Annotated in this window: 44 protein-coding genes and 1 tRNA gene (1 of these 45 running past the window's edge); 21 read left to right on the forward strand and 24 right to left on the reverse strand. The window is 71.9% G+C overall.

Translation table 11 applies throughout. The annotated features are described in order from the left end of the window. Positions 1-1116 carry the 5' portion of a DHA2 family efflux MFS transporter permease subunit gene (locus tag HN013_RS21715; protein ID WP_171168732.1) on the reverse strand. The gene continues 351 nt to the left of window position 1, outside the view, so the window shows 1116 of its 1467 coding nt (coding positions 1-1116); it begins with the start codon at positions 1114-1116; its stop codon lies off the left edge, out of view. Between the two features lie 254 nt (positions 1117-1370). Here HN013_RS21715 and HN013_RS21720 point away from each other — a divergent pair. Further along, positions 1371-1443, forward strand: a tRNA-Arg gene (locus tag HN013_RS21720). 105 nt (positions 1444-1548) lie between these two features. On the opposite strand, the gene HN013_RS21725 is transcribed toward HN013_RS21720, so the two are convergent. Then, positions 1549-2364: a polysaccharide deacetylase family protein gene (locus tag HN013_RS21725; protein WP_171168734.1), complete on the reverse strand. Its 816-nt coding sequence runs from the start codon at positions 2362-2364 to the stop codon at positions 1549-1551. A 148-nt stretch (positions 2365-2512) separates the two neighbouring features. Continuing rightward, positions 2513-3673, reverse strand: a complete 1161-nt coding sequence (locus HN013_RS21730) for a ferritin-like domain-containing protein (protein ID WP_171168735.1) — start codon at positions 3671-3673, stop codon at positions 2513-2515. A 205-nt stretch (positions 3674-3878) separates the two neighbouring features. Here HN013_RS21730 and HN013_RS21735 point away from each other — a divergent pair, with 205 nt between their 5' ends. From HN013_RS21735 to HN013_RS21750, 4 genes are all read left to right on the forward strand, one after another. Beyond that, complete coding sequence (locus HN013_RS21735) at positions 3879-4826, forward strand: diiron oxygenase (protein WP_249375212.1); 948 nt, start codon at positions 3879-3881, stop codon at positions 4824-4826. A 53-nt stretch (positions 4827-4879) separates the two neighbouring features. Next, a complete protein-coding gene (locus HN013_RS21740; RefSeq protein ID WP_171168738.1) occupies positions 4880-5602 on the forward strand; it encodes a TetR/AcrR family transcriptional regulator in 723 nt (240 codons plus the stop codon). 50 nt (positions 5603-5652) lie between these two features. Next, positions 5653-5928: a hypothetical protein gene (locus HN013_RS21745; RefSeq protein WP_171168739.1), complete on the forward strand. Its 276-nt coding sequence runs from the start codon at positions 5653-5655 to the stop codon at positions 5926-5928. A 99-nt stretch (positions 5929-6027) separates the two neighbouring features. Then, positions 6028-6789 carry a hypothetical protein gene (locus tag HN013_RS21750; protein ID WP_171168741.1) on the forward strand — a complete coding sequence of 254 codons (762 nt, stop codon included), beginning with the start codon at positions 6028-6030 and terminating at the stop codon, positions 6787-6789. Positions 6790-6938: 149 nt separating this feature from the next. On the opposite strand, the gene HN013_RS21755 is transcribed toward HN013_RS21750, so the two are convergent. After that, positions 6939-8156, reverse strand: a complete 1218-nt coding sequence (locus tag HN013_RS21755) for a helix-turn-helix domain-containing protein (protein ID WP_171168743.1) — start codon at positions 8154-8156, stop codon at positions 6939-6941. A 24-nt stretch (positions 8157-8180) separates the two neighbouring features. Between HN013_RS21755 and HN013_RS21760 the strand changes: the two genes are divergently transcribed. Beyond that, positions 8181-8987, forward strand: coding sequence for a phosphotransferase (locus tag HN013_RS21760; protein WP_171168745.1), 807 nt, complete (start codon positions 8181-8183; stop codon positions 8985-8987). A 219-nt stretch (positions 8988-9206) separates the two neighbouring features. Here the strand turns inward: HN013_RS21760 and HN013_RS21765 are convergent, their stop codons facing one another. From HN013_RS21765 to HN013_RS21785, 5 genes are read right to left on the reverse strand one after another with little or no spacing between them, the layout of a single operon-like run. Beyond that, positions 9207-10478, reverse strand: coding sequence for a styrene monooxygenase/indole monooxygenase family protein (locus HN013_RS21765; protein ID WP_171168747.1), 1272 nt, complete (start codon positions 10476-10478; stop codon positions 9207-9209). A 51-nt stretch (positions 10479-10529) separates the two neighbouring features. Continuing rightward, on the reverse strand, positions 10530-11141 hold the full coding sequence (locus HN013_RS21770) for an ATP/GTP-binding protein (protein WP_312018678.1): 612 nt from the start codon (positions 11139-11141) through the stop codon (positions 10530-10532). A gap of 4 nt (positions 11142-11145) precedes the next feature. Further along, the gene (locus HN013_RS21775; protein WP_171168749.1) at positions 11146-11511 is read right to left on the reverse strand and encodes a DUF742 domain-containing protein; all 366 of its coding nucleotides are present in this window, start codon (positions 11509-11511) and stop codon (positions 11146-11148) included. After that, entirely contained in the window at positions 11508-12029 is a 522-nt protein-coding gene (locus HN013_RS21780; RefSeq protein WP_171168751.1) for a roadblock/LC7 domain-containing protein, read from the reverse strand. The genes HN013_RS21775 and HN013_RS21780 overlap by 4 nt, the downstream gene beginning before the upstream one ends. Continuing rightward, positions 12026-14563: a nitrate- and nitrite sensing domain-containing protein gene (locus HN013_RS21785; protein ID WP_312018677.1), complete on the reverse strand. Its 2538-nt coding sequence runs from the start codon at positions 14561-14563 to the stop codon at positions 12026-12028. Before HN013_RS21785 ends, HN013_RS21780 begins: the two co-directional genes overlap by 4 nt. 324 nt (positions 14564-14887) lie before the next feature. Between HN013_RS21785 and HN013_RS21790 the strand changes: the two genes are divergently transcribed. Then, the gene (locus tag HN013_RS21790; protein ID WP_171168755.1) at positions 14888-15661 is read left to right on the forward strand and encodes a hypothetical protein; all 774 of its coding nucleotides are present in this window, start codon (positions 14888-14890) and stop codon (positions 15659-15661) included. A gap of 68 nt (positions 15662-15729) precedes the next feature. Here the strand turns inward: HN013_RS21790 and HN013_RS21795 are convergent, their stop codons facing one another. Both HN013_RS21795 and HN013_RS21800 read right to left on the reverse strand, forming a co-directional pair. Further along, positions 15730-16980, reverse strand: a complete 1251-nt coding sequence (locus tag HN013_RS21795; protein WP_171168757.1) for a PD40 domain-containing protein — start codon at positions 16978-16980, stop codon at positions 15730-15732. Positions 16981-17140: 160 nt separating this feature from the next. Further along, a complete protein-coding gene (locus HN013_RS21800) occupies positions 17141-17659 on the reverse strand; it encodes a MarR family transcriptional regulator (protein WP_212764644.1) in 519 nt (172 codons plus the stop codon). Positions 17660-17876: 217 nt separating this feature from the next. Between HN013_RS21800 and HN013_RS21805 the strand changes: the two genes are divergently transcribed. Beyond that, complete coding sequence (locus HN013_RS21805) at positions 17877-18743, forward strand: lysozyme (protein WP_171168761.1); 867 nt, start codon at positions 17877-17879, stop codon at positions 18741-18743. An 80-nt stretch (positions 18744-18823) separates the two neighbouring features. On the opposite strand, the gene HN013_RS21810 is transcribed toward HN013_RS21805, so the two are convergent. Together HN013_RS21810 and HN013_RS21815 are read right to left on the reverse strand one after the other, a co-directional pair. Further along, positions 18824-21628, reverse strand: a complete 2805-nt coding sequence (locus tag HN013_RS21810; protein ID WP_171168763.1) for a M4 family metallopeptidase — start codon at positions 21626-21628, stop codon at positions 18824-18826. A 272-nt stretch (positions 21629-21900) separates the two neighbouring features. Next, positions 21901-22806 carry an NAD(P)-dependent oxidoreductase gene (locus HN013_RS21815; protein WP_171168765.1) on the reverse strand — a complete coding sequence of 302 codons (906 nt, stop codon included), beginning with the start codon at positions 22804-22806 and terminating at the stop codon, positions 21901-21903. A gap of 61 nt (positions 22807-22867) precedes the next feature. Here HN013_RS21815 and HN013_RS21820 point away from each other — a divergent pair, with 61 nt between their 5' ends. Continuing rightward, a complete protein-coding gene (locus HN013_RS21820) occupies positions 22868-23353 on the forward strand; it encodes a MerR family transcriptional regulator (RefSeq protein WP_171168767.1) in 486 nt (161 codons plus the stop codon). Further along, on the forward strand, positions 23311-23937 hold the full coding sequence (locus HN013_RS21825; RefSeq protein WP_171168770.1) for a LysE family translocator: 627 nt from the start codon (positions 23311-23313) through the stop codon (positions 23935-23937). The genes HN013_RS21820 and HN013_RS21825 overlap by 43 nt, the downstream gene beginning before the upstream one ends. An 88-nt stretch (positions 23938-24025) precedes the next feature. On the opposite strand, the gene HN013_RS21830 is transcribed toward HN013_RS21825, so the two are convergent. Both HN013_RS21830 and HN013_RS21835 read right to left on the reverse strand, forming a co-directional pair. Then, positions 24026-24478, reverse strand: a complete 453-nt coding sequence (locus HN013_RS21830) for a lamin tail domain-containing protein (RefSeq protein ID WP_171168772.1) — start codon at positions 24476-24478, stop codon at positions 24026-24028. Positions 24479-24676: 198 nt separating this feature from the next. Beyond that, positions 24677-24937 (reverse strand): winged helix-turn-helix domain-containing protein, encoded by a 261-nt coding sequence (locus HN013_RS21835; protein ID WP_171168774.1) that lies wholly within the window; start codon positions 24935-24937, stop codon positions 24677-24679. Positions 24938-25419: 482 nt separating this feature from the next. Here HN013_RS21835 and HN013_RS21840 point away from each other — a divergent pair, with 482 nt between their 5' ends. Then, on the forward strand, positions 25420-25653 hold the full coding sequence (locus HN013_RS21840; RefSeq protein ID WP_171168776.1) for a hypothetical protein: 234 nt from the start codon (positions 25420-25422) through the stop codon (positions 25651-25653). A 182-nt stretch (positions 25654-25835) separates the two neighbouring features. Here the strand turns inward: HN013_RS21840 and HN013_RS21845 are convergent, their stop codons facing one another. The 3 genes from HN013_RS21845 to HN013_RS21850 all read right to left on the reverse strand — a co-directional run bounded on the left by HN013_RS21845 (position 25836) and on the right by HN013_RS21850 (position 27333). After that, a complete protein-coding gene (locus tag HN013_RS21845; RefSeq protein ID WP_171168778.1) occupies positions 25836-26624 on the reverse strand; it encodes a radical SAM protein in 789 nt (262 codons plus the stop codon). A gap of 60 nt (positions 26625-26684) precedes the next feature. After that, a complete protein-coding gene (locus tag HN013_RS34195; RefSeq protein WP_398980465.1) occupies positions 26685-26930 on the reverse strand; it encodes a DUF6255 family natural product biosynthesis protein in 246 nt (81 codons plus the stop codon). Between the two features lie 88 nt (positions 26931-27018). Further along, entirely contained in the window at positions 27019-27333 is a 315-nt protein-coding gene (locus tag HN013_RS21850) for a hypothetical protein (protein WP_212764659.1), read from the reverse strand. A gap of 380 nt (positions 27334-27713) precedes the next feature. Between HN013_RS21850 and HN013_RS21855 the strand changes: the two genes are divergently transcribed. The 3 genes from HN013_RS21855 to HN013_RS21865 all read left to right on the forward strand — a co-directional run bounded on the left by HN013_RS21855 (position 27714) and on the right by HN013_RS21865 (position 31593). Continuing rightward, a complete protein-coding gene (locus tag HN013_RS21855) occupies positions 27714-28667 on the forward strand; it encodes an XRE family transcriptional regulator (RefSeq protein ID WP_171168780.1) in 954 nt (317 codons plus the stop codon). Positions 28668-28686: 19 nt separating this feature from the next. Then, positions 28687-29262: an HD family hydrolase gene (locus HN013_RS21860; RefSeq protein ID WP_171168782.1), complete on the forward strand. Its 576-nt coding sequence runs from the start codon at positions 28687-28689 to the stop codon at positions 29260-29262. 660 nt (positions 29263-29922) lie between these two features. Further along, positions 29923-31593, forward strand: a complete 1671-nt coding sequence (locus HN013_RS21865; RefSeq protein WP_171168784.1) for an AAA family ATPase — start codon at positions 29923-29925, stop codon at positions 31591-31593. A 369-nt stretch (positions 31594-31962) separates the two neighbouring features. On the opposite strand, the gene HN013_RS21870 is transcribed toward HN013_RS21865, so the two are convergent. Further along, on the reverse strand, positions 31963-32967 hold the full coding sequence (locus HN013_RS21870) for an aldo/keto reductase (RefSeq protein ID WP_171168786.1): 1005 nt from the start codon (positions 32965-32967) through the stop codon (positions 31963-31965). A gap of 129 nt (positions 32968-33096) precedes the next feature. On the opposite strand from HN013_RS21870, the gene HN013_RS21875 reads away from it, so the two are divergent. Then, positions 33097-33936 (forward strand): trans-aconitate 2-methyltransferase, encoded by an 840-nt coding sequence (locus tag HN013_RS21875; RefSeq protein ID WP_171168788.1) that lies wholly within the window; start codon positions 33097-33099, stop codon positions 33934-33936. A gap of 28 nt (positions 33937-33964) precedes the next feature. Here HN013_RS21875 and HN013_RS21880 read toward each other — a convergent pair whose 3' ends face one another. Next, on the reverse strand, positions 33965-34345 hold the full coding sequence (locus HN013_RS21880; protein WP_398980468.1) for a Uma2 family endonuclease: 381 nt from the start codon (positions 34343-34345) through the stop codon (positions 33965-33967). Between the two features lie 20 nt (positions 34346-34365). On the opposite strand from HN013_RS21880, the gene HN013_RS21885 reads away from it, so the two are divergent. Next, positions 34366-34749, forward strand: coding sequence for a hypothetical protein (locus HN013_RS21885; RefSeq protein WP_171168792.1), 384 nt, complete (start codon positions 34366-34368; stop codon positions 34747-34749). Positions 34750-34796: 47 nt separating this feature from the next. On the opposite strand, the gene HN013_RS21890 is transcribed toward HN013_RS21885, so the two are convergent. The 3 genes from HN013_RS21890 to HN013_RS21900 all read right to left on the reverse strand — a co-directional run bounded on the left by HN013_RS21890 (position 34797) and on the right by HN013_RS21900 (position 39421). Then, positions 34797-35660 (reverse strand): MBL fold metallo-hydrolase, encoded by an 864-nt coding sequence (locus tag HN013_RS21890; RefSeq protein WP_171168794.1) that lies wholly within the window; start codon positions 35658-35660, stop codon positions 34797-34799. Between the two features lie 58 nt (positions 35661-35718). Then, the gene (lon, locus tag HN013_RS21895; protein ID WP_171168796.1) at positions 35719-38169 is read right to left on the reverse strand and encodes an endopeptidase La; all 2451 of its coding nucleotides are present in this window, start codon (positions 38167-38169) and stop codon (positions 35719-35721) included. 199 nt (positions 38170-38368) lie between these two features. After that, positions 38369-39421, reverse strand: coding sequence for a helix-turn-helix domain-containing protein (locus tag HN013_RS21900; RefSeq protein WP_249375213.1), 1053 nt, complete (start codon positions 39419-39421; stop codon positions 38369-38371). Positions 39422-39585: 164 nt separating this feature from the next. Here HN013_RS21900 and HN013_RS21905 point away from each other — a divergent pair, with 164 nt between their 5' ends. Continuing rightward, entirely contained in the window at positions 39586-40479 is an 894-nt protein-coding gene (locus HN013_RS21905) for an NAD(P)-dependent oxidoreductase (protein ID WP_171168798.1), read from the forward strand. A 245-nt stretch (positions 40480-40724) separates the two neighbouring features. Here the strand turns inward: HN013_RS21905 and HN013_RS34200 are convergent, their stop codons facing one another. Beyond that, complete coding sequence (locus HN013_RS34200) at positions 40725-41888, reverse strand: rhomboid-like protein (protein ID WP_398980471.1); 1164 nt, start codon at positions 41886-41888, stop codon at positions 40725-40727. A gap of 192 nt (positions 41889-42080) precedes the next feature. Here HN013_RS34200 and HN013_RS21920 point away from each other — a divergent pair, with 192 nt between their 5' ends. The 4 genes from HN013_RS21920 to HN013_RS21935 form a co-directional block, all read left to right on the forward strand. Next, on the forward strand, positions 42081-42830 hold the full coding sequence (locus tag HN013_RS21920; RefSeq protein WP_171168802.1) for a spermidine synthase: 750 nt from the start codon (positions 42081-42083) through the stop codon (positions 42828-42830). A 90-nt stretch (positions 42831-42920) separates the two neighbouring features. Further along, positions 42921-43658: a response regulator transcription factor gene (locus tag HN013_RS21925; RefSeq protein WP_171168803.1), complete on the forward strand. Its 738-nt coding sequence runs from the start codon at positions 42921-42923 to the stop codon at positions 43656-43658. A gap of 25 nt (positions 43659-43683) precedes the next feature. After that, positions 43684-44769, forward strand: a complete 1086-nt coding sequence (locus HN013_RS21930; protein WP_171168805.1) for a cell wall metabolism sensor histidine kinase WalK — start codon at positions 43684-43686, stop codon at positions 44767-44769. Positions 44770-45040: 271 nt separating this feature from the next. Next, positions 45041-45342, forward strand: a 302-nt coding sequence (locus HN013_RS21935; protein WP_171168807.1) for a 2-oxoglutarate dehydrogenase E1 subunit family protein, incomplete at its 3' end; no start/stop codon positions are given.

Here is a 45342-nt window from a genome sequence, read left to right on the forward strand (position 1 = left end):
GCCCACGCCGGACACGATGCAGGGGCCGAGGACGTCCCCGACGTAGCTGCCGCCCGCACCCCGGAGCTGGGCGAACCACAGGAAGCCCAGGGCCAGCACGATCAGGCCGGTGGACAGGGTGGCCTTCAATCCGATCTTCGTGGTCAGCCGCCCGGCGACGTTCGCCGCGATGAGGATGCCGGCCGTCAGCGGGAGGTAGGCGACACCCGACGCCAGCGCGCTGTAGTGCAGCACCTGCTGAAGGTACAGGGCGAGGAAGAAGAACATCGCCAGGAGACCCATGTTGGCCAGCACCGCGACCGCGTTGGCCCCGCGCAGCGTCCGCAGCCGGAAGATGGTCAGCGGCATCAGCGGGGACCGGGTGCGGGCCTGGATCGCCACAAAGACGATCAGCAGCAGGACACCGCCGGCCAGGCAGCCGATCGTCTGCCCGGAGCTCCAGCCCGCGTTCTGCGCGTCCACGAGCCCGTACACCAGCAGCGCCAGACCGGCGGTGACGGCGACGGCCCCGGAGAAGTCGAACCCGGGCGCCTGGTCCTCCTTGCTCTCCATCAGCATGGAGAAGGCCATCAGGACGGCCACCACGCCGATGGGGACGTTGATGAAGAGCACCCAACGCCAGCCCAGGCCCTCGGTGAGCACACCGCCCAGCAGCACACCGGCGGCGCCTCCGGCTCCGTTGGCGGCGCCCCAGATGGCGAACGCGCGGTTGCGCTCCGCGCCCTCCCGGAAGGTGGTCGCCAGCAGCGACATCGCCGCCGGGGAGACGATCGCGGCGCCGATGCCCTGCACGGCCCGGGTCGCGATCAGCCAGATGTCGGTCTGGGCCATGCCGCCGAAGAGCGAGGCGAGGGTGAACAGGCCGAGGCCCAGGCAGAACATCCGCCGCCGCCCGAGCCGGTCGGCAAGCCGGCCGCCCAGCAGCAGGAAGCCGCCGAGCGTCAGGGTGTAGGCGTTGACCACCCAGGTCAGGCCATGTGGGGAGAAGTCGAGATCCTCCTCCATGGACGGCAGCGCGACATTGACGACCGCACTGTCGATCACGATCAGGAACTGCGCGGCGACCAGCAGACCGAGGGCCCACGTCTTCTTCCGCGGCGTGAGGTCGGTGGTCACCGGACGCTCACCGCCCGGCCGCCGTCCGTGCCCGCTAACCGAGCGTCGAACATCTCTCCTCCTAGAGGGGTGGTGATCATCAGGCGCCCATCATGGAATGTGAAGCGCACTTGAGGTCAAGTGCCCCTTCCGGATGCTGGACCGGCGCACGAGCGGCCCTCGTGTGACGCGCGTCATGCCGCCGCCGACCACTGCCGCCCGGGAGGCGGTCATCGCAGGTCAGCGAAGCGTGTAGAGTGGATTCCGCAAGTCCGGCACTCGTAGCTCAACGGATAGAGCACTTGACTACGGATCAAGAGGTTGCAGGTTCGAATCCTGCCGAGTGCACAACGGAAGGCCCGCCCCGGTTCACCGGAGCGGGCCTTTCTCATTCCCGTTCACGCGCGCCCGCCGGGCGGCCGGGGCGGCTGTTCCCGCCCCGGCCGCCCGGGCTCAGATCTTCGGGAAGCCGAATCCGTAGCCCTGCGCCTTCAGCCACGGAAGCGTTTCTTCCATCGCGGCCATGGTCTGGCTGCGGTCGCCGCCGGCGTCATGGAAGAGGATGGTGGGGCCGTTGGGGACTTCCCGCTTGACGTTGGCCACGATGCGGGCGGTGCCCGGGCGCTGCCAGTCGCGGCTGTCGACCTGCCAGCCGAGCGGGCGCATGCCGTGGGCGGCGGCCACCTTGCGGCTGTACGGGGTGAACGCCCCGCCGGGGGCGCGGTAGTACTGCACCTTCACCCCGCCGCCGGCGGCCTCCTCTATCAGCTTCTGGGCGTCGAGGATCTGGCTCGCCTGGTAGGCCTCGGGGCGTTTGTCCATGGACGTGTTGTGGTCCATGGAGTGGTCGCAGAGCCGGTGCCCCTCGGCGACGACCTTCTTGACGAGGGACGGGTACTCCTTGGCGCGCGGACCTATCATGCAGAACGTCGCCTTGACGTTGTTCCGCCGCAGCAGGTCCAGCACCTTGGGGGTCCAGACGGGGTCGGGGCCGTCGTCGATGGTGATGTTGACGACCTTGCCCGGGCTCTCGCTGTCGTGCGAGATTTCCTCCGACACCGGTCCCCCCGCGTCGGGTTCGGCCGCCTTGCCCCGCTCCCGGGGAACTTTCGCCGCCGGGCCCTTGCCGTCGGCGGCGACGGTCTCGCGCCCGCCGTCGTCCGACATCTGGTTGGCCATCGCCACCGATCCCAGTATCACCGCCACGAGTGCAAGGCCCGACGCGGCCGCCACCGCGATGTGCCGCCTCCGCCCGGTAGATTGCGTCATGAACGATCCACTCCCTCGCACGCCTGTCTGTTCCCTGCCCGCGAAGACGTGCTTGTACCGCATGCCGTTCCGTTATGCGGTATCGCTCACAAAACGGTGACAAAGCAGGCACGATGCGCCTGAGAAGTCCTCAATCACCGTACGGCAGTCACTCTTCCGGCTTTCGTCCCTCAGTTTCCCCCGGAATCTGTTCTTCCGTTACTTCGCCCCCTCCGCCCTCACGGATCGCCTGCGCCACCTCCGCCGTGCGGGCCTCCTCCTCCGCCGCGAACCGCCGGGCGTCGAGCTGTTCGGCGAGCTCCTCGTCCTGGGCCATCAACAGGTCGAGGCTGGCGTCGCCCATGTCGAAGACGCCCATGTCGACGTAGGCCCGTTGCAGCCGCTCGCCCCACAGCCCGATGTCCTTGACACAGGGGACGATCCGGCTGAACAGCAGTCTGCGGAACAGCTGGAGGAACTCCGACTTCTCACTCATCTCCGCCGCGTCCGCGACCGGGATCCCGAAGTCCGTCAGGACCTCGTCGCCGCGCAGCCGGTCGCGCAGCAGGTAGCAGCCCTCGATGACGAACTCCTCGCGCTCGCGCCGCTCGGCGTCGGTCAGTTCCCGGTAGTAGTCCCGCAGCGCGAGCCGGCCGAAGGCGACGTGCCGGGCCTCGTCCTGCATGACGTAGGTGAGGATCTGGTGGGGCAGCGGCTTCTTGGTCGTGTCGCGGAGCATGCCGAAGGCGGCGAGGGCCACTCCCTCGATGAGGACCTGCATCCCGAGGTACGGCATGTCCCAGCGGGAGTCGCGCAGGGTGTCGTCGAGCAGCGACTGGAGGCTCGTGTTGATCGGGTACAGCATCCCGACCTTCTCGTGCAGGAAGCGGCTGTAGATCTCCACGTGCCGGGCCTCGTCCATGGCCTGGGTGGCGGAGTAGAACTTCGCGTCCAGGTCCGGCACCGACTCGGTGATCCGGCTGGCGCACACCAGCGCGCCCTGCTCGCCGTGGAGGAACTGGCTGAACTGCCAGGCGGCGAAGTGCCGTCGCAGATCGCGCCGGTTCCGCTCGCTCATCCGGTCCCAGTAGGGGGTGCCGTGGATCAGCATGTTCTCGTCGGGGACGCCGAGCGGGTCGTACGGGTCGACCTCCAGGTGCCAGTCGATGCGCTTGTCCGCGTCCCACTGCTTGTCCTTGCCCTTGCGGTAGAGCGCGAGCAGCCGTTCCCGGCCCTCCTCGTACTCCCAGCCGAACCGGGCCGCGCCGCCCGCGGGGACCTCCCACAGGGGCTCGCCGGGCTCGTGCGCGTAGAGCTGTCGCGTCGCCATCGGACGCCTCCTTCACTCCGGGTGTCCCCCGCGGCTCTGCCACTGTGGGCAGGCTCACACGCGCTTTGACTTCCGGTCAACAACGCCGACGCCCTCCTCGTGTCGCCCGATTCCCCAGGGGCGCAAGGGGACTTGACGGGCTTGCTGACAAGCAGTCTTATAAGCAGGTAACCACGGGTAACCCGCAATTGAGGTGGGATCAGGCATGGCAGCAGACCCGATGGCCCCGGCCGACGCGGGCGGATCCGCGCTCCGCGACGCGCTCGGGCCGCTGAAGGACCGCGAGCAGGTCGCCGAACGGCTGCTGGAGTCCTCGGCCAGACACTCCTTCGACCCGGACACCGAACTCGACTGGTCGGCCCCGCCCGAGGAGGGCAAGTGGTACTGGCCGCCGGAGCTCGTCTCCCTCTACGGCACCCCGCTGTGGCGGCGGATGCCGGAGGAACAGCGGATGGAGCTCTCCCGGCACGAGGCCGCCTCGCTCGCCTCGCTGGGCATCTGGTTCGAGATCATCCTGATGCAGCTCCTCGTCCGGCACATCTATGACAAACCGGTGACCAGCGCCCACGTCCGGTACGCGCTGACCGAGATAGCCGACGAGTGCCGGCACTCCAAGATGTTCGCCCGCATGATCCAGCACGGCGGCGCCCCCGCCTACCCCGTCTCACGCCTCCACCACAACCTCGCGCGCATCCTCAAGACGATCTCCACGACGCCCGGTTCGTTCGCCTGCACCCTGCTCGGCGAGGAGATCCTCGACTACATGCAGCGGCTCACGTTCCCGGACGAGCGGGTGCAGACCCTGGTGCGCGGCGTGACGCGGATCCACGTCATCGAGGAGGCACGGCACGTCCGGTACGCCCGCGAGGAGCTGCGCCGTCAGATGACCGACTGCCCGCGCTGGGAGGCGGAGCTGACCCGGCTCAGCTGCGGCGAGGCCGCGCGCGTCTTCTCGGTCGCCTTCGTCAACCCCGCCGTCTACACCAGCGTCGGCCTCGACCGGCGCGAGGCGGTCGCCCAGGTGCGGGCGAGCGGGCACCGGCGCGACGTCATGCAGGCGGGCGCCAAGCGGCTCACCGACTTCCTCGGGGAGATCGGGGTCCTGCGGGGCGCCGGGCGACGGATGTGGCGCAGCTCGGGACTGCTGGCCTGAGCGGGCCGCGGCCGGGCCGCGTCCGCCCGGGGAGCTGCCGTACCCTGCCCTGCATGACCGGCAGCGGAACCACCTCCTACCGCCGGCTGGGCGTCGCCCAGCGCCGCGCCCAGCTGATCACCGCCGCGCTCGGCCTCTTCGCCCAACGGCCGCCCGAGGACGTCTCCCTGGACGACGTGGCGGCCGCCGCCGAGGTGTCGCGCCCGCTGGTCTACCGCTACTTCCCCGGCGGCAAGACGCAGTTGTACGAGGCCGCGCTGCGCAGCGCCGCCGACGAGCTGGAGCTGTGCTTCGCCGAACCGCAGACCGGTCCGCTGACCGGCCGGCTCGCCGCGGCCCTCGACCGCTACCTGGCCTTCGTCGACGGCCACGCCACCGGCTTCGGCGCGCTCCTCCAGGGCGGCAGCGTCGTCGAGACCTCCCGGACCGGGGCGATCGTCGACGGGGTCCGCCGCAGCGCCGCCGGGCACATCCTCGCCCACCTCCAGGTGCGGGAGCCGGGCCCGCGGCTGCGGATGACGGTCCGGACCTGGATCACGGCGGTCGAGGGCGCGTCCCTGATCTGGCTGGACGAGGGGAAGCAGCCGCCGGTCGAGGAGCTGCGCGACTGGCTCGTCGACCACTTCGTGGCCCTGCTGATGGCGACCGCCGCGAGCGACGAGCAGACGGCCCGGGTCGCCCGGGCGGCCCTCGCCCTGGAACCGGCCGACGGGGTCGTGACCCGGCTCGCCCGCCGCCTCGCCCCCGTCCTCGCGGAGGCCGAGCACCTGCTCTGAGCGGGCGGTCCGGGCGGGCGGTCCGCCGGGGGCGCCCGTACGCTCGTACGGTGCGAAGCGAAGAAGTGCCCTTCGAGGGCGGTCCCCTCGACGGGCGGGTACTGCCGGTACTGCTGGGCCCGACCGGCCATCCGCCGAAGGTCTACGAAGTGCCCGTGCCCGACCCGGGCGGCGGCCCGTCCACCGTCCTCGTCTACCGGCGGGTCCAGGCGGGCGTCACCCGCCGGCTGGGGCTGCCCCGGGGCTGGAAGTACGCCTACGACCCCGAGGGCCGGCGGAGCGAGGGCATCCGCTGGCCGTGGTCCCGGCCGCGGCCTTCCGGGTGACGGCCCGTCGCCCGGAAGGCGTGCGGATTGGACGGTTCCGCCCTGGAATGCCGTAAAAGTACTACTGGTCCGTGACACGATCGCCCCGGAGGTGAGTCCGTGTCAGGACAGCTGGTGCGCTGGGTCTGCGCCGTAGCGCTGGTCGCCGTCGCGGCGTCGGTGACCCCGGTGCCGCCCGTCCGGGCCCAGCTCTCGGCCCTCGCGGCCCCGGCGCCCGGCGGGCCGGCCGGTCAGCCGGGCGACCAGCCGGTCGGCGCCCTGCTGACCCGGCTCCGGACGCTGTACCGGCAGATCGAGGCGGCCACGAAGGAGTACGAGGCGGCGGCACCGGCACTGCGCCGGCAGCGGGCGGTCGCCGCCCGGACGGCCGAGGAGCTGGCAGCGGCCCGTTCCGCCCTCGCCGACAGCCGCGACGAAGCCGGCCGGCTCGCCCGGGAGCAGTATCGGAGCGCCCTCGGCGGCTTCTCCCCCGCCGTCACCTTCCTTCTCACCGCGGACCCCCGCCCCGCCCTCCGCCACCGGCACGAGCTCGACCGCGCGGCAGCCCGCCGCGCGGAGACCCTGACCCGGCTGGCGGCGGCCACCACACACACCGACCTGCTCGCCCGCCGGGCCCGTGCCGCCCTGGACGCCCAGCTGACGCTGGCGGTCCGGCGCGATCGGCGTCGCGAAGCGGTGCGTCGCGGCCTCTCCGAGGTCGAGCGCCTTCTGGCTGGTCTCACCGACGCTCAGCTCGCGGCGCTGGCGGCTCCGGCGGGTGGGCGTGCCCCGGTCCCACCCCTTCACCGATCCCCGGGGGCAAGCCCCCAGACCCCCGTGAAAGCGGCTCCGCCGCTTGTCCTCAAACGCCGGACGGGCTGATCAGCCCGTCCGGCGTTTGAGGACGCGCGCCGCAGGCGCGCTCGGGGGGGGTGCGGGGGCTTGCCCCGGCAAGAAACGGTGAAAGGGCGGGCCCGGGGCACACTCCCGGTCATTGACCTGAACGGTGCTGCGCCGAACTCGCCTGCCGATCAGTCCAATCCCGCAAGGGCATCCACCAGCGTGCGCCCTTCGCGGGCTCCACGTCGCAGCAGCAACGCAGCCACAGTGTGCAACTCCCCCCACGCATGGGGGCGCCCGATCTCTGACGCATCGCCAATGATGTGCATTGCTGTGTTCAGCGCCGCTTCGGCTTCCCCCGCACCCGCATAAGCATGGGCGAGGCACGCGCCATACCAAGCTCGATCCCGCCGGAAAGTGGCAGCAAAACCAGCGAGACCGTTTCTCAGATTCTCAATGGCGCTCGCCCAGCGACCCAAGTGCACGTCTGCCATACCCCTTTGCGCCGCGAACCACGGCTCACCATAGAAATACAACCACGGCGGGGTATCGAGCGCGTCCTCAATGACCTTCTGCGCTTCATCCAGCTTGCGGTATGCGTTCGTGGCGTCACCTTCGAGCGCGTGGCCCCGCCCAACCATCTGAATCGCCATGGCACGCGTTGCCTCGCTCGCCCCAACGGTCGAGGCTGCGGCTTCCCCGAGCCGGATGCACCGGCGTCCCTTGCCCTTCGACCAGGCCAGATGCGCCTTCATGCTCATGGTGGTCGCGGCCATGTCTCCGTAGCCGGCCTCCAAAGCCCAGTCATAGGAGCGATCGAACCAGCCCAGTGCCGCCGGGGCGTTGTCCTGGTCCTGTGCCATCCATGCGAGGAACTGCGCGTACTCGGCCATCAGCATCACCAGTCGGTCCGCCAGCGGGCCACGGGCCTGGTCGTACAGGCCGGCTACCTTCTCGAACTGCTGGGTGACAATCCCGTTCATCACCCTTGATCCGAGCGTGTCTTCAGCCCGGCGATGTGCGGCAAGCAGGCCCTCCATCGCTTCCAGGTGGTACGTGTCCAGCCGCATGTTCCCGTCTCTCACAGGCCGCAGCCGGTCCACCGAATCCTTGACCACGTCCGGTAGCACGAGTGACGGCAGCGGCATATCTGCCTGCGGGCCGCCGAGAAGCTCCGTGGGGATGCCCAACCCGTCGATGATCCGCTGCCGTACTTCGACCGAGGTCACCGTACGGCGCCGATTCTCGATAGCGGAGATATCCGGCTGCGAAAGCCCAATGATCGCGCCGAGCTTGCTCTGATTGGTACGGGTCAGGGTCCGCCAGGCTTTCAACAGTGTCGGCCAGTCCTCGGCGACTGCGGCGGCGCGCAGGCCGGGGTGTGCCCACATGTTCGGTTCCGGCTCCATCTCAGAAATATACGGCGGCCGTATATGACTTGGCAGTGGATCAGCCCGGCCATCAGCCGGAATGCGGTGGAAGGACGCGCGGGGCGGGTGATCGCATCCGAGAGCATTGCCGAAGGTCTCAGCTGCACCACGGCCTTGGCGTTGACCACGGAGCGCAGCGGGCGTCTGTTCTTCAAAGGCGCACGTGAAGCCGACGCCGAAGCGGTGGCGGCGCTCGACTGGGAGGCGCGCGTCAATGAGACGGTATTGGGGGTCAGTCCCGCCATCCGTCACCGCTTCCGGGGCGGGGGATGGTCTTGTCTTGCTTTCGCGTACATCGAGGGCAGGCACGCCGACCTGAGTCCGGGAACCAAGGATCTGGCGGCCGTGACCTCCGCGCTGCGGCGCATGCAGGGGCTCAGCAACCCCGCGCTCCCCACCCCGCGCCTTGCCGACCGATTCGCTCGCTACCTGCTGCCCGGTGAAGCCGAGCACCTGAGCGGCCCTGCCCTGCTTCACACCGATACGAACCCGCACAACATCATGGTCAGCCGCAAGGGCACTGCCTACGTCGTCGACTGGGCCAGAGCCGCGACCGGCCCCGCATGGCTGGACCCGGCGTGGACGGCCGTCCGGCTCATGGAGTGCGGGCGGGCGCCCGCTGACGCGCTGGCCTGGCTCGACGGGTTCGCCAGTTGGCGGCATGCCGACTCGAGGTCGGTGGAGACGTTCGTGAACGTCACCTGTCGGTGGTGGACGACCGTGGTGGGCGAGCAGGCGGCGCGGCGGAGTAACGCGCGGTTCCGGTACCTGCTCGGCGAACGGGCCGAAATCAGCCCGTCCGGCGTTTGAGGACAAGCGGCGAAGCCGCTTTCACGGGGGCCGGGGCAGAGCCCGGCACTCAGCCCGTCCGGCGTTTGAGGACAAGCGGCGAAGCCGCTTTCACGGGGGCCGGGGCAGAGCCCGGCACTCAGCCCGTCCGGCGTTTGAGGACAACCGCGCGGAGCGCGGTTTGGGGGGTGCGGGGGCTTGCCCCCGCAGAAACGGTGAAAGGGAGGGACCGGGGCACCCCTACCCCACAGCACTCACCGCCTCCCGCACCTCCCCCAGATATGCCTCCGCCTTCTCCTCCTCGTAGAACCACTCGGCGAAATCGGCGGGATCGTCGTAACCATTGGCGAACCGGTCGGCGACGGGCTGCAGCCCGCCCGCCGCACCGATCAGACGCTGGGCGTGCCCCGGGAGCGGCGCCAGCATGGCGTTCGTCCACCGAGTGGCATGCCGCGCAGCATCCCAGTACCGGTCGAAGACCGACCGCATCCAGGGCTCGTCGAAGGGCGCGTCACCCCGTTCGACAATGGCCGCGAGGTACAAGGCGGAGCACTTGGCGGCCGAGTTGGCGCCCTGCCCCGTGAGCGGATCGTCGACGACGACCGCGTCGCCGACCCCGAGGACGAGGCCCCCCGAGGGCAGCCGGCCGACGGGGTCGCGGACGGTGGGGGTGTAGCGGCCGGTCAGGGTGGCGCGGGCGTCGGTGAGTTCGACCTGGGTGGCGCGGCCGTACTCCCAGGGGGTGTACCGCTCCATCAGCTCCAGGATCCGCGTCAGGTGCTCCCCGGGGCCCTCGCCGGTGCCGAAGGTGTCGAGGGGGCCGCCGGGGAGGCCCTCCCAGAAGAGGATGTCGGCGCGGCCGGAGAGGGTGAGGGTGGGGATGACGAGGAGTTCGCCGACGCCGGGGACGATGGTGCAGCGGACGGCGTCGTATTCGGGGTGCTCGGGGCGGGGGCCGAGGCCGTGGACGTAGGCGAGGGCGAGGGAGCGCTGGGGGGCGGTGTACGGGGAGCGGGCCGGGTCGCGGTCGAAGAGGGAGGTCAGTTCGCCCTTGCCGGCGGCGACCAGGACGAGGTCGTAGCGGCCGGCGAAGAAGTCGAGGTCGCAGACGGTGGCGCCGTGGACGACCAGCCGCCCGCCGCGGCCGGTGAAGGTGTCCAGCCAGCCGGACATCTTCAGCCGCTGGTCGACGGAGCGGGCGGGCGCGTCGAGCCGGCCGACCCAGTCGACGATGCGCCGGACCCGGCCGGGGGCGGTCCGGTCGGGGGGACCGGCCACGGACAGGCCGAACCCCTCGACGCGCGGGGCGCGGTCCTCCCAGAAGGCAAGGCCGAGGTCGCGCTCGTGCCGCAGGGCGGTGCCGAACATGACCTGGGTGGAGGTGACCCGGCCGGAGCGCATCTCGTCCGAGGTGCGGTTGGACAGCAGCGTCACGTCGTAGCCCCGGGCCTGGAGGCCCAGGGCCAGTTGGAGGCCGGCCTGACCGGCCCCCACTATGAGGATCCGTCGCATGGTTCCCTGTGCCGTCCCTCTGCTGCCCTGTGTGCCGTGTGCCGTGCGCCGTCAGCGCGGTTCCGGGGTGATGTCGAGCGCACGGCCGACGAGGGTCAGCAGCGACTCGACGACCGTGATCCGCTTCCGGGCGTCCATGATCAGCACCGGAACGTGCGACGGCAGGGACAGGGCCTCGCGGACGGCCTCCGTCCCGTACCGGGGCGTCCCCTCGAAGTGGTTGACGGCGACGATGTACGGCAGGCCGCTGCTCTCGAAGTAGTCGAGGGCTGGGAAGCAGTCCTCCAGCCGCCGGGTGTCGCACATGACCACGGCACCGATGGCGCCGCGCACCAGGTCGTCCCACATGAACCAGAACCGCTGCTGGCCCGGGGTGCCGAACAGGTAGAGGACCAGGTCGGGTTCGAGGGTGATCCGGCCGAAGTCCATGGCGACCGTGGTGGTGGCCTTCTCCGGGACGGCGACGGCGTCGTCCACGTCCTCGCCGGCGACCGTCATCACGGCCTCCGTGCGCAGCGGGGTGATCTCGGAGACCGAGCCGACGAACGTCGTCTTGCCCACGCCGAAGCCGCCCGCGACGACGATCTTCGTGGCGGCGGGGGCCCGGGTCCGGCCGGTCGGCGCGTGCTGCGGCCGCTCCCGGACGGGATCGGGTCCCGCTATCGTGTCAGATCCTGCGAAGTCCACACTGCACCCTTTCGAGCAGCGCGCGGTCGGGCCGTCCGGTGCCGTGACCGGGGCCGTAGACGCGGATTCTTCCCTGGTCGACCAGATCGCCGAGGAGCACGCGGACCGCGCCCAGCGGCATCCTCAGCAGCGCGGAGACCTCGGCGACGGAGCGCAGTCCGCGGCACAGGCCCATGATGGCGCCCGTCTCGGGGAGCGGCCGGGCGCCGGGCGCTTCCCCGTGCGCCTGGACGAGCGTCTCGACCTGGAGGACGTGTCCGCACGGGGTGCGCCCGCCCGCGGCCGAGTACGGGCGTACCCGGGCCGCCCGCCCTCCGCGCGCGGGCGCGGTGCGCGCGCCGGTCACCTGACGGCCTCCACCGACTGCCGCAGCTCCCGGCGGAGTTCGGGCGTCAGGACGTGTCCGGCCCGGCCGACGAAGAGCGCCATGTGGTAGGCGACGACGCTCATGTCGCAGTCGGGGGCGGTGTGGACGCCCAGCAGCGAGCCGTCGCTGATGGTCATGACGAACAGGCTGCCCTCCTCCATGGCCACCATGGTCTGTTTGACGGTGCCTCCGTCCATCAGGGCCGCGGCCCCGGTGGTCAGGCTGCCCAGGCCCGCGACGATGGTGGCCAGGTCGGCACAGGAGTGCCGCGGGCCGCCCACCGGGCCGCCGCCCTGCGGCTGTTGGGCCGGGTCGGACGAGAGCAGCAGCAGACCGTCGGAGGAGACGACGGCGACGGAGCGTACGCCGGGCACCTCCTCGACCACGTCGGTCAGCAGCCAGTGCAGGTTGCGGGCCTCGTGGCTCAGTCCGAATCCCGCACCGGCGGGGGTGCCGACGGGGGTGACGGGGGTCGCCCCCCGGGAAAATGCAGTCAACCGCGTGCCTCCTCGACATTGCCGCCCTCGTTCAGCGCACCTGCTCGGCGCTGATCGCCATCACGCCCCGCCAGCTCCTGCTCGACGTCGCGCCGCCCCTCCCGCGCGCCCTGCTGGAACCCGGCGAGCCTGGCGCGCAGCGCTTCCGCGTCCACGCCCTTGCGCACCCGCTGGACGGGCGGGGGCTGGGGCACCGAGCGCGGGGTGCGCTTGGGCAGTCCGGTACCGGTGACCTCGCCGTCCGAGCCCCGGTACGCGCCCGGGCCGGGGTCCTGCGCCGGCGGCCGCGCGTGCCGGCCGCCGAGCGGGGTGGGCACCACGGAGGCCGCGAGGTGCGACCCCGGGGACAGGGGACGTACCTCGGGCGGGGCGGGGTGCGGCTCGGGGACGATCAGCTGGATGGTCGCGTCGTCCGGCGGGCCGGACGCCGCGGGCTGCGGCGCGAAGCCCGCCATGCGCCGCGAACGCCCGGGAAGCATATGCGAGTTGGCCTCGGCGGCGGCGCCCGGCAGCTGGACCGGCGGCGCGGTCGAGGTGCCCGGCACCGGGGGCGCGGCCTGCGGGTCCGCGGCGGCCGGGGGCCCGGCGGGCAGCAGCCGGGCGGGCAGCACCACGACGGCCGTGATGCCGCCCGGCCGCTGCTCGCGCAGCTGGACGCGGACGCCGTGCCGGGCGGCGAGCCGGGCGACGACGTACAGGCCGAGGCCCATCACGGCGTCGTCCGGGTGGCCCGCCGGGTCCGCGCCGGGGTGCCGGGCCCCGGGGGGCTCCGGATCGGCCTGCGCCAGCAGGGAGTTGATCTCCTCCAGGCGGTCGGGGGCCATGCCGATGCCCTCGTCCTGGATGGAGAGCATCACGTCGCCGTTCTCCAGGAGCCAGCCGGAGACCTGTACCGGGACGTCCGGCGGCGAGAACGCCGTGGCGTTCTCCAGCAGTTCGGCGACCAGGTGGCTGATGTCGTCCGAGGCGAAGCCGGCGAGCTGGGAGCGGGCGGGCAGGGAGTGGATGCGCACCCGCTCATACCGTTCGATCTCGCTGGCCGCGGCCCGCAGGACGTCCAGCAGCGAGACCGCGCCCGCGTGTCCGGCCGCGTGCTCGGAGCCCGCGAGGACCAGCAGGTTCTCGCTGTGGCGGCGCATCCGGGTGGCGAGGTGGTCGAGTTTGAAGAGGACTTCGAGGCGGTCGGGGTCGGCCTCGTGGGCCTCCATGGCCTCGATGACCGACAGCTGTCGCTCGACCAGGCCGAGGGTGCGCAGGGACAGGCTCGCGCAGGTGCTGTGCGCCCGGCCGGCGAGCCCGGCGAGCCGCGCCTCGCGTTCCCGGTCGCGGGAGCGCAGCGCGTCGCGCTCGTCGGCTAGGTCCTGGCGGGCGGCGTCGAGGCGGCTGCGCTCGCCCTCCAGCAGGGCGATGCGCTCGCGCTGCCGGACGACCGTGCCGTGCAGGACGTTGACCGACCGGGCGATCTCGGCGAACTCGTCGTCCCGGCCCTTGAAGGCGACCGGCTCGGTGCCGCCCGGATCGGCGCAGACGCGGCGGGCGCCCTGCCGCAGGGCGGCCAGCGGGCGGGTGAGCGAACGGGCGGCCTGGACGCCGGCCGCGAGGGCGACCAGGAAGCACGCGGCGACCAGCGCGGCCCGTGCCTGGAGCGCGGTGACATCGCGGTCGTGGACCCGTTGCAGGTGGGCGGCCTCGGTGGCGGCGAGGGCGGACTCGACGCCGCGCATGTGCTCCAGGCGCGTGGTGAGCAGGGCGCGCACCGGCTCCGGGTCCTGCACCCGCTCCCCGGCGACGAGGGCGGGGAGCCGGGACTCGGCGGCGGCGACGTCCGGGCCGCTCACCCCGCGGGTGTAGGCGTCGCGGGCCTTGGCCGGGGCGAGCTGGGCGAAGTCGGCGCGGGCGGCGCGCTCCCGGGTGTCCGTCTGCTGGGCGGCGGCGGCGAGTTCGGGCCGTTCGCCGCGGGCGGCGTACGCGGCGAGGAGCAGGCCGCGGGTGGCGGACGCCTCCTCGACCGCGCGGCCGAGCAGCGCCACGGCCTCCCCGTCCCCCGTCCCGGCCCGCTCGGGCAGCCGGGCCGCGAGGGTGCCGGCCACGCCGTGCAGGGCCTGCACGGTGGAGGTGTACGTACGGAAGACGGTCAGCGGGTCGGCGGGGCCGGTGAGGGCGGTGCGCCGCTCGCGGGCCAGGCCGTCGAGCCGGGTGCGCAGGGCCTCGGGGAGTGCGGTGCGGGCCGCGCGGGACGAGAGGAAGGCGCCGAGCTGCCGGTCCACGCGGACGTGCCGTGCCGCGAGGGGGGCGGGGACGGCCCCGCGGCCCGCCGCCGCGTACTCCGTGACGGCGTCGCGCTCGTCGGCCAGCGCGTGGGCGAGGCGCACGGCGTCACTCGCGGTCCTGGCCAGAGGGACCAGGCGCGCGGTGTCGCCGGCGTCGTGCGACGCGTCGGCGACGCCGAGCGCGCCCGCGCCGAGGACCGCCAGGGAGACGGTCGCGACGGAGAGGACCAGCCGGTTGCGGGCGCGGGCGGTGCCCTCCGGCACCCCCGTGGCCTGTTGCTCCCGCCGACCGCCCCGAAGCCGCTTCTTCCGCACCGGTGCTCACAATCCGATCTCGTCCGGTCTGGGTCCCTGCCCACCTCCTGGCGCTGAGTGGACCTTGTCAGCACGGCAGCGGGGCGGGCGCCGGTCACCCGTCCGCCCACTCGAAGGTGTGGGGTTCTGTCCCGGAGGTTGCCGTGATCGTCCACCGGTCGCATGCTGCGTCCGCGCCCGACCCCGGCAACCGCCACCCACATAAACCGCCGGGCCCGCCGGAAGGATGCGCGCCAACCGCCGTGGAAATCACGGCTCGTGCACACTGGCCCCATGCGCATCGAGCTGGCCACCCGGCCGGGCGACCCGGCCCGGCCCAACGAGGACTTCGTGTCGGCGGTGCTGCCCGCCTCGGGACAGGGCGGCGCGCTGGCGCTGCTGGACGGCGTGACGCCGCCGCCGGACGGGGACGACGGATGTGTGCACGGCGTTCCCTGGTTCACGGCGCGCATGGGCGGCGCACTTCTGGAACTGTGCGCCACCCGGCGCGAACTGACGCTCCGGCAGTGCCTCGCCGAGGCCGTCGGACGCACGGCGGACGCCCACCGCGACACCTGCGACCTCGGCCACCGCCGCACCCCGCAGGCCACCGTCGTCGTGGCCCGCTGGGACGACGCGCGGGTGGAGTACCTGGTGCTGTCCGACTCGGTGCTCCTCGTCGACAGCACCGCGGGCGCCGTGACGGCCGTCCTTGACGACCGCATCGCCCGGCTCGCCGCCCGCGGTCCCGTGACGGACGCGCAGCGCAACGCGGAGGGCGGCTTCTTCACGGCCGCCGCCGACCCGGCCGTGGTGGACCGGGCGGTGACGGGCGTCCTGCCGCGCGACGGGGTCCGGGCGCTGGCGGCGCTCAGCGACGGCGCCGCGCGGTGGGTGGAGGTGTTCCGCGAGGGCGGCTGGGCGGACTGCGCGGCCCTGCTCGCGAAGAGCGGGCCGCGCGCGCTGATCGACCGGGTCCGGGCGGCGGAGCTCGGCGACCCGGAGCGCCGCGCGTTCCGGCGCGGGAAGGTCCACGACGACGCGGCGGCGGTGTACGCCGAGTTGTAGGGCCGCGGTTGCGGGGCCGCCACTGCGGGACCGCCGTTGCAGGGCCGGCGTTGCAGGGCCGCCGCGGGTCAGTTCATGTGCCTCAGATACACCTGGCCGTACTGGCCGTCCACGCCCGGCACGAGATCCGTCGCCCGGGAGGAGAAGGCGACCGCGTCGCCCCGGTCGCTGGGCGCCGGCTTCCCGCTGGACTCGTTGCCGGGGGCGCCGCCGGGGGTGACGCTGACCAGGCGGGTGCGGCCGGTGCGCAGGTCGCGCAGGTACACCTGGCTCCCGCCGGCGAAGGCCAGCAGTCGGCCGTCGGCGGCGAACTCGCCGTGGGAGGACCAGTCGTCGCCGGGCGCGGTGATCCGCCGGAGGCCGCCGCCGCGCAGGTCGCGCAGGTAGACGTAGTCCGAGCCGCGGGTGCCGCCCGGGAGCAGGTTGTCGGCCCGCGAGGTGAACTGCGCGTACCGGCCGTCGGGCGAGACCGAGGGGTCCGACGAGTGCTGCTGGTCGTCGCTGCCGTCATAGGGCACGTCGAGCCGTTCGTCCTTGCCGGTGCGTAGGTCGCGGGTGTGGATCTCGCTCGTCCACCGCCCGGAGACGCCGCCCGCCAGGTCCTCGTAGACGAGCCGACGGCCGTCCCGGCTGAACGTTCCGCGTTCGATCGCGGCCCGGGGCGAGGCGGCGAGGAGGGTGCTGGTGCGATGGACGAGGTCCCGCTTCCAGAGCCGGGCGCGGCCGATGTAGTCGCCCAGGGGGGAGAGCAGATAGCGGCCGGAGGTGAAGGTCACCGAGCGGCCGTCGGCGGCGATCGCCGGGTTGCGGGACGAGCCGCCGTCGGGGGCGGTCAGGCCGACATCGGCCTGTTCCATGCGCCCGGTGCGCAGGTCGACGACGTGGATGTGGCTGGAGTAGTCGGGCGGACTGTTGTGGTTGCTCTTGACGACGAACGAGCGGAACACGAGCCGGCGGCCGTCGGCGCTGAGGGAGGGCTCGACGGCTCTCGCCCCGATGCCGGGCCCCCGTTCGGGTGCGGCGATCCGGGTGATCCTTCCGGTGCGGACGTCCTTGACGAAGACGTCCTCCAGGCCGTTGGTGTCCCCCGGCACCAGGTTGCCCGCCTTCGTCGAGTAGGCCACGTACCGCCCGTCGGCGCTGATCGCCGGGGCCGAGACCTCGTCGTTCGCGGGCGTGCCGTCGGCCGCGGCGCTCATGAGCCGGACGGCGAGCCGGTGCGGGCGGGCGGCGGCGTCCGGAGCGGTGGTCGCGGTGACGGCGAGCGCCAGGGCCGCGGCGGATAACGCTCCGGCTGCGGTCCGTCTTTTCGTTGCCATGGTTCCCCCCTGATGGTGCGCGAAGACAGCTGAAGACAGCTGAGCGGTCCGCTCGATGGAACCCGCCCCGGAGCGGCGGGGTCAATCCGCTCTTTTCCGTACAACCGTCCGGACCCGGCCCGGGCCCCGGCCCGCCCGCAGGCCGGGCCGGTGGGGGCAGTCAGCCGCCCAGGGTGGTGTTGAGCCGGTGCAGCAGCCGGGCGAGCTCCCCGATCTCCTCGCCGTCCCAGTCGGCGAGCTTGCGCATGTACTGGGCCCGGCGCGCCTCGCGGACGCGGGTGAAGCGGGCGTGGCCCTCCTCGGTGAGCGCGACGAGGGAGGCGCGGCCGTCCGCCGGGTCGGGGGTGCGGGTGACCAGGCCGAGGTCGCCCAGGGCGCGCAGCTGGCGGCTCATGGTGGCCTTGCCGACACCGAAGTAGGCGGCGAGGTCGGTGGCCCGCTGGCGTCCGGCGTCGGCCAGCCGGACCAGCAGGCCGTACGCGGCGGGTTCCAGCTCGGGGTGGACCTCGCGCGCCATCTCCCCGGAGGAGGCGCGGGCGCGGCGCAGGAACACGGACAGCTCGCGTTCCAGGGCGAGGAACGGGTGGTCCTCACCACTGGCGGTCCGCTGTTCCGTGCCGCCCTCCTCGGGAGGCGGCGTGGTGGTCTGGTGCACGTGAGGCCCTCTCCGGCTTTCCATGGCTTTCCATGGCTTTCCATGGCGTGAAACTTTCCCCGGGTCGCGGCAGGTCGCCGCAGCTCCGTCAGTATTTCGCAGGAGTAGACCAACGACAGCAACACGTGCCCCTATCGTCCGACACCGCTACCCGCGTAGTTTGTTGAGTACCGCGCCCATGTCATGGCCGCGCCAAATCAACACCGATCGGTTCCTCCCCCACCGAGGTCCCGGAGGCAGCATGTCCGCACATCTCCCCTCCTCCCGCGACCGGCGCAGACCCCCCACCGCGACCGGTCCCCGCACCCTCCTGCTCGCCCTCCTCTCCGTACTCGCCCTGCTCGTCGCCCTGCCCGGCACCGCCCGCGCGTCCGACGACTTCGGCCCGCCCCGGCCCGGCCACCCCGAACGCGACTGGATGGGCGCCACCGTCCGCGCCCACGAGGGCGGCCGGATCGTCAACGCACCACCGCGGCTGACCGCCTCCGTCGAGGGCGTGGACGTCAGCAGCCACAACGGCAACGTCCCCTGGAGCACCCTCTGGAACTCCGGTGTGCGCTTCGCCTACACCAAGGCCACCGAGGGCACCAGCTACACCAACCCGTACTTCACCCAGCAGTACAACGGCTCCTACTCCGTCGGCATGCTCCGCGGCGCGTACCACTTCGCGCTGCCCGACCACTCCGGCGGTGCCGCCCAGGCGAACTACTTCGTCGACCACGGCGGCGGCTGGTCCGGCGACGGCCGGACGCTGCCCGGCGTACTCGACATGGAGTACAACCCCTACGGCAACGTCTGCTACGGGATGAGCGCCGGCTCCCTGGTCGACTGGATCGGTGACTTCTTCCGGACGTACCGGCAGCGCACCGGCCGCGACGCCGTCATCTACACCTCCACCACCTGGTGGAAGCAGTGCACCGGCAACTACGCCGGCTTCGGCTCCGTCAACCCGCTGTGGATCCCGCGGTACTCCTCCACGCCCGGGACGCTCCCGGCCGGCTGGGACTTCCACACCTTCTGGCAGTACACCGACACCGGGCCGACCGTGGGCGACCACGACCGCTTCAACGGCTCGCTGTCCCGCCTCCAGGCACTGGCCAACGGCTGACGGGCCCGTCGGCGGCGCGACAGGGCCGTGCCCCCGGCACATCGGCGCCGGGGGCACGGTCCCTCCTTTTCGACAGCTGGTCAGCCGCAGCGGCCCGCCGGGCGGTGCCGGGTGACCAGGTCGGTGTAGCCGGTGGTGGCGTCGGTCCACACCACGCGGGTGCCGGTGTCGGCCGCGCCGCCCAGCTGCTCACCGCGGTTGCAGGAGACCCGGCCCTTACGGGCGCCGTCCGGGGAGAACTGCCAGAGCTTGGACAGCGTCTCGTTGTGGAACTCCGGGTCCGGCGTCTGCGCGAGGACGGTCACCGCGTCGTCGGAGGCCGTGAGGTGGACGCCCAGGAGCGCGTCCTTGCCCGTGGCCGGGCTGATCTCGACGGTGTTCCTCCCGTCCAGGTCGGCGCGGCGCACCGCGGTCGCCCCGGTCCCGTAGTCCACCGTGGCCAGCCAGAAGACGTGCTTGCCGGTGACCGCGGTCGGGCCGGTGCCCACCGATGTGCCCGGCTGCTGCACCATCGTCCGCGTACCGGTCGCGATGTCCAGGACCTCGACGTCGTACCGCGGCTCGCCGTTGACGCGACGGTACGTGGAGAAGGCCAGCTTGCCGTTCTTCAGCGAGGGGTGGTCGGTCCTGGCGAAGCGGGACCCGCCCTGTTCCGCGTTGACGACGACCGGCTCCGTGTCCTGGCCCATCCGCACATACGCCGCCCGGGAGTAACCGCGCCGGCTGTGCACCTCGAACGCCACGTTCTTCCCGTCGACCGCGAGGGAGGAGACGCGGTAGCGGCTGGAGTAGAGCGACTTGATCGGCCCGCCGGCCAGCGGCCGCGCCAGGACCTCGATGTTCCTGCCCTTGTACGCCTGCCAGACCACCGTCCTGCCGTCGGTGACCGGGTCGGTGTGGTAGCGCCCGTCGTTGGGGCTGATCAGCTTGGGCGCGCCGGAGCCGTCCGTGCGCCCGGCCCAGACGGAGTACGCCTCGGTGCCGTCGTCGTTGGACTTGGACGCGGCCCACCAGCCGCCGCCCGCGCCGACGCCCGAGTCGCTGGTGTTGACCCTGCTCAGAAGCTGGTCCGAGTCCACGCCCATGGCGAGTTCCCAGCCCGGGACGATGCCGTGGGCGTTGAAGGAACGCTCGACGGTCCGCAGCTGCGCGTCCGTGACCTTGAGGTCCTTCGCGGCGGCGACGACCGCGTTGCGGCCCTCGGTGAAGCCGTCCAGCGGGGTGATGTACTCGGTGAGCGCCTTGTACACGATCTTGTCGGCGAGCGTCTTGTCCAGGTCCTTGCGGATGTCCCAGAGCGCGCCCGAGAAGATGGTGGAGTTGAGGTGGACACCGCCGTTGTCGGTGCCGAAGCCCACGCCGAGGAAGGACTTGGAGGTCGTCCTCCCGTCGTTGAGGTCGCGGAAGGCGCACTCGCGCGGGGACTTGGTCCGGCACAGCGACTCGCCCAGCAGACCGGAGTCGGGGCTGTCCATGGCGATGCCGTGGGTGTCGTTCTTGATGGCGTTGCCGAAGTAGTCGGCGACCGCCTCGTTCATGGCGCCGGACTGGCCCGCGTAGACCAGGTTCGCCGAGTTCTCGACGACGCCGTGGGTCATCTCGTGGCCGACGACGTCCAGGCCGGCGGAGAGCGGCCGGTACTCGTTGTCGCCGTTGCCGTACACCATCTTGGTGCCGTCCCAGAAGGCGTTGACGTACGGCGAGCCGTAGTTGCTGACGCCCACCAGGGAGTTGATGGTCATGCCGCGGCCATTGAGGCTGTTCCGGCCGTGGACCGTCCGGTAGTAGTCGTAGACCTTGCCCGCGGCCCAGTGCGCGTCGACCGCGCCCGCCTCGGTGGCCTCCGTGCCGAAAGCCGCCGTCGGGGAGCCGAACTCCTTGATCCCCTCGGGCCACTTGCCGGAGACGTCGTCGACGTACTTGCCGCGGGCGTCCCAGGTGGAGAGGACGTTCTTGGTGCTGTCGCGCATCCGGGAGTGGTCGCGCAGGACGTATTCCTTGCGGTCCGCGTCCTGGGCCACCTGGAGGTCGACCGTCTTCCCGTCGAGCCGGACGCCGGTGCCGGTGGTACCGGGCTCCTGGGGCTCGTCGGCGGCGATTCCGCGCTTCCCCGCCGTGCCCTCGGCGGAACGGGCCTTCTGCGACGGGGCCTTCTGCCGGGCAGCGGCACCGGTGCCGGCCGGCTGCTGCTGCTGCGCCCCGAACGTCTTGATCCCGCTGTACTGAAGGACCGAGTGACCGGCTTGCGCGTCGATGTACACCTCTTCCAGCACCGGGCGGCCGGTGGCCGGGTCGGTGCCGCGCACGGTGACGTGCTGGGTGAGGACGCCCTCGCCCTTGGGCAGGACGACCAGCCCGCGCGCGGTACCGGTGAGCGAGGGCTCGTCCGTCCCGCGGTCCGCGGCGAGCCGCTTCCCGCCGAGCCGGTCCGCGGTCGCGTCGACCGCCCGCTCGACCGCGAGTTCCGCGTCGACCTCGGGCGCCGTGCCGGTCTTCAGCCCGGTGAAGTACTTGCCGGACGTGCCGGTGACGACGCGCTTGCCGTTCTTGTGCTCCATCCGCACGACGTACTGGCCGCCCAGGACCTCCACGCCCCGGTGCCGCTGCTGGAGCCGCACCGTCTCGCTGGAACCGGAGCTCAGCGTCTGTACCGGCCGCAGGTCACGCCCGGGGTCGGCGATGCGGTACCGGCTCTGCTTCGCCGCGAGGTGGCCGCGCGCCGCGTCGGCCGCGCTCCCGGTCGCGGCGGCCGGCTCCCGGATGCCCTGCACCAGGGCCGGGGTCGCGGTCCGCTGCGCCGGGATCACCTCGCCGGGGCCGCCCGCGGACGGCCCGGGGGCCGCGTTCGCGGGAACCGCCGAAACGACGAGTGCGGCGACGCCCATCAGCGCCGCCGCACCCGGTATACCGCTCCGTGCTCTGGATGCCTTCGATCTTCTCGCTCTGCCCGAACGTGCTCCGGAATCGCGCAAGGTCTCCCCCTCCGTACGTTCCTGATGGTCGAGCCCCCCTCGGGGCAGGGCCATGCAAGCGGCAGCGGGGCGGCCGGACAATGGGGAGGGGTATTCCTCGGGCACTTTTCGGCCGCCGCGGAATTCCCGGCTCCGGGAGGGGAATCGGGAATGCGGACGGCGGCTCGCGGAACGCGGTGGCTCCGTCAGACCTTCAGCTGGACGTCGACCAGACGGGAGATGCCGTCCCCGCCGAGCCCGGCGTCGATGGCCCGCCGGGCGACGGCGAGCGCCGAGCCGATCACGCTCGTGTCGAGGCCGCGGGCCTCGGCGGCATGGACGATGTGCTCCATGCCGGCGGCCACCGAGACGATGTCGGACTGGTCGCCCGGGTGCCGGTCCTCGTCCACCTGCTCGGCGAAGATGGGTGCGATGACGCTCAGCAGCTTGATGATGCCCTCGACGTAGGGCAGGAGCTCCTTGGCCTTGATGCCCTCGGTCCGGGCCAGGGCCAGGGCGTGCAGGTAGCCGCTCACGGCCGTCCAGCACAGGTCCAGCACCGCCACGTCGTGGGCGGCGGCCCGGCCGGGGTCGGTGCCGAGGTGGTCGGTCGCACCGCCGAACGCCGCCAGGGTGGCCCGGTGCGCCGCGAACGCCTCTTCCGGCCCGCTGTAGATGACGACGGCGTCGTCGGTCCCGATCGTGACGGTGGGGGTCAGGATGGATCCGTCGAGGTAGTCGACGCCGTGCTCGGCGGCCCACGCGGCCGTCGCCCGGGCCCGGTCGGGCGAGTCGGCGGTGAGGTTCACCATCGTCCGCCCGCGCAGCGCGTCCGCCGCCGGGCGGACGATGGCGTCCACCGCGTCGTAGTCGATCACGCAGACGATCGTCAGGGACGAGGCCGCGACGGCGTCCTGCACCGTCTCCGCCAGGACGGCGCCGCGCTCGACCGCCTCCGCGGCCCTGCCGGGGGTCCGGTTCCACACGGTCACGGAGTGCCCCGCGGCGAGCAGCGCGCCGGCGAGGGCCCGTCCCATGGGGCCCATGCCGAGCACGGTGACGGAGGTGGGGTGCGAAAGGTCATTGCTGTGGTCCGGGGAATGAATCGTCATGCCGGCGAAGCTAAAGCCTCACGTCGACGTGAGAGTCAACTCGTGGTGCCGGGAGTCACACATGCGTATCGGAGAACTGTCGCGCCGCTCGGGCATCAGCCCGCGGGCGCTGCGCTATTACGAGGAGCAAGGACTGCTCCGGCCGGAACGGCGGCCGAGCGGCTACCGCGAGTACAGCGAGGACGACGTACGGACCGTCCGCGACGTCCGCACCCTGCTCGCCGCGGGCCTGGGCACGGCCACCATCGCCGAGGTGCTGCCCTGCACCGTCGGCGACGACGCGCTCGTGCTGCCCGCCTGCTCGCCGCTGGCCGGGGGTGTCCTCAAGGAGCGCGACCGGATCAGGGAGACGATGGCGCAGCTCGGCTCCGCGCTGGAGGTGCTGCAGGAGATGATCGACCGGTCGGGCCTGGAGGACGGCCGTACGGGCCCGGAGGACGGCGGGGAATTCTGTCCCGTCGATATCCCGTGGACCCCGCCACCGGCCCTCCCACACGATGAATCATGCTCACCACACTCATCGCTTTCCTCGGCGCCTGCACCCTGATCGCGGCCTCCCCCGGCCCGGGCACCATGCTGATCATTCGCAAGTCCCTGCAGAGCCGTCGCGCGGGCTTCATGACCGTGCTCGGCAACGAGTCCGGGGTATTCATCTGGGGCGTGTCCGCGGGCCTCGGCCTCACCGCGCTGCTGGCCGCCTCCCAACTGGCGTACGACCTGCTGCGGATCGTCGGCGCCGTGGTGCTGGTGACGTTCGGCGTCAGGACGCTGCTGGAGGCGCGGCGGGGCGGCGGGGGCCTCGGGGAGTCCGTGGCGGCGGCGCAGGAACCTTCCTCCTCCTGGGCCGCCTACCGGACCGGCCTGCTGCTGAACCTCGCGAACCCCAAGGCGGCCGTCTTCGCGATGTCGTTCCTGCCGCAGTTCGTGCCCGATGGGGTGCCGCACCTGCCCGCGATGGTGGCCCTGGCCGCGATCTGGGCGGTGTTCGAGGTCGGCTACTACGGGCTGTACGTGTGGTTCGTGGGCCGGATGCGCGCGGTGTTCTCCCGTGCGCAGGTGCGGAAGCGGCTGGAACAGGTGTCGGGCGGGGTGCTGGTGGCCCTGGGCGTGCGCATGGCCGTCGAGGGCTGAGCGCCCGGGCGGCCGCCACCGGCCCGGGACGCCGCCGGCCCCGGGCGTCAGGCGCCCGGGGCCGGCGGAACGCTCCGTCGGACGCGCGTCAGCGGCGTCCCCAGGCGGCGGTGGCGACGGTGCGCCCGCTCGCGTCCCGCAGGGTCGCCTTGTCGCGGTCGTTGTTCCACACGTAGGCGCGCCGGTTCTGGAAAACGTCCTTGGCGGTGTCGCGCCCGGCGCCGGTGTGCACGCGCACGGAGGCGTGCGGCGCCAGCCGCAGCTTGCCGAAGCGGTACGTATTGCGCTCGTTGTCGACGAGGGTCCAACGGCTCAGGTCCACGGCCTTCTTGCCGGTGTTCGTGACCGTCACCCACTCGTCGTTCAGGCTCCTGTTGGAGCGGTCGTCACGGCCCGGGCTGTCGTACTGGATCTTTCCGAAAACGACGGCCGAGCGCGCGGCCTGGCTCTTCCCCTCCGCCACCGCCGCCGGTACGGCGGCGGACGCGATCGCGATACCGCACGCGGCGGCGGTGACCAGACGGGCCATGGCTCGGGACAAGGAGACCTCTGCTTTCCGGCGCGGCAGGCCGTTACGGACACCGCGCCACAGGACGTACGGCCCGGCCGCATGCCGGGCTCGCCCACTTTCGCGCGGAAGAGGTCGTTCCGGGAAAGAGATCCGGTCGCTTGTGACACAGCTCTCACGAGACCGGTACGCCACGCGAACACCGGGCGGCCCCGGCGCCACAGAGCCGGCTCACTCCCCCGGCTCGGTCACAAACGTCCCCTTGGCCGGCAGCGTCACCAACAGCCCCCGCTCCCGCAACTCCTGAACCGCCCGCCGGACCGTACCGATGGCCACGCCGTACTCCTCCGCCAGATCCCGCTCACCGGCGAGCCTGGCACCCGGCCTGAGCTCACCCGCGACGATGCGGGCAGCGATGTGGTCCGCGACCTGCATGTAGACGTAGATCGCCTTGGTCGGATCGATGGACGCAGCACCCTGGTCACCTGCCATAGCAGTCAACATAGAGCAATGGGCTGCTACACGGACGAGTGGAGAGCGTCAGTCTGCTCCATACCGCTCCACATCTCGGTATAGCGTCGGGCCACATGACACCCCGGCGGCGCCGGCAAGCGCCCCGGGGCACGGTCCACGCTGCGAAGGAGCGTCGACGTGTTCCACGCTATCTCCCACTGGCTTTCCCGAATGAGGGAAAAGCTCTCTTCCGCTCTCGACTCCACGCGCACCGGGCACTGCTCGGTGCCGGACACACGATCACCGTGTGCGGTATGGCATGACATCCCGCCGCACAACCCATCCAGACCCTTCCTCCGGGTGACCGCGCACGGAATCGACATCGGCCCCCGCGCCACAGCACGGTGCATCTGCCGCGATAGCAACACGATTCCCCCTCAAGGCCTCGGCGCGTTCGCCTCCGACGCTGAAAGGCCCGGCGGCCCAACGGCTCGCGTGCACGCGGCCGAAAGGTGCGGGGAGTGAACGTCCATGCCGGTGCGGCTCCCCGCGGCCCGACGATCCGGCCCGAGTACGAGGCCGAAGCGGCGGTGACGTTCTCCATGCGTTGCGCCACGTGCGGGGCGGCCTCCGACCGCGAGGAGGACTTCACCATTCCGCACGGCTGGTCGCTCCGCCATGTGACCCTGCACCCCGGCCACTTGCGCTTCCGGGAGGTCATTCACCGAACCTGGCGAGCCGAAGCGGCCCCCTGACACCACGCAGGCCCCGAGGCCGTGCAGAGGCCCGCCGCCGGCATTCCCTGCGGGGCGGCGGGCCGCCTGCCGTGTTCAGAGGGTCACCGCCACCCGTGATTCGAGCAGTGTGCAGGAGGTGGTTTCTTCGAAGCTGAGCGCACTGACCTGTCCGGGCGTCAGTGTGAAGGCATCGACGAGAATCAATGCCTCCGGTGGGGCCCTCGGCGAGGTACCCGGTGTGTGATACCACGCGCTCCAGCTTCGCGGACCGCCAGGCCTCCATGCTCGCGTGACCACGACAGGACCCGTCGCCAGAATTCCTCGGCCTGCGCGGGGGTGGGCGGGTGGCGCTCGGTGTTGACGCCCTCGGTCTCTTCCAGGTTGAAGCCCACCGAGTGGCAGCCGAGGGTCGAGAGGAAGTCCAGCAGTTCTTCCGGGTGCCCGATGCCTTCCCTCCCCACGACCGTGACAGCCGAGAAGGGGATACCGCGCTCGCGCAGGCGGGCGATCCCACGGATGATCCGCTCGAAGGCAGGCCGCCCCCGGCGGTCCACGCGCTGGGTGTTCAAGACCGCCGGGCCGTCGATGCTCACGCCCACGCGGAACTCGAACTCCTCCAGCAGATCGCACCAGGCATCGGTGACGAGGGTGGCGTTGGTCTGGACGTAGTGATGGACCAGGCCCTCCAGACGCAAGGTCTCAAAGGGAGCGAGCAGAGCGGAGAACCTCTCCGCCCCCAGGGTCAAGGGCTCCCCACCGTGCCAGACAAGACCCAGCGGCCGACCGCTGCCGACGAGGCCCTCCACCGACCTCGCCACGGCGTCGGCAGTTTCGGGCAGCATGTCGTTCTTCAGACCCCGGTCCCGCAGGTAGCAGTAGGAACAGTCCATGTTGCAGAAACTCGTCGGCTGGAGCACGACTGTCTGCGGCCTCGATGCGAACCACTGGTCGTACCGGTGGTGCAACCCGCCACCGGAGCGTTGTGCCATGTGAGCCTCCTCCTCTTCGCGGCCACCGCAGTTGACGCGGACACTGGCCGCCGCCTGCGATCAGGGACCCTGTGTCGCGCTGCCGAACGTGAGCGTGCCGATTCCAGTGCCACTGTCCGTGCGCCCGGCGGGCAGGTCGAGCGGGCGCTCTCCGACGTCCAGCGCCGCGCCACCGAGCGCCTGGTAGTCCGTGAAAATCCGGACACCGCACCGACAGGTGGCCACCCCGTCCTCGGTAGTGCGCGACTCGGGCGGGTGAAGGCAGCGCGCGGGTCCGGGGCCGCCCTGTTGGGGCCTGGCGGTCATGATCAGGCCGCCCGGGCCAAGGGCCGGGCATCCTGCTCCGTTTCCGAGGTGAGGACACACCGACCGTGGAACAAAGGCGCTTTGAGGCTCACAGGGTTACCCCGCCTCGCCGGCGGCTGGCCGCGTTCGCCTCGGCCACCTTCGCCTTCATCCTGTCCGGGGCCTGAGCACGCTCCATGTCGGCCGGGCCTGCCTCCCACTCCCGTCCACCGGCGGGCGCCCGGAGCTGATAGCGCGGGCCGACCTTGTCCATGACCACACCGATGCGGCCGTTGCGCGTGTCGCGGACGACATCGCCCTTCTCGAATTCCCGACCCGCCCGAGGACCCCGGGGCACCTCTTTCCCACCCGCCTGATCCGATCCCCGGGGATCCCTCCCCGACGCCTCCGTTTCGTCGCGCACGGGCGCTCCTCCTCCTGTCCGCTGTCCGGGGCCAGGCGTACACAACCGCTACTGTGCGCGGTTATGCTTCGACTGTGCGTGCTGCGCGCCTCATGCGTTGAACCTACGGTCGGCCACCGATTCCGGAAACTGACCCTCTGTACGAGTTCCACTCCAGTCGCGCCAGCGGAGAACAGGCGATGACCCCACCGCGCCACCGTCCGGCCACGGGAACACCGACCACGGGTCGGCGTTCCCGTGAGCGAGCCCTCGAAGGGCTGGTAGCAGGGCACCTTTTCAAGGTCGTCCGAGAGCGATTGCCCCGCACCCAGCAGCGGCTCGCAGAGCTGCTCGGCGTGAACACAACCACCGTGCAGGGCTGGGAAAGTGGACGGCGGCCCTTGACCGCCATGGCCGCCGGGCAGTTCCTGGCCCTACGCCGCAGTCTTCTCACCCATGGGGCCGAACGGGACTTGCTCACCCTCTTCGATTCCGCGATGGAGGCCGACGCGGTCATCGCCCATGCGTTGAACGACGTCGACTGCCGCAGTGATCTCGCAACGCACCCTCTGGCGAGTTGGGTGTTCACCCGGGCCTCGACCCACATGATCGCCTGGGCGCTTACCGGGGCGGCCCCGGCCGCCGTACCGCCGGCCACGGTCGAGCCCCCGCGCCGTCGGGGCCCTTCCCGCGACAGCCCCCTTCTTCCGCCGGCACTGCTGGAGCGGTTCCACACCCACATGCGCCGGTGCGCCGAGCTCGCCGACCACGCGGGAGAGCCCGGCGCGCTGCTCCGCCGCCAGGCCCTGTACCTGTGCAGCTATGACCCCGCCCCGGACACGCACACGTGGCTGGCAGACCTGCGTTCCCGCCGCCCGCTCCACCTCTCCCACGCCGCTTGGTCACCGCAGTGGGCCGACGCGCGGTCCGTGGCCACGTCCCTGACCCGGTACGGAGAACTGGACGTTCTGCACAGCTTCATCGAACGCGCCATGGGGGACGATGCGGGCGAGACCGCCAACCTCAACTACTGGGCGCACTGGCTCGGCCTCGACCGCTCCCCCTATCCCGACGACTCGTTCATGGCTCAGCGCTCGCCGCACCGCTGGGAAGCCGGGCCTCTGCTGCGCGGCTTCGCGGACCGCCTCGACCCGGCGCTGGGCTGCGTCGACCTGAACGTGCACTCCGTGTGGGCGCTCATCGCCTCGCGGCCTGGGCTGCTGTCGGCCGACCCGCAGCTCGCGTCGGAGCTCCGACGACGAGTGACCATCCTCCTGGACGGCAGCCAGATCTCACCGCAGGCCCGGCGCGAACTCGAGGCCGTGCACTACGGTCTGAAGCTGAGCAGTCCATGATCCACGGGAGGCAGGTCGTATGTCTGACGAAGAGCATGACAAGGGGACTGTCGGCTACATGATGGAAGTGGGCGCCCTCAAGCGGATGAAGCGCTCGGGGTGGTGGATCGCCGGCGTCAAGGATCCCGAGACGATCGCCGAACACAGCTTCCGCACCGCCGTCATCGGGTCCGTCCTCGCCATGATGGAAGGCGCCGACCCCGCGAAGGTCGCCCTGCTGTGCACCTTCCACGACACACAGGAGACACGCGTCGGCGACATCCCGTGGATCGGCCGCAGGTACGTCACCGCGGCCGGGAACGAACGGGTCACGGCCGACCAGGTCTCGAAGGCCCACCCGGCCGTCGCCGCGGGCATCCAGGCCATCGTCCAGGAGTACGAGAACGGCGACACGCTCGAAGTGCGAGTCGCACGCGACGCCGACAAGCTCGAGTGCATGATCCAGGGCCTGGAGTACCTGGAGCAGGGCTACCGCAACGCCCAAGAATGGGTCGACAGCACCCGCGCCAAGCTCAAGACCCCTTCGGCCCTCGCGCTGGCCGAGGCGGCGCAGACCATGTCCTCTCTCGAATGGCAGCGCACCTACCTCCCCTGACGGACTCGCCGACGTTCTGCGCACGCGCCGTCGCCCGCGCGGCACTCATTAGCGTGCCCAGCGGCCTGGCCCGACGAAGGAATCACTCTGCCTCGGCCCGCCGCTGCGCATCTGGGGACACGAAACCGTCGACGGCGCCATCCAGGATGACGACGGCGCTCACCGACCGAGGTCGCCCCCACACAAATCACTGTCAGCGCTCGGTCACGAGTGACGGAACGAGTGGCCAAGGGCTCGCAGACGGCAACTCCAGCATCCAAGTGTCCGCTGGGATCAAGCCTGGACCATCAAGTGGGCCCGTTTCCCTTGCGTGTGAGCTCGGCGAGGAGGGTCACAACCGTGGCGGATCCCACGACAGCGGCACCAGCTTCTGGTGCATACAAAGTCAGGACTGTGACGAGGACACCGACCAGAAGGAGGACACCAATGCGCACACTCGCGGGCTCCATGAACATTCGCCTTCCGTGCGGGAGAGAACCGGATGTGCATCCAGCGTGTGCCCCTCATGGAGGGCCTTCACGACCCGGGACACCCGCTGACAACTTCGGCCAAAATTACCCGTCGCCCGACACGATCTCGGCCGAGAACCGGGGATCTCGTGCATACCTGTCCGCCCATCTGATTGACAGGATCTGACACAGGCCGACGAGAGGGGATCACATGGCGGGGATCCAGTCCTGGAGGAAGCCCGACTTGCACGAACGCCCCGTCCTCAAGAAGCTCAACGATGGCCTGCACGACCTACGACTGGACGCTGGGCTTCCGTCTGCACGAGCCATTCGCGACCGGATCGGGAAGGACGCGAAGGACTACTGGATCGTGAACCACCAGGCAGTTCTGGACACCTTCCAGAGGCCGGACCTCCCCAAACTGGGCCGCCTGGAGCTCATCGTCGCTGTCTTGTCCGAGGACGCGAGTCGCGACAACACCAGAGGCGAAGTCAAGCGGTTCAAGAGCCTGTGGAAGCAGGCTTACGACGAGACGGTCACACAGGCATCTGTACAACCACCAACCGAACCCACTGCGTCCAACGCCAACGAAGAGGCAAAAGTCCCCACCGAGCCTGCGGATGGACAACACAACCAGGACGCCGAAGGAACACGTCAGCAAAGTGCGCCAGGCACATCGACCCGCGCAAAGACACCTCCCGACCCAGATCAAGCGGCTCCACACGTCAACTACGCCGAGGAGTCCCTGAAGGGGCTGATCATCAACGCGGCGCAGGCCCTGTGGGACGACAAGGACGCTCTGAGAGTCTTCCTCGGTGTCGTGCGTCGCAGTGAGGGGTTCGTCAGGCTGGCTGACGCAGCGACCGAGCGCAGGCCTGCGAACGCAACGTTCTACGGGGTCAGGAGCAGGGAGTTCGAGGTGGACGCCTCTCCGGCACGACACGAACTGATCACGCTGCGTCGTCTCCTCAACGAGCGCAGGATCAAAAGCAGTTTGTCCTTCACCGACCTGGGAAAACGAACTGGCGTCTCGTCTGACGACTGGATCCGTTGGTACACCCACGATGAGCTACCTCGTCGTGACGCGATCGTCGCCTTCTCACACGTGACGCGTCTGACGCTGGAGGATCGCGTCCTCCTGCTCGGACTTTGGGATGCAGCCCACGAAGTGCTGGAAACACAGCGCCGCTTCGAAGCTCTGCCAACACGCATCGGCTTCGACGAGGCGTGGTCGATGCGAGAGTCAGCGACACCGAGGACATGGGCACTCGCGGGCGTCGCAGGGGAAGAGCAACGCGTCTACGGCCCTGACCTGGCGACCGGAACTGCGCCAGCATTCGTCGTGACAGGACCGCCAGAGTCTGGGCGGTCGACAGCGCTGGTGAACATCGCGCTCTCGCTGCTCGCCGCCGGCATCCGTGTCGCGCTGGCTGCACCCGAAGCATCCCCTCTGCGAGAACTGGCTGACCGAAGCGGCGTGGTGGCCTGCTTCGTACGCCATGACCTCCGGACCGATGAACTTGAGGATGCCGTATTGTCGGCGTCCCCCGAAGAACCGGTCATCGTGGTGATCGACGACGCAGACGTCCTCGCCAAGTGCGAAGCGGGGCACCTGCTGAAGAGCCTGGTGCAGCACGGCTTTCAGAAAGGTACGGCCCTGGTCGTGGCCCTCCGCGAAGACAAGCTCCCGCTCTGCCTCGGCTGGCTCAGCGAGACGGAGAAGGCCCACCGTGGCCTTCTGCTGTCCCCACAGGAGCGGAGCACGGGCAATGTGATCGGCGTCAGAATCGGCGACTCCGCCATCGGTCGCCCCATCACCCCCGGGCGGGGGTGGCTGCATCTCGGGGACGGCAAGCTCATGGTTGTCGCCGTGCCAGGGTGAGGCCGCGTCTTGGCCGACTCAGGTGCACCTCGGCTATGCCGCAGATCATGCACCGCACAGCCTCTCCGTCCGCCAAGGCCCATCACCCGAGCCGCACTCCCGGCTGGGGAGAATGAAGCCCCGTTGGGAAGCAGATGGAGAGGACCGGCCACGAAATCCGGCAGCTCGGCGAAGGGGCCGGAATGGCGGATCGCCACAATCAGGGTCGCGAGGGCGACGCCTTCAACGCTATCTCCCACTGGCTTTCCCGAGTCAGGGGCAGGCTCTCTCCTGCTCCCACCTCCCCGCGCACCGGGCACCGCCCAGTGCCGGACGCACAATCTCTCTGTTCTCTCCCCCTTCACGTCGCCCCTGACCCCGACGCGCCCGTCAGTGCCCCAGCCGCCGCATCGCCTGCTCCGGGTACCGTCCGCCGGCGACCGCGTCAGACGGTACCGCCCGGTCCAGCCGGGCCAGTTGGTCCGCGTCGAGGGCGATATCGGAGGCCGCGGCGTTCTCCGCCAGGTAGCACCGCTTCTTCGTGCCGGGGATGGGCACGACGTCGTCGCCCCGGGCGAGCAGCCAGGCGAGGGCCGCCTGGCCCGGGGTGCAGCCGAGCTCGTCGGAGACGTGGCGCAGGGCGCGGACGAGGGCGAGGTTGGACGCGAAGTTCTCCTCCGAGAAGCGGGGCCAGCGTCTGCGGTTGTCGTGGTCGGCCAGGTCGTCGCGGGACGCGAGGGTGCCCGTGAGCATGCCGCGGCCGAGGGGCGAGTAGGCGACCACGGCGATGCCGAGCTCGCGGCAGACGGAGAGGAGTTCGCCCTCGACGACGTCCCGGGTGAAGAGTGAGTACTCCACCTGCACCGCGCTGACGGGGTGGACGGCGTGGGCGCGGCGGAGCGTTTCCGGGCTGACCTCGCTGAGGCCGATCGCGCGGACCTTGCCCGCCGCCACCAGCCCGGCGAGGGCTCCGACGGTCTCCTCGACCGGGGTCGCGGGGTCCCTGCGGTGGGCGTAGTAGAGGTCGATGCGGTCGGTGCCCAGGCGGCGCAGCGACGCGTCGCAGGCGGCGGGGACGTACGCGGCGGAGGTGTCGACCGCGTCGACGCGGCCGGTCACCGGGTCGTGGCGGAGTCCGAACTTCGTGGCGAGGACGAGGCGTTCACGGTCGGCCGCGCCGCGCCGCCGCAGCCAGCGGCCGAGCAGTTCCTCGTTGGCGCCGCGTCCGTACGCGTCCGCCGTGTCGAGCAGGGTGACGCCCAGGTCGAGGGCGTGGTCGAGGGTGCGGAGCGACTCGGCGTCGTCAGGTGTCCCGTAGGCGACCGACATGCCCATGCAGCCGAGGCCCACGGACGAGACCTCCGGACCGTCGTTCCCCAGTCTGCGGTACTGCACGGGCACGCACTCCTCACGCCGTCCGGCGCGGTCCACCGGGGGCGCACCGCGCGCTGAGGTACCACGGTACTCAGGAGGCAACCGGCGTCACTGACACGGCCCTTAGCGCCGGCTTCGTAGGGTGCCCCCATGACATACAGCGAGGAGGGCCGCCCCGCCGGACCGGACCGCGAACGGCGGGCCGTCTTCGGCGAGGCCGCCGAGGAGTACGACGCCGCCCGGCCCGGCTACCCCGCACAACTGTTCGCGGACGTCATGGAGTTCGCGCGGCAGGGCGTCGCGGCGGGTGCGTTCGAGGCGCTGGAGGTCGGCGCGGGCACCGGGAAGGCGACCCTGGCGGTCGCCGCCCACGGGGTGCCGGTGACGGCGGTGGAGCCCGACCCCCGTATGGCCGCCGTCCTCGCCCGGCACTGCGCCGGCCGGCCGGACGTCACCGTGGTGGAGGGGGACTTCGAGACCTGCGATCTCGGCGACCGCCGCTACGGGCTGCTCTTCTCCGCCCAGGCGTGGCACTGGGTCGACCCGGAGGTCCGGTGGTCCCGCGCCCGGTCCGTGCTGGCCCCCGGCGGCGCCCTCGCGCTGTTCTGGAACGACTGGTACGTCACCGACGAGGCCCTGCGCCACGAACTCGCCGCCCTCCACGACCGGCTGCTCCCCGAACGGCCCCCGCACTCGATCCTCGACGAGCTGCCACCCGAGTCCGTCAGGGGCGACGGCTCCTGGGTGACCGCCGAACTCCGCGCGGACCCCGGCTTCACCGACCTCGACCACCGCGTCTACTCCACCGCGCACGAGCGCTCCGCCACCGGCATCACCGGCCTGCTGACGTCGCTGTCCTTCTACCGCGTCCTGCCGGAGGGCACCCGCCGCCGGCTGCTCGCCGAGGTGGCGCGGACGGTGGAGGCGTACGGCGGGCGGGTGGGGCTGACGACGAAGACGGGGTTGTTCCTGGCGCGGGTCAGGGGCTGAGAGACCGGGGCCGCGGAAGCCCGCCCGCTCACTCGCGGCCGAACTCCGCCGTGTCCAGGGCGAGGCCGACGACCGTGTCCGTGAGGTCGACCGGGTCGCCGAACTTCACGCCCGGCTCCAGGCGGTACGCCCCGTCCTGCGGGTCCGTGTGGACGTGGCAGAGTCCCGTGTACGGGTCCACGATGAGCAGCACGGGCACTCCCGCCGCCGCGTAGGCGTCCTTCTTGGGTCCGTAGTCGTTCCGCGCGGTGCCTTGGGAGATCACCTCGGCGACGAAATCGACGTCCTGGTGCTCCCAGCGGCCCTTGGCGGGCGCTTCCTCCCCGGTGCCGCACAGCGGCGCCCACGCGGTACAACGACACGCACGGCGCCCCGGCACGCCCAGCCCCGGCGCCACCGCTCGCACCACGCCGGACAGACGGAGAACCCATGACCGCACGGCACGACGGACAACCGGCCGAGCTCATCCCGCGACCGGACATGACCTTCCCCGCGCTGAGAGCGGCCCTCGCCCGAGTCGCTCCATCCCGCCTGCCCGAGTTCCTGGCCGACCGCGACATGGCCTTCACCGCCGCCACCCGACACGGCTCGTTCCGCCCGGTCCGCTTCTTCCAGGTCACGTGGGCCACCGAGATCGAGATCGAGCGCCGGCCGCCCCTCGCTGCCCGCTACCGGGCAGCGCTGGAGGCGGCCAACGCGCTGGATCGCGACGACCCGCGGTGGCGTGCCGCCATGGACACCTGCCTGGCACTCCGCGAGGAGGCCCGGGCCGCCGTGACCGGTGGAGGAGGCCCGGTCCGCCGTGACCGGTGAGTGACACGCGGGTCGTCCCCCGGCGCCGAGGGCCCGGCCGCGCTACCTCACTCGTCCACCGGCTCCCACACGGGCCCGCCGTTCCCCGTGCGGCGTGCGCGCCCGAAGGGCACGTCGGCGAAGTGGATGCCGAGGCCGAGGGTGCCGGGCTCGGTGAGCTGTTCGATCAGGTGGCGGCGGGAGGCGGTGGAGCGCCGGGGGTCGTGGTCGACGACGGCGGCCCATTCGGGGTGGGTGATCTGCAGCGGGGTGTGCATGGCGTCGCCGAAGGCGATCAGGCGGCGGCCTCCGCCGGAGATGACGTAGGAGGCGTGTCCGACGGTGTGGCCGGGGCTGAAGTGGGCGTGGACGCCCGGGAATATCTCCTCGCCGTCGGCGAACGTGCGGACGTGCCCCTCCAGGGCGTCGATCGTCTCCTTGGCCACGCCGTGCTCCACGGCGAGGTGGCGTTCGGTCCACTCGGGCTCCGCCATCAGATGGGTCACACCGGCCTGGGCGAGGTGCGCCGACCATCCGACGTGGTCGGGGTGGAGGTGCGTGATCGCCACCGCCTCCAGGCCGGCGGGCGGCTGCCCCAGCGCGGTGAGCTGCTCCAGGAGCCGGCCGCCGGCGATCCGGCCGACGGGGCTGCCGGGCTTCGCGGGGAGCGACTCGGGGCCGAAGCCGGCGTCGATCAGCAGGGCGCGGCCACCGTGCTCCACCAGAAGGCCGCCCACGGACGCCACGAGGTAGCCGTCGTCGTCGAGGTACTCGGGGTAGGCGGCCCACTGCTCGTCCGTGCTGGCCGGCAGCGAGCCGCGGGGCGACAACTGCGCCTGCCCGTCCGGCACGTACGTCACCTTCGTCCCACCCAGGAGGAGGGAGCGGACACCGGTGGGACGGCGGAGTCGTGCGTCGTCATAGCTCGTCATATCGCGCACAACAGGCCGTCAGGGCGAGGCATTCCCTCACCCTGACGACCCCAACACATCAGGCCGCCACCGGCACCGCCGCCGTCGCCGCCGGCGTCAGGGCCAGCTCCAGCACCTGGCGGACGTCCGAGACCGGGTGGACGTCCAGCTTCTCCAGGACCTCGGCCGGGACGTCGTCCAGGTCGGGCTCGTTGCGCTTGGGGATGATCACCGTGGTGATGCCCGCCCGGTGCGCGGCGAGCAGCTTCTGCTTCACGCCGCCGATGGGCAGGACGCGCCCGGTCAGGGAGACCTCGCCGGTCATGGCCACGTCCGGGCGCACCTGGCGGCCCGAGAGGAGGGAGGCCAGCGCCGTGGTCATGGTGATGCCCGCGCTGGGACCGTCCTTGGGGACGGCGCCCGCCGGGACGTGGAGGTGGATGCCGCGCTCCTTGAAGTCGCCGACGGGGAGCTCCAGTTCGGCGCCGCGGGAGCGGAGGAAGGAGAGGGCGATCCGCGCGGACTCCTTCATGACGTCGCCGAGCTGGCCGGTGAGGGTCAGTCCCGCGCCCCCGGTCTCGGGGTCGGCGAGGGACGCCTCGACGAAGAGGACGTCGCCGCCCGCGCCGGTGACGGCCAGGCCAGTGGCGACGCCCGGGACGGAGGTGCGCCGCTCGGCCGGGTCCTGGGCGGACTCGGGGGTGTGGTACGGACGGCCGATCAGCGGCCGCAGCTCGTCCACGCCGATGGTGAACGGCAGCTCCTGCTCACCGAGTTCGTGCCGGGCCGCGACCTTGCGGAGCAGCCGGGCGAGGGAGCGCTCCAGGGATCGGACGCCCGCCTCGCGGGTGTACTCGCCGGCGAGACGGCGCAGTGCGGCGTCGTCGACGGTGACCTCGCCGGGCTCCAGGCCCGCTCGCTCCAGCTGCCGGGGCAGCAGGTGGTCGCGGGCGATGACGACCTTCTCGTCCTCGGTGTAACCGTCGAGGCGGACGAGCTCCATGCGGTCGAGCAGGGGCTGCGGGATGGCCTCCAGGACATTGGCGGTGGCGAGGAAGACCACGTCGGAGAGGTCGAGTTCGACCTCCAGGTAGTGGTCCCGGAAGGTGTGGTTCTGGGCCGGGTCCAGGACCTCCAGCAGGGCGGCCGCGGGGTCGCCGCGGTAGTCGGAGCCGACCTTGTCGATCTCGTCGAGGAGGACGACCGGGTTCATCGAACCGGCCTCCTTGATCGCGCGGACGACGCGGCCGGGCAGCGCGCCGACGTAGGTGCGCCGGTGGCCGCGGATCTCCGCCTCGTCGCGGACGCCGCCGAGCGCCACCCGGACGAACTCCCGTCCCATGGCCTTGGCGACGCTCTCGCCGAGCGAGGTCTTGCCGACCCCGGGCGGGCCGACGAGCGCGAGCACCGCGCCGTCCCCGCGCCGCCCTCCCCCAAGCTCTCGGCTTCGCTCGAGCAGGGGGGACCCCCATTCCACGCCCAGCCCCCGGTCGGCGCGCCGCTTGCGCACCGCCAGGTACTCGGTGATCCGTTCCTTGACGTCGTCCAGGCCCGCGTGGTCCGCGTCGAGCACGGCGCGGGCGCCCGGGATGTCGTACGCGTCCTCGGTCCGCCGGGTCCAGGGCATCTCCAGGACCGTGTCGAGCCAGGTACGGATCCAGCCGCCCTCGGGGCTCTGGTCGGAGGCCCGCTCCAGCTTGTCGACCTCCTTCAGCGCGGCCTCCCGGACCTTCTCCGGCAGGTCCGCGGCCTCGACCCGGGCGCGGTAGTCGTCGGACTCGCTGTCCGGGTCGCCGTTGAGCTCGGCCAGCTCCTTGCGGACGGCCTCCAGCTGACGGCGGAGCAGGAACTCGCGCTGCTGCTTGTCGACGCCCTCCTGGACGTCCTTCGCGATCGACTCGGCGACGTCCTGCTCGGCGAGGTGCTCGCCCAGCCACTTCACCGCGAGCCTGAGCCGCGCGACGGGGTCGCCGGTCTCCAGGAGCTCGACGCGCTGCGCGACCGTGAGGAAGGGCGAGTAGCCGGAGTTGTCGGCGAGCTGCGAGACGTCGTCGATCTGCTGGACACGGTCCACGACCTGCCACGCGCCGCGCTTGCGCAGCCAGCTGGTGGCGAGGGCCTTGTACTCCTTCATCAGCTCGGTCACCGCGCCCGGCAGCGGGTCGGGCGTGATCTCCTCGACAGCCGTGCCCTCCACCCAGAGGGCCGCACCGGGACCCGTCGTCCCGGCCCCGATCCGCACCCGGCGGACACCCCTGATGAGCGCGCCCGGGTCCCCGTCGGACAGCCGGCCGACCTGTTCCACCGTGCCCAGGGCGCCGACTCCGGCGTACGTGCCGTCGACGCGCGGCACGAGCAGCACGCGCGGCTTGTCCCCGCCCCGCGCCGCGGCCTGCGCCGCCTCGACGGCCGCGCGCACCTCGGCGTCGGTGAGGTCCAGCGGGACGACCATTCCCGGCAGGACCACCTCGTCGTCGAGCGGCAGCACGGGCAGGGTGAGCGACGTGAACGCCGTGGACTCAGTAGCCATGATCTCCCCTTCGGCAGGCAAGTTGAGCTATGTGGGCTCAATGCGCGGGAGGGGGGAGTTGTTCCCGGGGGCCTGTTCGCTGTGAGCGATCAGTAGCGCCGGACGGGCTGAATCAGCCCGTCCGGCGTTTGAGGACAAGCGGCGAAGCCGCGGGCATTTCAGCCCGTCCGGCGCTTGAGGACGCGCGCCGCAGGCGCGCTCACCGGGGGCGCGGGGCGCACCCCGCAGAAACGGAGAAAGGGCGGGGCCGGGGCAACCCCCCACCCCCGCGCCCCGGAAACGCCCGACGGTAATCCGTCGGAGTGACACCGAAGTGCAGCGTGAAGTGACGGCGCAGATTCGCGGCCGTGCCCAGCCCGCTCAACTGCCCGACACGCTCCACAGGAAGAGCCGTCGCCTCCAGGAGCGACTGAGCACGGGCCAGGCGCTGGGAGAGCAGCCACTGAAGAGGCGTGGTCCCGGTGGCGGCCTGGAGGCGGCGGAAGAAGGTACGCGGGCTCATCCCCGCCCGGGCGGCCAGGTCGTCGACGATGAGGGGCTGGTCCAGACGCTCGGTGGCCCACTGGAGGACGGGAGCCAGGCCGTCGTCACCGGCGTCGGGGACGGAGACCTCGACGAACTGCGCCTGCCCGCCGGGCCGGTGCGCCGGGACGACCAGCCGGCGGGCGAGCTGGTTGGCGACGTGGGCGCCCAGGTCCTGCCGGACGAGGTGGAGGCAGAGGTCGAGACCGGCCGTGACGCCGGCGCTGGTGAGGACGTCACCGTCGTCCACGTAGAGCACGGAGTCGTCCACCTCGACCTCGGGGTGACGGCGCGCCAGGGCCTCGGTGTGCATCCAATGGGCGGTCGCCCGGCGGCCGTCGAGGATCCCGGCGGCGGCCAGGGCGAAGGCTCCGGCGCACAGGGAGACCATGCGCGCGCCCCGGTCGGCGGCGCGTCGGAGCGCGTGCAGGAGCTCGTCGGGCAGTTCGCGCTCGCCGTCGACGCATGCCTCCGGGACGGACGGGATGATCACGGTGTCCGCGCCGTCCAGCCCGTCCAGCCCGTAGGGGGTGCGGAGGGTGAAGCCGAGCGGACCGGACGGCGGCCGGTCCGGCGACGGTTCGGCGGCGCAGAGCCGCAGGTCGTACCAGGGGTCGGCGAGGTCGGGATGCGGGATGCCGAAGACGGTGCAGACCACTCCCAGTTCATAGAGGTCCCAGTAGGGGACGTCGTCGTCGATCACTGCCACGGCCACCGAACCAGCGCTCATGCCCCGCAGCCTAGTGAGCCCGGTGGCAGGAATTATGCGAAGGCAGTCACTCCTGCCACTGTCGGGGCCGTCCGGGCGGTGAAAACGTAGGGATCACGCGGGAGCAGTTCCGCACAAATCTCTACAAATCTCCCTGAACTCCCCATGAAACTGGTGACATTCTCATGAGCACGAAGGTGACCGTCCTCGGCCTGGGCTCGATGGGCGCCGCGCTGGCCGGCGCGTTCCTGGCGGCCAGCCACCGCACGACCGTCTGGAACCGCACGGCGGGCAAGGCCGACGCACTGGTCGGGAAGGGCGCCGCCGAGGCCCCCACGGCCGCCGGGGCCGTGACCGCGAGCCCGCTGGTGGTCGTCTGCCTGGCCACCTACGACAGCGTCCACGAGGTCCTGGACCCGCTGGCCGACGATCTGGCGGGACGGACGGTCGTCAACCTCACCTCCGGCTCGCCGGAGCAGGCCGGCGAGGCGGCGGCCCGGGCGGAGAAGCACGGCTTCCGGTACCTCGACGGCGCGATCATGACGACCCCGCCCGGCGTCGGCGACCCGGACCGCATGCTGCTCTACAGCGGTTCCCCGGACGCCTTCGCCGACCACCGCGCGACGCTCGCCGCCCTCGGCGACCCGGTGGACCTGGGCGCCGACGCCACCCTGGCCTCGCTGTACGACACCGCGCTGCTCGGCCTGATGTGGTCCGCCCTCACCGGCTGGGCGCACGGTGTCGCGCTCATCGGGACCGGGGGCGAGGGCCGGGCGGCGGCGTTCACCGAGGTCGCCAACCGGTGGCTGGGGGCCATCGGCTTCTTCATGAACACCTACGCCCCGCAGGCCGACACCGGCCGCTACCCGGGCGACGACGCCACCCTGGACGTCCACCTGGCGGCGATCGACCACCTCGTGCACGCGAGCGAGGCGCGCGGCGTGGCCTCCGGACTGCCGGAGATCTTCAAGGGCCTGGCCCGGCGGGCGGTCGACGCAGGTCACGGCGGCGACAGCTGGGGCCGGCTGGTGGAGCTCGTCCGCGAGGGCGGCGAGGGCGGCGAGGGCGGCCGGGCATGAGCACCGCCGTCGCCCTGGACTGGGCCTCCCTGGTCACCGAGGCCGCGGAGCGGTCCACCGCGTTCCTCGCGGAGCACGCGGCCGACGCGGACTGGTCCCGGCCCGCCGGACGGCTGGAGTGGTCCTGCCACGGGACGCTGGACCACCTGGCCCTCGGGCTCGTCGGCTACGCCGGACTGCTCACCGCCAAGCCGCAGGACCGTTACATCACCCTGTTCGCCTCGCTCGACCCGCACGCTCCGGTCTCAGCGCGGCTGGAGGGCGTCCGCATCGCGGCGTCGCTCCTCGCCGCCACCGTCCGCTCCGCCGCTCCGGACGACCGGGCCTGGCATCCGTGGGGCCACTCCGACGGGCCCGGGTTCGCGGCCATGGGCGTGGTGGAGACCGTCGTCCACACCCATGACATCGCCACCGGGCTCGGACTCGGCTGGACCCCGCCGGACGGGCTCGCCGGCCCCGCCCTCGACCGGCTGTTCCCCGACGTCCCGCCCGGGGACGCCGCCTCCGCGCCCGGCCGGACCCTGCTGCTGAGCACCGGACGGATCGCGCGGCCCGGGGAGGGCCACCGCACCGGCTGGCAGTGGGACGGCACCGTCCGCCGGGCCGGGGGCGTCCGGGGCCACGACTGAGCCGGAGGCACCCGGGGTCACGACCGAGCCGGAAGCATCCGGAGCCACAACCGGCACAGGCACGTCCGCCCGCGCCCCGCCCCGGACGTCCCCCCGCAGCAGGACCCGGCAGGCGACCCCGGCCAGCAGCGCGATCGGATGGCCCCAGCTGGCCAGTGGGTCGGCGAGCTCGATCAGGTCCTGGGCGCACATCAGGGAGGCGGCACCGAGCAGCCCCCACTTCCAGGGCGGGCTCTGAAGACTCGCCAGCGCCCCGAGGCAGGCCATCAAACCGAAGCTGATGCCGTAGTCGAGCCGGTGCAGCGAGCCGGCCGGCAGCCGTCCCGCGGCGACGGCCCCGGCCACCGGCAACTCCGTCGCCAGGGTGGCCAGCACATGGCCGAGCAGGAAGACACCGGCCGTGCGCAGCCCGCCAACCCGCCGCTCCAGGGCGCCGAGCACCGGGGCGAACGCCCACCCGAAGAACGACCAGAGCCCGCCCGCGACCCAGAGGGCGCTGGCGAACAGGACGACCAGCGGCCGGTCGGCCAGGTGCGCGGCGTCGGTGCTGGAGTCGCGGAGCAGCTGGTTGACGGTGGCCTCGTCGCCGAACTCGGCGTAGACGGCGGTGGCGAGCAGGACGAGGCCGTAGCAGAGGGTGAAGGGGGTGGCCCGGGGCGTCGGGACGAGCTGTCTCAGCGCGCCGAGCCGCGGTCTCCGGGGACGGGCCGGCCGGGGCTCCTCGGCGGTGCTGTCGGCCGGCGCGGTCGTGCTCGCGTCGGCGGGGTCAGCAGCGGTCACTCGGCCGGGCCCCTCTCCCTGGACGTCCTCGGGTTCTCCGGACGGCCCGCCCCGGGGCGGACCGCGCAGTACGAACAGTACGGGCCTGCACCGGCCGGGGAAGCGTCCTCGGGCCGTGAACAAGACCACGCCCGTCAACCTCATAACCTTCGGATGCGTCCGTCGAACATCATCGGTCTCCGGAGGTCCCCTGTGTCCGTCCCGTATGTCCCGAACGATCCCGCGATCACGCTCGACCGCCGCGACGGCCCGTACGGGGAGGTGGTGCTGCGGCGGCGCGGCGACGCCCCGCCGGTCTACGAGATCATCGCCAACGGCTGCTTCCTGATGGACACCTCGGACGGCCGTTCCGAGCGGCTGCTGGTGGAGGCGGCGCTCGCGGCGCTGCCCGCCGGGCGGCCGGAGCCCTCGGTGCTCATCGGCGGGCTGGGCGTGGGCTTCTCCCTGGCGCACGCGGCGGCCGAGCCGCGCTGGGGGCGGATCACCGTGGTGGAGCGGGAGCCCGCGGTCGTCGACTGGCACCGGACGGGACCGCTGTCCGCCGTCTCCGCGGCGGCGCTGGCCGACCCCCGCGTCCGGATCGCCGAGGCGGATCTCCTCGCGTTCCTGCGGACCGGGTCCGACGGGTCCGACGAGTCCTTCGGTCCGGCCCCCGACCACTTCACCCCACCCCCGCACTACGACGCGATCTGCCTCGACATCGACAACGGCCCCGACTGGACCGTCACGGAGGACAACAAGGGCCTCTACTCCCCCGCCGGCCTCGCCTCCTGCCGGGCGCGGCTGCGGCCCGGCGGAGTGCTCGCCGTGTGGTCCGCACAACCGTCCGAGCGGTTCGAGGACGCCCTCCGGAATGCCGGGTTCGCCGGGGTAACCACCGAAGAGATCACCGTTGCCCGAGGCGTCCCCGACGTGGTCCACCTCGCCGTCCTCGCCGCGTAGCCGTCCCCCGCCACCTGCCCGTACCCTGCTTGCCACAGTGGGAGGACCGGCACGGGAAGACGCTGGGGACGACGGCTAGGGGCGGGGCGTATGGAGCAGACACACACGGGCCCGAGCGGCGCCGCAGCCTCCGCCGGGGCGCAGCGGCGGGTACTGATCGTCGAGGACGACCGGACCATCGCCGACGCCATCGCGGCACGGCTGCGGGCCGAGGGTTTTCAGGTGCGGACGGCGGGCGACGGGCCCGCGGCCGTGGACACCACCGAGGCGTGGCAACCGGACCTGCTGGTGCTGGACGTGATGCTGCCGGGCTACGACGGCCTGGAGGTGTGCCGGCGGGTACAGGCCCGCCGTCCGGTGCCGGTGCTGATGCTCACCGCGCGCGACGACGAGACCGACATGCTGGTCGGGCTGGGCGTCGGCGCGGACGACTACATGACCAAGCCGTTCTCCATGCGGGAGCTGGCGGCCCGGGTGCACGTCCTGCTGAGACGGGTGGAGCGGGCGACGCTGGCCGCGCACACCCCGCGCAGCGGGATCCTGCGCCTGGGCGAGCTGGAGATCGACCACGCGCAGCGCCGGGTGCGGGTGCGCGGCGCGGACGTGCACCTGACGCCGACCGAGTTCGACCTGCTGGTCTGTCTGGCGAACACGCCGCGCGCCGTGCTCTCCCGGGAGCAGCTGCTGGCCGAGGTCTGGGACTGGGCGGACGCCTCCGGCACCCGGACCGTCGACAGTCACATCAAGGCCCTGCGCCGCAAGATCGGGGCGGAGCGGATCCGGACGGTGCACGGTGTGGGGTACGCGCTGGAGACGCCGGCCGCATGAGCCGCACGAGAGGCGCGGACGCGAGATGACCGGCTGTCCACCGCCGGGTCTGCTGAGCCGGGTCTGGGCGGCGCTGCGTCCGCTGGATCCGTACCGTTCGGTCAAGGCCGCCCTGGGGTGGCTGGTGGTCGGTTCGGTGGTGATCACGACGTTCCTGGTCTTCGTCGCGTTCCAGTCGGCGACCGGGCTGCGGGTGATCACCGTCTTCTCGATCATCGCCTCTCTGCTGATCACCCAGTTCGTGGCGCACGGGCTGACGGCGCCGCTGGACGAGATGACCGAGGTCACCCGGGCGATGGCGCACGGTGACTACACCCGGCGGGTGCGGGACGGGCGGCGGGACGAGTTCGGCGACCTGGCCCATGCCTTCAACAGGATGGCGGCCGACCTGGAGGCGGTGGACACCCACCGCAAGGAGCTGGTCGCCAATGTCTCCCACGAGCTGCGGACCCCCATCGCGGGGCTGCGGGCGGTGCTGGAGAACGTGGTGGACGGCGTCTCGGCCGCCGATCCGGAGACCATGCGGGCCGCGCTCCAGCAGACGGAACGGCTGGGGCGGCTGGTGGAGCAGTTACTCGACCTGTCCCGGCTGGACAACGGGGTGGTGCCGCTGCACGCGCGCGGCTTCGAGGTGTGGCCGTACCTGGCCCAGGTGCTCAAGGAGACGAGCATCGCCTGCGGCACCGGCTCGTCCCCCCGGTCCCGCAAGGACGTGCACCTGCACCTCGACGTCTCGCCGCCCGAGCTGACGGCCCACGCGGACGCCGAGCGGCTGCACCAGGTGGTGGCCAACCTGGTGGAGAACGCCGTCCGGCACAGCCCCCCGCACGGCCGGGTGACCGTCCGGGCGCGGCGCGGCGAGGGCCCGCAGTCGCTGGCCCTGGAGGTCCTGGACGAGGGCCCCGGCATCCCCCCGGCGGAGCGCCACCGGGTCTTCGAGCGGTTCAACCGGGGCGGCTCGGGGCAGCACGGGCCGGGCAGCGACGGTGGTACGGGGCTGGGGCTCGCCATCGCCCGCTGGGCGGTCGACCTGCACGGCGGCAGCATCGGCGTGGCCGAATCGTCCCGGGGCTGCCGGATCCGGGTCACTCTTCCAGGACGAGCCCCTTGATCGGAGTTGACGTAGGGTCGATGACGGAAGCACACGTTCATCCGGATGTGGGGCACGATTCCGCGTACCCATGGAGGGGCCGAAGACGCGGAGGAGACGCCGCCGGGGGCAAAACCCCGGGTGTTTCCCGCCAAGTCATGCCCTGAAACACAGGAGCAAGTGTGACTTGCGCGACGACTGGCCTCGGTGGCCTGCATCAGGGCGGCGGACAGGCGTAGCCTTTATTTCCGCTGTCCACCACCTTAGGAAGCGGAAGAGGGCGGTTGCCGCCGTGTCGCCACAGTCCCCGAACACCTCGAGCACTTCGACCGACCAAGACGGGCAGGGCAAGAGCCCTGCTGATGTGTTCGGTCCCAATGAGTGGCTCGTCGACGAGATCTACCAGCAGTACCTCCAGGACCCGAACTCGGTCGACCGAGCCTGGTGGGACTTCTTCGCCGACTACAAGCCCGGCAAGGATGCGAGCTCTGCCGCCGCGGAGCGGGGCGTGACCGGGGGCACGGCACCCGCCGCCCCGGCCGCCGCGCCCCAGCCGCCCGCGGCTCCCGCCGCGGCCCCGCCGGCGCCGGTGGC

This window comes from Streptomyces sp. I05A-00742, assembly GCF_013055795.1.
In the GTDB taxonomy this organism is placed as follows: domain Bacteria; phylum Actinomycetota; class Actinomycetes; order Streptomycetales; family Streptomycetaceae; genus Streptomyces.

Bases quoted from the DNA above. Each gene is read 5' to 3' on its own strand.
- HN013_RS21760 (WP_171168745.1), top strand. From the start codon at position 8,181: ATGACTTGGCAGTGGATCAGCCCGGCCATCAGCCGGAATGCGGTGGAA.
- HN013_RS21795 (WP_171168757.1), bottom strand. From the start codon at position 16,980: ATGGCAACGAAAAGACGGACCGCAGCCGGAGCGTTATCCGCCGCGGCC.
- HN013_RS21805 (WP_171168761.1), top strand. From the start codon at position 17,877: ATGTCCGCACATCTCCCCTCCTCCCGCGACCGGCGCAGACCCCCCACC.
- HN013_RS21845 (WP_171168778.1), bottom strand. From the start codon at position 26,624: ATGGCACAACGCTCCGGTGGCGGGTTGCACCACCGGTACGACCAGTGG.
- HN013_RS21825 (WP_171168770.1), top strand. From the start codon at position 23,311: ATGCTCACCACACTCATCGCTTTCCTCGGCGCCTGCACCCTGATCGCG.
- HN013_RS21810 (WP_171168763.1), bottom strand. From the start codon at position 21,628: ATGGGCGTCGCCGCACTCGTCGTTTCGGCGGTTCCCGCGAACGCGGCC.
- HN013_RS21735 (WP_249375212.1), top strand. From the start codon at position 3,879: ATGGCAGCAGACCCGATGGCCCCGGCCGACGCGGGCGGATCCGCGCTC.
- HN013_RS21900 (WP_249375213.1), bottom strand. From the start codon at position 39,421: ATGAGCGCTGGTTCGGTGGCCGTGGCAGTGATCGACGACGACGTCCCC.
- HN013_RS34195 (WP_398980465.1), bottom strand. From the start codon at position 26,930: ATGACCGCCAGGCCCCAACAGGGCGGCCCCGGACCCGCGCGCTGCCTT.
- HN013_RS21930 (WP_171168805.1), top strand. From the start codon at position 43,684: ATGACCGGCTGTCCACCGCCGGGTCTGCTGAGCCGGGTCTGGGCGGCG.
- HN013_RS21725 (WP_171168734.1), bottom strand. From the start codon at position 2,364: ATGACGCAATCTACCGGGCGGAGGCGGCACATCGCGGTGGCGGCCGCG.
- HN013_RS21765 (WP_171168747.1), bottom strand. From the start codon at position 10,478: ATGCGACGGATCCTCATAGTGGGGGCCGGTCAGGCCGGCCTCCAACTG.
- HN013_RS21730 (WP_171168735.1), bottom strand. From the start codon at position 3,673: ATGGCGACGCGACAGCTCTACGCGCACGAGCCCGGCGAGCCCCTGTGG.
- HN013_RS21925 (WP_171168803.1), top strand. From the start codon at position 42,921: ATGGAGCAGACACACACGGGCCCGAGCGGCGCCGCAGCCTCCGCCGGG.
- HN013_RS21905 (WP_171168798.1), top strand. From the start codon at position 39,586: ATGAGCACGAAGGTGACCGTCCTCGGCCTGGGCTCGATGGGCGCCGCG.
- HN013_RS21875 (WP_171168788.1), top strand. From the start codon at position 33,097: ATGACATACAGCGAGGAGGGCCGCCCCGCCGGACCGGACCGCGAACGG.
- HN013_RS21820 (WP_171168767.1), top strand. From the start codon at position 22,868: ATGCGTATCGGAGAACTGTCGCGCCGCTCGGGCATCAGCCCGCGGGCG.
- HN013_RS21835 (WP_171168774.1), bottom strand. From the start codon at position 24,937: ATGGCAGGTGACCAGGGTGCTGCGTCCATCGATCCGACCAAGGCGATC.
- HN013_RS21800 (WP_212764644.1), bottom strand. From the start codon at position 17,659: ATGGAAAGCCGGAGAGGGCCTCACGTGCACCAGACCACCACGCCGCCT.
- HN013_RS21885 (WP_171168792.1), top strand. From the start codon at position 34,366: ATGACCGCACGGCACGACGGACAACCGGCCGAGCTCATCCCGCGACCG.
- HN013_RS21815 (WP_171168765.1), bottom strand. From the start codon at position 22,806: ATGACGATTCATTCCCCGGACCACAGCAATGACCTTTCGCACCCCACC.
- HN013_RS21865 (WP_171168784.1), top strand. From the start codon at position 29,923: ATGGCGGGGATCCAGTCCTGGAGGAAGCCCGACTTGCACGAACGCCCC.
- HN013_RS21860 (WP_171168782.1), top strand. From the start codon at position 28,687: ATGTCTGACGAAGAGCATGACAAGGGGACTGTCGGCTACATGATGGAA.
- HN013_RS21890 (WP_171168794.1), bottom strand. From the start codon at position 35,660: ATGACGAGCTATGACGACGCACGACTCCGCCGTCCCACCGGTGTCCGC.
- HN013_RS21740 (WP_171168738.1), top strand. From the start codon at position 4,880: ATGACCGGCAGCGGAACCACCTCCTACCGCCGGCTGGGCGTCGCCCAG.
- HN013_RS21790 (WP_171168755.1), top strand. From the start codon at position 14,888: ATGCGCATCGAGCTGGCCACCCGGCCGGGCGACCCGGCCCGGCCCAAC.
- HN013_RS21755 (WP_171168743.1), bottom strand. From the start codon at position 8,156: ATGGAGCCGGAACCGAACATGTGGGCACACCCCGGCCTGCGCGCCGCC.
- lon (WP_171168796.1), bottom strand. From the start codon at position 38,169: ATGGCTACTGAGTCCACGGCGTTCACGTCGCTCACCCTGCCCGTGCTG.